The organism is Microtetraspora fusca, assembly GCF_001570365.1.
Lineage (GTDB): Bacteria > Actinomycetota > Actinomycetes > Streptosporangiales > Streptosporangiaceae > Microtetraspora > Microtetraspora fusca.
Map to the genome: position 1 here is coordinate 1 of NZ_BBYK01000044.1, position 55992 is coordinate 55992.

58 protein-coding genes are annotated in these 55992 nt (G+C 70.8%); 25 read left to right on the top strand and 33 right to left on the bottom strand.

Annotated features, from left to right (window positions below; all coding sequences use genetic code 11):
• On the top strand, positions 1–247 hold a 247-nt coding region (locus AWQ68_RS44195; protein WP_218006855.1), incomplete at its 5' end, for a hypothetical protein.
• 20 nt (positions 248–267) lie between these two features.
• Here the strand turns inward: AWQ68_RS44195 and AWQ68_RS42315 are convergent.
• Together AWQ68_RS42315 and AWQ68_RS12525 are read right to left on the bottom strand one after the other, a co-directional pair.
• Positions 268–489 carry a hypothetical protein gene (locus AWQ68_RS42315; protein ID WP_157545219.1) on the bottom strand — a complete coding sequence of 74 codons (222 nt, stop codon included), beginning with the start codon at positions 487–489 and terminating at the stop codon, positions 268–270.
• A 633-nt stretch (positions 490–1122) separates the two neighbouring features.
• Positions 1123–2016: an aldo/keto reductase gene (locus tag AWQ68_RS12525; protein WP_066939538.1), complete on the bottom strand. Its 894-nt coding sequence runs from the start codon at positions 2014–2016 to the stop codon at positions 1123–1125.
• Positions 2017–2101: 85 nt separating this feature from the next.
• On the opposite strand from AWQ68_RS12525, the gene AWQ68_RS12530 reads away from it, so the two are divergent.
• Positions 2102–2767 carry a helix-turn-helix domain-containing protein gene (locus AWQ68_RS12530; RefSeq protein ID WP_157545225.1) on the top strand — a complete coding sequence of 222 codons (666 nt, stop codon included), beginning with the start codon at positions 2102–2104 and terminating at the stop codon, positions 2765–2767.
• Between the two features lie 825 nt (positions 2768–3592).
• Here AWQ68_RS12530 and AWQ68_RS12535 read toward each other — a convergent pair.
• A complete protein-coding gene (locus AWQ68_RS12535; protein ID WP_174554100.1) occupies positions 3593–4210 on the bottom strand; it encodes a TetR/AcrR family transcriptional regulator in 618 nt (205 codons plus the stop codon).
• 35 nt (positions 4211–4245) lie between these two features.
• Between AWQ68_RS12535 and AWQ68_RS12540 the strand changes: the two genes are divergently transcribed.
• Positions 4246–4572 (top strand): rhodanese-like domain-containing protein, encoded by a 327-nt coding sequence (locus AWQ68_RS12540; RefSeq protein WP_066939541.1) that lies wholly within the window; start codon positions 4246–4248, stop codon positions 4570–4572.
• On the opposite strand, the gene AWQ68_RS12545 is transcribed toward AWQ68_RS12540, so the two are convergent.
• Positions 4573–4980 (bottom strand): TetR/AcrR family transcriptional regulator, encoded by a 408-nt coding sequence (locus AWQ68_RS12545; RefSeq protein ID WP_066939544.1) that lies wholly within the window; start codon positions 4978–4980, stop codon positions 4573–4575.
• Positions 4981–5069: 89 nt separating this feature from the next.
• Between AWQ68_RS12545 and AWQ68_RS12550 the strand changes: the two genes are divergently transcribed.
• From AWQ68_RS12550 to AWQ68_RS12560, 3 genes are all read left to right on the top strand, one after another.
• Positions 5070–5432, top strand: coding sequence for a DUF4267 domain-containing protein (locus AWQ68_RS12550; protein ID WP_066939546.1), 363 nt, complete (start codon positions 5070–5072; stop codon positions 5430–5432).
• A gap of 14 nt (positions 5433–5446) precedes the next feature.
• The gene (locus tag AWQ68_RS12555; RefSeq protein ID WP_066939549.1) at positions 5447–5953 is read left to right on the top strand and encodes a cupin domain-containing protein; all 507 of its coding nucleotides are present in this window, start codon (positions 5447–5449) and stop codon (positions 5951–5953) included.
• Positions 5954–6218: 265 nt separating this feature from the next.
• Positions 6219–7562: an LCP family protein gene (locus AWQ68_RS12560; protein WP_218006856.1), complete on the top strand. Its 1344-nt coding sequence runs from the start codon at positions 6219–6221 to the stop codon at positions 7560–7562.
• Positions 7563–7596: 34 nt separating this feature from the next.
• Here AWQ68_RS12560 and AWQ68_RS12565 read toward each other — a convergent pair whose 3' ends face one another.
• The 3 genes from AWQ68_RS12565 to AWQ68_RS12575 all read right to left on the bottom strand — a co-directional run bounded on the left by AWQ68_RS12565 (position 7597) and on the right by AWQ68_RS12575 (position 9088).
• Positions 7597–7944, bottom strand: a complete 348-nt coding sequence (locus tag AWQ68_RS12565; protein WP_066939554.1) for an ArsR/SmtB family transcription factor — start codon at positions 7942–7944, stop codon at positions 7597–7599.
• A 459-nt stretch (positions 7945–8403) separates the two neighbouring features.
• Entirely contained in the window at positions 8404–8673 is a 270-nt protein-coding gene (gene tatA / locus AWQ68_RS12570) for a Sec-independent protein translocase subunit TatA (protein WP_066939556.1), read from the bottom strand.
• Positions 8674–8719: 46 nt separating this feature from the next.
• On the bottom strand, positions 8720–9088 hold the full coding sequence (locus AWQ68_RS12575; RefSeq protein WP_245655890.1) for a sec-independent translocase: 369 nt from the start codon (positions 9086–9088) through the stop codon (positions 8720–8722).
• A 335-nt stretch (positions 9089–9423) separates the two neighbouring features.
• Here AWQ68_RS12575 and AWQ68_RS12580 point away from each other — a divergent pair, with 335 nt between their 5' ends.
• Positions 9424–10821, top strand: coding sequence for an LCP family protein (locus AWQ68_RS12580; protein ID WP_066939562.1), 1398 nt, complete (start codon positions 9424–9426; stop codon positions 10819–10821).
• Between the two features lie 46 nt (positions 10822–10867).
• Here AWQ68_RS12580 and aspS read toward each other — a convergent pair whose 3' ends face one another.
• Positions 10868–12202, bottom strand: a complete 1335-nt coding sequence (gene aspS / locus AWQ68_RS12585) for an aspartate--tRNA(Asn) ligase (protein ID WP_245655891.1) — start codon at positions 12200–12202, stop codon at positions 10868–10870.
• 461 nt (positions 12203–12663) lie between these two features.
• Here aspS and AWQ68_RS12590 point away from each other — a divergent pair, with 461 nt between their 5' ends.
• The 4 genes from AWQ68_RS12590 (at position 12664) to AWQ68_RS43965 (ending at position 16727) form a co-directional block, all read left to right on the top strand.
• A complete protein-coding gene (locus tag AWQ68_RS12590) occupies positions 12664–13947 on the top strand; it encodes a sensor histidine kinase (protein WP_066939567.1) in 1284 nt (427 codons plus the stop codon).
• Positions 13931–15073: a hypothetical protein gene (locus AWQ68_RS44200; RefSeq protein ID WP_066939569.1), complete on the top strand. Its 1143-nt coding sequence runs from the start codon at positions 13931–13933 to the stop codon at positions 15071–15073. The genes AWQ68_RS12590 and AWQ68_RS44200 overlap by 17 nt, the downstream gene beginning before the upstream one ends.
• A complete protein-coding gene (locus tag AWQ68_RS44205) occupies positions 15046–15702 on the top strand; it encodes a DNA-binding response regulator (RefSeq protein WP_218006857.1) in 657 nt (218 codons plus the stop codon). The genes AWQ68_RS44200 and AWQ68_RS44205 overlap by 28 nt, the downstream gene beginning before the upstream one ends.
• 290 nt (positions 15703–15992) lie before the next feature.
• On the top strand, positions 15993–16727 hold the full coding sequence (locus tag AWQ68_RS43965) for a hypothetical protein (RefSeq protein WP_066939572.1): 735 nt from the start codon (positions 15993–15995) through the stop codon (positions 16725–16727).
• Positions 16728–16771: 44 nt separating this feature from the next.
• Here AWQ68_RS43965 and AWQ68_RS12610 read toward each other — a convergent pair whose 3' ends face one another.
• The 11 genes from AWQ68_RS12610 to AWQ68_RS12660 form a co-directional block, all read right to left on the bottom strand.
• Complete coding sequence (locus tag AWQ68_RS12610) at positions 16772–17689, bottom strand: GNAT family N-acetyltransferase (RefSeq protein WP_066939575.1); 918 nt, start codon at positions 17687–17689, stop codon at positions 16772–16774.
• A complete protein-coding gene (locus AWQ68_RS12615; RefSeq protein ID WP_066939578.1) occupies positions 17686–18663 on the bottom strand; it encodes a hydroxyacid dehydrogenase in 978 nt (325 codons plus the stop codon). The genes AWQ68_RS12610 and AWQ68_RS12615 overlap by 4 nt, the downstream gene beginning before the upstream one ends.
• Positions 18647–19636: a dihydrodipicolinate synthase family protein gene (locus AWQ68_RS12620; protein WP_066939582.1), complete on the bottom strand. Its 990-nt coding sequence runs from the start codon at positions 19634–19636 to the stop codon at positions 18647–18649. The genes AWQ68_RS12615 and AWQ68_RS12620 overlap by 17 nt, the downstream gene beginning before the upstream one ends.
• Positions 19636–20655, bottom strand: a complete 1020-nt coding sequence (locus AWQ68_RS12625) for an NAD-dependent epimerase/dehydratase family protein (protein ID WP_066939585.1) — start codon at positions 20653–20655, stop codon at positions 19636–19638. The genes AWQ68_RS12620 and AWQ68_RS12625 overlap by 1 nt, the downstream gene beginning before the upstream one ends.
• Before the next feature lie 3 nt (positions 20656–20658).
• The gene (locus AWQ68_RS12630; protein WP_084463920.1) at positions 20659–21495 is read right to left on the bottom strand and encodes a carbohydrate ABC transporter permease; all 837 of its coding nucleotides are present in this window, start codon (positions 21493–21495) and stop codon (positions 20659–20661) included.
• Complete coding sequence (locus AWQ68_RS12635; RefSeq protein ID WP_066939588.1) at positions 21492–22388, bottom strand: carbohydrate ABC transporter permease; 897 nt, start codon at positions 22386–22388, stop codon at positions 21492–21494. The genes AWQ68_RS12630 and AWQ68_RS12635 overlap by 4 nt, the downstream gene beginning before the upstream one ends.
• 85 nt (positions 22389–22473) lie before the next feature.
• Entirely contained in the window at positions 22474–23694 is a 1221-nt protein-coding gene (locus tag AWQ68_RS12640; RefSeq protein WP_218006858.1) for an ABC transporter substrate-binding protein, read from the bottom strand.
• A gap of 60 nt (positions 23695–23754) precedes the next feature.
• Complete coding sequence (locus tag AWQ68_RS12645; RefSeq protein ID WP_066939594.1) at positions 23755–25008, bottom strand: Gfo/Idh/MocA family protein; 1254 nt, start codon at positions 25006–25008, stop codon at positions 23755–23757.
• Positions 25009–25041: 33 nt separating this feature from the next.
• Entirely contained in the window at positions 25042–27162 is a 2121-nt protein-coding gene (locus AWQ68_RS12650) for a putative phage tail protein (protein WP_218006859.1), read from the bottom strand.
• Positions 27163–27173: 11 nt separating this feature from the next.
• Complete coding sequence (locus AWQ68_RS12655; RefSeq protein ID WP_066939597.1) at positions 27174–29333, bottom strand: putative phage tail protein; 2160 nt, start codon at positions 29331–29333, stop codon at positions 27174–27176.
• 194 nt (positions 29334–29527) lie between these two features.
• Complete coding sequence (locus tag AWQ68_RS12660) at positions 29528–30325, bottom strand: IclR family transcriptional regulator (protein WP_084463921.1); 798 nt, start codon at positions 30323–30325, stop codon at positions 29528–29530.
• Positions 30326–30519: 194 nt separating this feature from the next.
• On the opposite strand from AWQ68_RS12660, the gene AWQ68_RS12665 reads away from it, so the two are divergent.
• The 4 genes from AWQ68_RS12665 to AWQ68_RS12680 are packed head-to-tail and all read left to right on the top strand — an operon-like array spanning position 30520 to position 34725.
• Entirely contained in the window at positions 30520–31881 is a 1362-nt protein-coding gene (locus AWQ68_RS12665; protein ID WP_066939600.1) for an aspartate aminotransferase family protein, read from the top strand.
• Between the two features lie 2 nt (positions 31882–31883).
• Positions 31884–33062 carry a mandelate racemase/muconate lactonizing enzyme family protein gene (locus AWQ68_RS12670; RefSeq protein ID WP_218006860.1) on the top strand — a complete coding sequence of 393 codons (1179 nt, stop codon included), beginning with the start codon at positions 31884–31886 and terminating at the stop codon, positions 33060–33062.
• Complete coding sequence (locus tag AWQ68_RS12675) at positions 33059–33901, top strand: amidohydrolase family protein (protein WP_066939606.1); 843 nt, start codon at positions 33059–33061, stop codon at positions 33899–33901. The genes AWQ68_RS12670 and AWQ68_RS12675 overlap by 4 nt, the downstream gene beginning before the upstream one ends.
• Entirely contained in the window at positions 33898–34725 is an 828-nt protein-coding gene (locus AWQ68_RS12680) for an SDR family NAD(P)-dependent oxidoreductase (protein ID WP_066939608.1), read from the top strand. Before AWQ68_RS12675 ends, AWQ68_RS12680 begins: the two co-directional genes overlap by 4 nt.
• Positions 34726–34762: 37 nt before the next feature.
• Here the strand turns inward: AWQ68_RS12680 and AWQ68_RS12685 are convergent, their stop codons facing one another.
• Complete coding sequence (locus AWQ68_RS12685) at positions 34763–36724, bottom strand: ABC1 kinase family protein (protein WP_066939611.1); 1962 nt, start codon at positions 36722–36724, stop codon at positions 34763–34765.
• Between the two features lie 128 nt (positions 36725–36852).
• On the opposite strand from AWQ68_RS12685, the gene AWQ68_RS12690 reads away from it, so the two are divergent.
• The 6 genes from AWQ68_RS12690 (at position 36853) to AWQ68_RS44210 (ending at position 41840) form a co-directional block, all read left to right on the top strand.
• The gene (locus tag AWQ68_RS12690; RefSeq protein ID WP_066939613.1) at positions 36853–37305 is read left to right on the top strand and encodes a GbsR/MarR family transcriptional regulator; all 453 of its coding nucleotides are present in this window, start codon (positions 36853–36855) and stop codon (positions 37303–37305) included.
• Positions 37302–38522, top strand: coding sequence for a glycosyltransferase (locus AWQ68_RS12695; protein WP_066939616.1), 1221 nt, complete (start codon positions 37302–37304; stop codon positions 38520–38522). The genes AWQ68_RS12690 and AWQ68_RS12695 overlap by 4 nt, the downstream gene beginning before the upstream one ends.
• Before the next feature lie 426 nt (positions 38523–38948).
• A complete protein-coding gene (locus tag AWQ68_RS12700; RefSeq protein WP_066939619.1) occupies positions 38949–39797 on the top strand; it encodes a bestrophin-like domain in 849 nt (282 codons plus the stop codon).
• Positions 39794–40591, top strand: coding sequence for a hypothetical protein (locus AWQ68_RS42325; protein ID WP_066939621.1), 798 nt, complete (start codon positions 39794–39796; stop codon positions 40589–40591). Before AWQ68_RS12700 ends, AWQ68_RS42325 begins: the two co-directional genes overlap by 4 nt.
• 153 nt (positions 40592–40744) lie before the next feature.
• The gene (locus AWQ68_RS43535; protein WP_169808908.1) at positions 40745–41611 is read left to right on the top strand and encodes an IS630 family transposase; all 867 of its coding nucleotides are present in this window, start codon (positions 40745–40747) and stop codon (positions 41609–41611) included.
• Positions 41541–41840 carry a transposase gene (locus AWQ68_RS44210; RefSeq protein WP_218006861.1) on the top strand — a complete coding sequence of 100 codons (300 nt, stop codon included), beginning with the start codon at positions 41541–41543 and terminating at the stop codon, positions 41838–41840. Before AWQ68_RS43535 ends, AWQ68_RS44210 begins: the two co-directional genes overlap by 71 nt.
• 8 nt (positions 41841–41848) lie before the next feature.
• Here the strand turns inward: AWQ68_RS44210 and AWQ68_RS12720 are convergent, their stop codons facing one another.
• Complete coding sequence (locus AWQ68_RS12720; protein ID WP_066939630.1) at positions 41849–42292, bottom strand: GNAT family N-acetyltransferase; 444 nt, start codon at positions 42290–42292, stop codon at positions 41849–41851.
• A gap of 7 nt (positions 42293–42299) precedes the next feature.
• Complete coding sequence (locus tag AWQ68_RS45705; RefSeq protein ID WP_281217629.1) at positions 42300–42425, bottom strand: hypothetical protein; 126 nt, start codon at positions 42423–42425, stop codon at positions 42300–42302.
• On the opposite strand from AWQ68_RS45705, the gene AWQ68_RS46145 reads away from it, so the two are divergent.
• Genes AWQ68_RS46145 through AWQ68_RS12730 form a run of 3 tightly spaced genes read left to right on the top strand, consistent with a single transcriptional unit; the run spans position 42424 to position 44996 of the window.
• On the top strand, positions 42424–42651 hold the full coding sequence (locus AWQ68_RS46145) for a helix-turn-helix domain-containing protein (RefSeq protein ID WP_373281519.1): 228 nt from the start codon (positions 42424–42426) through the stop codon (positions 42649–42651). The two genes, AWQ68_RS45705 and AWQ68_RS46145, sit on opposite strands and share 2 nt — an antisense overlap.
• A gap of 22 nt (positions 42652–42673) precedes the next feature.
• Positions 42674–44263, top strand: a complete 1590-nt coding sequence (murJ, locus tag AWQ68_RS12725) for a murein biosynthesis integral membrane protein MurJ (RefSeq protein ID WP_084463922.1) — start codon at positions 42674–42676, stop codon at positions 44261–44263.
• A 19-nt stretch (positions 44264–44282) separates the two neighbouring features.
• Positions 44283–44996 carry an SMI1/KNR4 family protein gene (locus AWQ68_RS12730; RefSeq protein WP_157545228.1) on the top strand — a complete coding sequence of 238 codons (714 nt, stop codon included), beginning with the start codon at positions 44283–44285 and terminating at the stop codon, positions 44994–44996.
• Positions 44997–45014: 18 nt separating this feature from the next.
• Here AWQ68_RS12730 and AWQ68_RS12735 read toward each other — a convergent pair whose 3' ends face one another.
• From AWQ68_RS12735 to AWQ68_RS12750, 4 genes are all read right to left on the bottom strand, one after another.
• The gene (locus AWQ68_RS12735; RefSeq protein WP_157545230.1) at positions 45015–45608 is read right to left on the bottom strand and encodes a hypothetical protein; all 594 of its coding nucleotides are present in this window, start codon (positions 45606–45608) and stop codon (positions 45015–45017) included.
• Positions 45605–47800 (bottom strand): hypothetical protein, encoded by a 2196-nt coding sequence (locus AWQ68_RS12740; protein WP_066939638.1) that lies wholly within the window; start codon positions 47798–47800, stop codon positions 45605–45607. Before AWQ68_RS12740 ends, AWQ68_RS12735 begins: the two co-directional genes overlap by 4 nt.
• A complete protein-coding gene (locus AWQ68_RS12745) occupies positions 47797–48039 on the bottom strand; it encodes a hypothetical protein (RefSeq protein WP_066939641.1) in 243 nt (80 codons plus the stop codon). The genes AWQ68_RS12740 and AWQ68_RS12745 overlap by 4 nt, the downstream gene beginning before the upstream one ends.
• A gap of 268 nt (positions 48040–48307) precedes the next feature.
• Entirely contained in the window at positions 48308–48529 is a 222-nt protein-coding gene (locus AWQ68_RS12750; protein ID WP_066939644.1) for a hypothetical protein, read from the bottom strand.
• 397 nt (positions 48530–48926) lie between these two features.
• Here AWQ68_RS12750 and AWQ68_RS12755 point away from each other — a divergent pair, with 397 nt between their 5' ends.
• Positions 48927–49256 (top strand): DUF427 domain-containing protein, encoded by a 330-nt coding sequence (locus tag AWQ68_RS12755; protein WP_066939646.1) that lies wholly within the window; start codon positions 48927–48929, stop codon positions 49254–49256.
• A gap of 6 nt (positions 49257–49262) precedes the next feature.
• On the opposite strand, the gene AWQ68_RS12760 is transcribed toward AWQ68_RS12755, so the two are convergent.
• The 7 genes from AWQ68_RS12760 to AWQ68_RS12785 form a co-directional block, all read right to left on the bottom strand.
• Positions 49263–50015 carry an SRPBCC family protein gene (locus AWQ68_RS12760; RefSeq protein WP_066939649.1) on the bottom strand — a complete coding sequence of 251 codons (753 nt, stop codon included), beginning with the start codon at positions 50013–50015 and terminating at the stop codon, positions 49263–49265.
• Between the two features lies 1 nt (position 50016).
• Positions 50017–50631, bottom strand: a complete 615-nt coding sequence (locus tag AWQ68_RS12765; protein ID WP_066939650.1) for an ArsR/SmtB family transcription factor — start codon at positions 50629–50631, stop codon at positions 50017–50019.
• Positions 50632–50694: 63 nt separating this feature from the next.
• Positions 50695–52437, bottom strand: a complete 1743-nt coding sequence (locus AWQ68_RS12770) for a pyruvate dehydrogenase (protein ID WP_066939653.1) — start codon at positions 52435–52437, stop codon at positions 50695–50697.
• Positions 52438–52561: 124 nt separating this feature from the next.
• The gene (locus AWQ68_RS12775; RefSeq protein WP_066939655.1) at positions 52562–53194 is read right to left on the bottom strand and encodes a hypothetical protein; all 633 of its coding nucleotides are present in this window, start codon (positions 53192–53194) and stop codon (positions 52562–52564) included.
• Positions 53195–53268: 74 nt separating this feature from the next.
• Positions 53269–53439, bottom strand: a complete 171-nt coding sequence (locus AWQ68_RS42340) for a hypothetical protein (RefSeq protein ID WP_157545232.1) — start codon at positions 53437–53439, stop codon at positions 53269–53271.
• Positions 53440–53729: 290 nt separating this feature from the next.
• A complete protein-coding gene (locus AWQ68_RS12780; RefSeq protein WP_066939658.1) occupies positions 53730–54410 on the bottom strand; it encodes a response regulator in 681 nt (226 codons plus the stop codon).
• Positions 54407–55744, bottom strand: coding sequence for a sensor histidine kinase (locus tag AWQ68_RS12785; RefSeq protein WP_084463960.1), 1338 nt, complete (start codon positions 55742–55744; stop codon positions 54407–54409). The genes AWQ68_RS12780 and AWQ68_RS12785 overlap by 4 nt, the downstream gene beginning before the upstream one ends.
• Between the last annotated feature and the right edge of the window lie 248 nt (positions 55745–55992).

The window sequence follows — 55992 nt, forward strand, 5'->3', positions numbered from 1 at the left end:
GATGTCCGAGTCGATCTTGGTGAGAAAACGTCATTGGAAAGCTTCACAGTTCGTAGACGCGATTCCTGTTCGATCGGTTCGCTTCCCTTGTCCCTATCCGGGCGTCGGGAGAAAGAGCTTGCAGGGTCTGGACAAGCCCGGTCTGTGCTGCGTTCTCGGTTGCCCGGCCGCCCAGGCGTTCCCGGCAGGCGGCCAGATCCCGCAGGCAGTCGGGGCGGCGGCGGGCAGCGGAAACAAGACCAACTGAGCCTCGCCTTCCTTTGGCATCTATTCCGGTGTGAGCACCAGAACAGCGCGAGAGAAGTCCGCTTTCACCAGACGCAGCCGGATTTTGTTGATGCGGCCTGGCGTGCCCGTGGTCAGTGACATTTCTCCCTCATCACGACAGCGCCCGTTGACGCAGGACCCTTGGACGCTGGTGTTCTCTCCTTCGACGCTCAGCCCGCCCGATGTGCCTTCGATTCGCAGCCTGACCTCATCAGCGCTCACGGATTTGATGATGATCGCGTTTACGCCGAACCGACTGTCGATCTCCAGCCGATCACCCGCCCGGACCTCTACTTCACAGTCCGCCTTCGCACACGCCGCAAGGTCGGTCCTATGGGATGCCACAGGCTGACTTGGGGAGACCCGAGGCGGACTAAGGGAGACCGGGGATGGGCTGGAGGAGACCGTGGACGGGCTGGGGGTCGACGTCAGGCGGCTCGACACGGCGCCGCCACGCTGCGTCGGCGCTCCACCGTGATCGCAGCCGGCGAGGAGCACGGCCACCCCGACAGCGGCGAACCCGAGGCGGCCGAAAAGGTTGGACGGGGCGGATCTGGCCCGCATAGCATCCTCTCAGAATTCGCAAATCGGAATCCACTCACGCGAGGATCAATGACCATTCGGCAGTCAGCACCTTGACGGCACCGTCCTGAGTCGTCGCCTGAGCGAATGTCACACCGGATGCATTATTTCTCATCTCAAAGCCGAATCCGCCCTTCCCCACATCCGGCGGCCACATCGGATACGCATTCAAGCGGTCCGAAGTCGCATTTTTCCCGATAACGCGAACAAAGCACCAATTCAGCGATAATGCTGAAATCGGCCTGCCAGCTCCGGTGAACGCCGGTTGGGCGCTCAATCTCCGAGCGCGGTGAAGTCGTCCGATGTCAGGCGGATACGTCCGGCTTCCATGTTCTCCTCCAGGTGGCCGAGAGAACCCGTGCCGGGAATGGCCAGCATCACGGGCGAGCTCGCCAGCAGCCACGCGAGCGCGACCTGAGCGGCAGTCGCCCCATGTCGGGCCGTGACCGCCGCCATCGCGGTCGCGTCGATCGGACGGTGACCGCCACCAAGCGGGAAAAAGGGTACGAAGGCGATCCCGTCCTTCTCGCACTGCGCCAGCAGCCCGGTGTCACCCCGGTCCTGCACGTGGAAGCTGTTCTGCACGGCCGCCACCGGAGCGATCGCCCGTGCCTCGGCCAGCTGCGCGGCGTCGACGTTGCTGACGCCCAGGTGCCGGATCAGCCCCTCCTCGCGCAGTTCGGCGAGTGCCGCGAACCGGTCGGAGATCGACTCGCCGCCAGGGCCGCCCATGCCGCCGACCCGCAGGTACACGAGGTCGAGCCGGTCGACGCCGAGGCTGCGCAGGTTGTCCTCCACCAGGCCGCGCAGCTGGGCAGGGCCCGCCTCGCCACTCGGAACGCCGCTGGAGTCGAGCAACGGCCCGACCTTCGTCGCCATCACGAGGTCGTCTCCATAGGGGGCGAGTGCCGTGTGGATCAGCTCGTTCGCCACCACCCCCGCCCTTCGGTAGAACCACGCCGTGTCGATGTGGTTCACCCCGAGCTCGACCGCGCGGCGCAGTACGGCGATGCCCGTCTCCGGGTCGCGAGCGGGCCCGTGGAAGGTGCCGGTCGGGAGCCGCATGGCGCCGAACCCGAGCCGGTGGACCGGAAGGTCTCCGCCGAGAAGGAATTCACCGGTGAGCGCGGCCGGGGTTACCAGGTCTGGGTGCGTGTTCGTCGTCATGCCCGTCAGCCTCGCGCAGATGTGAGGGCGGGCCAACGCGATGGCAGCAAGCTGCCATCGCCCGACAGGGAGCCATAATGGGCGGGTGACAGCCGATCAGGTCATCAGCTTTCACGGTGATGCGGAACTCGTCGCCCGGGCCGGTCACCTGTTCGCCGGTACTCGGCACGAGTTCGTGTGCGCGGCCCGCGATCTCAACACGTGGTCCCAGCCTGAGGCACGGCAGGCGATCAGCCGGCGAATGGGCGGGGCAGACACGTCCGGCATCACGGTCGACAAGCTCGTCAGCCCGGCCGCCCTGGCCGACGAGGCCGCACGGTCGCACCTTCGCGAGGTCGCGGCCAGGGGCGCACGGGTGCGGATCAGCTCCGCACCGCTGCCTCACGAGACGATCATCATCGACCGCCGGGTGATGATCCTCGCCGGACGCGGGACGCCGGGCATGCGCGAGTTCACCGTGACCACCTCGCCCGTCCTGGTCGACGGGGTGTACTCCCTGTTCCGTGCGGCCTGGGAGACCGCCACCGATCTGGCCGCCTATCTCCGCGGTGACGTGCCGCACCTCGACACCGGCAGCCGGGCCGTCCTCCGCGCTCTCGGCGCGGGATACACCGACGAGAGCGCGGCGAGACAGCTCGGTCTCTCGTTGCGCACCTACCGGAGACGCGTCGCCGAGCTCATGACCACGTTGGAGGCCGATTCCCGGTTTCAGGCCGGGCTGCGCGCGGGCGAGCTCGGCCTCACGGGGTAACGGCCGGCCGCCCCACGCTCGAGCCGGGCGACCATTGGTCCAAAAACTGGAGCCTAGAGTCGGGCTCCTCCGGTTCGGGTCACGCCTTCCTGGCGCGTGGCCGACGCAGCAGCAGGAAGGTCCCCAGCAGGAAGAGCAGCCCGATCCCGACGCCGGAGCCGCCGATGATCAGGTAGTCGGTGTCGATGGGCGGATGCGCGAGGCCCCCAGGATCCCGCCCACGATCCGCCCTGCACCGCGCCGCGGCCTCTCGTCACCGGCCGACGGCGGCCCCGGAGGGTACGGCTGGTACGTCCCCGGCTGCGGTAGCCCGGGAGATCGGTACATCCCCGGCGGCTGGTACATCCCGGGCGCCTGATTGGGGCCGGATGGCGGATAGGGGGTGTGCGGAGGCTGCCCGGGGTTCGGCGGGTACACGGGCGGGCGGTTCGGGGACGGTGGGTATGCCATGCCTCTCCGGTTATGCGTGCCGTACGGCGAGGCCGCTCATGTCCGCGACGGTCGCGCCGACCGGGATGCGGAGCGGCACCGGACGCACGCCGGATATAACCCTCCTGCCCCGATCATCACCTTCGGCACTATAGTCACCTTCCTCCCACAGCCGGGGCCGCATAGTCGCCCGTCATTTTCGCGATGACGGTGCCCACTTCGTCGCGTCAGACGTGACCTTCATGCCGAACCACGCCGATTGGTGGGCACGGTTCCGCCGAGCGTCCTGTTCCCCGCCCTCGCGGTCTGGCTGACCGGCGTCCTGGAACTGGGCCGGGTCCGGTGGGCCTCGTACTCCCGGCCGCTAGGCAGGCGGCGACCGGCCGGTCGGCTCGGTCAGGCCGTGCACCTCTCGGCGAGGCGGCGTAGCCCGGCCCGGATGCGCGGTTCGCCGAGTTCGGGCAGCAGCGCGCTCACGTGCTCGGCCGCGAGCGCGGCGAGCAGGGCGTGCGCGGCGTGGTCCGGGTCGGGTACGCCGTCCAGCAGGATCGCCACATGCCGGTGCCAGAAGCGGTAGGCCCCGATCCGGTACCGGGCGCCGGGCGCCGCGGTCTCCGACACCCGCACCAGATCCAGGTGTTTCAGCAGGTAGTCGAGGTAGGCGTCGACGAACGCGATGAGCCGCTCGGCGGACGGCGCGCCGGGACCCAGCGGTGGCGGTCCGTGCAGGATCGCCTCCTGCAGCACCTGTTCCCGCGCGTCGAGCAGCGCGACGGCCAGCCCCGACTTGTCGCCGAAGCGGCGGAACAGCGTGCCCTTGCCGACCCCGGCGGCCGCGGCGATCTGGTCCATGGAGACCGCCGCCACGCCGTGCTCGGCGAACAGCCGGGCGGCCGCCTCCAGTACGGCGACCCGGTTGCGCGCGGCGTCGGCGCGCTCCTTGGGCGGCGGGGTACGAAGCAGCTCCAGCGGTATTGCAGAACCGGACTGCGGTCCGGTATCGTCACGAGACATAAGCGGACTATAGTCCATTTCCTGGAAGGGATGCCATGACCGCACTCATCACTCGCGACGAGCTCCGGGCCGCGATCGACGACGGCACGGTGACCGTCATCGACGCGCTGGGCGGCGAGTACCACGCCAAGCAGCACCTGCCCGGCGCCCTCGCCCTGGCCCCCACCGAGGTGGACGCCCGGGCGGCGGCGCTGCTGCCGGACCGCGACGCCGCGATCGTCACGTACTGCTCCAATTCGGCCTGCCCGAACAGCGGCCAGGTCGCCGATCGACTCGCCGCGCTCGGCTACACCAACGTCCGCAAGTACCGGGAGGGCATCGAGGACTGGGTCGACGCCGGCCTGCCCACCGAGTCGGCCTAGTCAGGTCGCGAACCGGCGGAGCAGCAGGGCCAGCCGGCGTTCGTGATGCTCGGGCGGGAGCCGGCCGCCGCGCGTCAGCGTCATGAGCCCGTGGGCCGCGGCGACGTCGGCGAGCGCCTGCTCCGGGCCGCTCGCCGACGTGTGGGCGGCCCGGATCTCGACGGCCAGATCGGCGAACCCCTCGACCGCGACCGCCGCCATGATCGCGTCCTTGCCCGTGAAGTGGCAGTAGAGCACCGGCTGGCTGCACTCGTGGGTGTCCGCGAGGTGATCGGCCGGAGGATCGCCGGCCGGCCGCCGGGTCGTCACCGCCTCCCAGCCTTCGGCCTCAGCCGGCTCCCGGGCCGCCCTGACGATGAGCCGCTCCCGTTCCGCTCGCTCCCGCTCTCGGCGCGCCTGTATCGACATGCCTCGAATCCTAGCGCCGCTAGCGTTATTAGCTATCGCTATGCTAGCGTCAATCTTGCACCTAGCGACGCTAGTTTTCGGAGGAACCCATGCTCACCCCCACCGCGTACGGCCTGGCCATCGTGCTCGACCTGCTGGTCCTGTTCATCGGCGCCCGGTTCCTGTTGCAGCCCGAGGCCTCGGCCACCGGGTACGGCGTGCCGGCCAAGCCGAACGCCTACCTGACCATCAAGGGCCTGCGCGACTTCAGCTACGGCATCCTCGGCCTGGCCCTGCTCGCCTTCGCGGGAACATACGCGGCAGCCTGGTTCATGCTCGTCGTCGCGCTGAATCCGCTGGGCGACACTCTGATCGTTCTGCGCAACGGAGGCACCAAGGCCGTCGCCTTCGGCATCCATTTCGCCACCGCCGTCGTCGTCCTGATCAGCGCCGCCCTGCTGTTCGCCGTCTGAAGAGGAGCACGAGGATGTCTCTGATCGTTCGCGACTTCACCGAGTCCGTCGTCGTACGGCAGGCCGAGGCCGAAGTGATCGGCCAGGCCCCCACCACCATCCGGCTCCTGGCCGACGCCGGATCCACCGGCGGCGCCCTCTCCACCCAGCGCGTCACCCTCAACAACGGCGCCGACGGAGCCAAGCCGCACCACCACGCGAATTCGGCCGAGCTGTTCTACATACTCGACGGCACCGCCCAACTGCTGTCCGGCGACCAGGTGGTGACAGCCGAACGCGGCGACCTGGTCGTCGTACCTCCCGGCCTGTCCCACGCCTTCGCCGCCGCCCCCGGCCATGACGCCGACATCCTCATCGTCATCACCCCCGGCGTGGAGCGCTTCGAGTATTTCCGCCATCTTGAGCGCATCGCCTACGGCAAGGTCCCGCCGGAGAGCCTCCTGGACGTCCAGGAGCTCTACGACACCTACTTCCGAGCCAGCCCCACCTGGAACAGCGCCCGTTCTCTGGTGGGCGAGTGACCAACTGAGCGCTTCGACGGAGAACGCCCCAGCACCCACATCAAAGGGCGACAGGCCCGCGCCGCTCCCCAGTTCGTACGAACCTTCCCTGACGCCCCGACGTCTCAATGATTGCTATATTGCGCAACCATACAACCGTGGCGCGGGAGCGAGCATGCGTACAGCAAGCACACCAGTGAGGCATCGTCCTCGCGACGCAGCCAGGCGTCGACGCCGGTCCGGGCGAGTGCCGGTCGTCGTACCTGTGGCGGTGACCCTCGCTCTGGTGATCGCAGCCGCGGGAGGAGCCCTGTACACGCGACTGAACGCCGACATCAACACCTTCGCCGCCGACGGCATCAACAAGGAGCGGCCCGCGGCGAACGTCGGCGGGCAGAACATCCTCATTCTCGGCTCGGACTCGCGCTCGGGCGACAACAGCAAGCTGGGCGGGGGCACCGGGGACGTCGGCCGCTCCGACACAGCGCTGCTGGTGCACGTCTACCGTGACGGCAAGCACGCCGTCGCTGTGTCGATACCGCGTGACACGCTGGTCGACATCCCACGTTGCCGGCTGCCCAACGGCACATGGACGGCCCCGCAGAGCGGTGTGATGTTCAACGCCGCGTTCACCGTCGGCCTCACCGCCAAAGGGAACCCCGCCTGCAGCCAGAACACGGTGGAGAAGCTGACCGGCCTGCGCGTCGACCACACGATCGTGGTGGACTTCGCCGGTTTCTCGAAGATCACCCAGGCGGTCGGCGGCGTCCAGGTCTGCCTGCCCAAGGACGTCTACCAGGGCGACCTCAACCCCAACCGCGGATCGAAGGGCGCACTGCTGTTCCCCAAGGGCCCGCAGACGGTCTCGGGGAAGAAGGCCCTGGACTACGTCCGCATCCGGCACGGCATCGGCGACGGATCAGACATCGGCCGCATCAAGCGCCAGCAGGCCTTCATCGCCAGCTTGGTGAAGAAGGTCAAGGCTCAAGGTCTCAGCCCCACCACGCTGCTGCCGTTGGCCGAGGCCGCGGCCTCCGCCATCACGGTCGACCCCGAACTGGGCTCCGCCGACAAACTGCTGTCCTTCGCTCTCGGGCTGAAGGACATCGACCTGCACAACACCAAGTTCATCACCCTGCCGTGGCGCTATCAGGGCGCTCGCGTCGCCGTCGTCCAGCCCGACGCCGACCAGTTGTGGGCCGCGCTCAGGGCCGACCGCACCCTGGACGGCGCCGACGCCAGCGGCAAGGCGAGTTCCTCGCCCAAGCCGACCCGCCCGGTGTCCGGTGCGGGCATCCGCCTGGCCCTCTACAACGGCACCACCGTCAACGGCCTGGCCGCCCGAGCCGCCGCCAAGCTCAAGTCGGCCGGCTTCACCGTCACATCGGTCGGCACCGCCGCCTCCCAGAACTACACATCCTCTGTCGTCATGTACGGCCCGGACGCTCAGGATCAGGCCAAGGTCGTCGCGCGGGCTGTCCCCGGCGCCAAACTCCAGTCGGGTTCCACACCGGGCATCACGGTGATCCTGGGTTCCAATTACGCACTGCCCACCCCGACCCCGACCGCGCTCGGTTCCAAGGCCCGCTCAGCGGACGACGACCCCTGTGCGGACCTGTCGTACGGGTGACCGAGCCGCATCGAATCCACCGCGATCCGGTGCTTCAGTCTCCCAGGCCCCGGAGGCGTTCTCCTGGCTCGGTCACACGCGGGGTCAGGCAACCGATCAGATCCCGCACCATCGCGACGATGTCCCGGTCGTCGATCAAGTAGACGACGCGGCGGCCCTCCCTACGTGAGCGGACCAGGCCCGCGAGCTTGAGCTTCGCCAAGTGCTGACTTACGGCAGGCAGAGCGCTGCCCACTCGTTCCGCAAGCGAGGTGACATCGCACTCCCCCTGGGCCAGCACCCAGACGATGTGCAGACGCGGAGGCGAGGACAGCAGCCCGAACGCGGCCGCGGCCTCGGCCAGCACCGCGGCCGGCGGATCGCCGATCTCGGCCGCTGTCATTGAGCTTGCCTCCTTCTGGAGTCGAGGTACGCACACGCCGACGGGGCCGATCGGACAGCGACGACGCCCGTGCAGCCGAAGTCAGGACATGCCGCCCGCATACGGTCGCCTCGGAGATGGGACGGCCAGGCGAGCGGCGCTGTTCTTCGGACTCGGCAGGCGCCTTTCCATCGACGGCGGCATCCCGACCGTGTGATGGCGTGACCGTCGACGGCGACCTCATCTCACCGCTTTGCCTGGCACGCTCGACACGCGACCCGGACCGAGTGGTCCATGTGCACGTCCATGCAGGTGGTCGCCCCTCATCCGGCGTACGGCCAGATGATCGGCGATGAGAGCGTGGCCGACGGGTTCAGCGGCAGGACTCAGCGCGCCGTACAGCGCACGTGAATACGGCGTCGAGCACCGCCAAGGGACGGGCTTCCCGCGCCGGCCACGCCCTGACCTGAGATCCGAGGGTCAAGAAGCGGACGGCTTGTCCTTCGCGTCGGCCGCCGCCTGAGCACGCAGTGCGGCCGCCTGCTGTTCGAGCTGGCGGGCCTGCTCCTCCGCCGACGGCAAGGCGGGCGGAGCCTGCGGCTCCTCCTGGTCGGACCGGGTCACTTCGGCCTTGAAGATCCGCAGCGACTTCCCGACAGAGCGAGCGGTGTCGGGCAGCTTCTTGGCGCCGAACAACAGCACCGCGGCGATGGCCACGATCATCCAGTGCGTGGGGCTCAGTCCGCCCATCACCTTCTCCTTCTGTTCATGCCGTCACCGGGACGGCGATCAGCGATCACGTGGACTCGGGGTCATAGGGAGGGATCTCCCCCCACGCCAGCTCACCGGTCAGCGGCGCGGTCGGCGCCGGCGGCGGCACCGGGCTCTCGCCCGATTCCTCCAACAGGTATTTACGAGCCAGGGTCTTCGGGTGCAGATCCGTGACATCGAGGTGGGCGAACTCGGGGCCGAGCTCCGCACGGGCGTTCTCCACCAGCCGGCGGAGCTGGCGAAGCGCCCGCCCCGCCTCCGCCGCGATCTTGGGGAGCCGCTCCGGACCGAAGACGAGCAGGGCCACGACCGCGAGCGCCACGACCTTCGTTATGTCCAGCCCGAACACCAGATCTCCTGACCGGGAGCCACCGACGACAGGATAGTTACGCAATCACGCAAATGTCACCATCCGTTGATCACTTGCGCAACCAAGCAAGTGGAATCTCAGGCTATCGCGACATGTGCATGCCCACCACGTCACCCCTGGTTCCGCCGATCCCTCACCCGCTCCGGGGGATCCCTGCCGCCGCACCGGTCCGGCGAGTCGAGAGGCCGTCAACACCTGCTCACTTGCAGAATTGCGCAAGTGACGCCAAGATTGCCAACGGCCTGAGCAGGGGGCGTTCCGGGCATAGAGCGCCGACCCGTACGGCAGGCCCTCCCTCATGACAAACGGCAAGTTCCGGTCACGGTCGGTGTCGTGACCCTGATCCTTCGGAGCGACGTGTGAACAGCGCGGACAACCAACCGCCATCGCGCGGCCGATGGCGGCGTCGGCTCCGCTGGCTGATCGCGCTCGGCCTGGCCCTGCCGCTCGCGGCGGCGGGGGTCGTCGCGGCCGCCTATGCCAAGCTCTCCGGAAACGTCCGGCACATCGAGGTGACCCCGCAGGACCTCGGCGAGACTCGCCCGCCCAAGGCCCCCACCAAGGCGGTGAACGTGCTGGTCGTCGGCTCGGATCAGCGTGACGGCAAGAACGCCAAGTACGGCCGCCGCCTGGTCGGCGAGCGTACGGACACGATCATGCTCGCCCACGTGTCACCCAACCGGGACAACGCCCTGATCATCAGCTTCCCCCGCGACTCGCTGGTCCGGCTTCCCGCCTGCCGCGCGGACGCGTCGAAGAACCTCACCGGCCAGGCCCCGCACGTCGGCATGATCAATGAGTCGTTCAACTTCGGCGGAGTAGCCTGCACCTGGAAGACCATCGAGACGCTGACCGGCATTCACATCGACCACTTCGTGAAAGTCGACTTCACCGGGTTCAAGGGCATGGTCAACGCCGTCGGGGGGGTCGAGGTGTGCGTGCCCCAGCCGATCAACGACACCAAGGCCGTCCTCCACCTGCCGGCCGGCCGCCAGACACTGAAGGGCGAGCAGGCGCTCGGTTACGTACGCGCCCGGTACAGCCTCGGCGACGGCTCGGACATCGGCCGGATCCAGCGGCAGCAGATGTTCGTCGCCTCAATGATCAAAAAGGTGATGAGCGGCGAGACGCTGACCAGCCCGACCAAGCTCTACGACTTCCTGGACGCCGCCACCAAGTCCGTCACCACCGACCCCGACCTGACTCCGGGCGTGATGAAGGACCTGGCCGACAGCGCACAGGGACTGAGCGCGGGCGAGATCCGCTTCATCACCGTCCCGTGGCGGTATTCGGTCAAGAACCCGGGGCGGGTGGAATGGGTTCAGCCACAGGCACGCACGCTCTTCCAGCTTGTCGCGCAAGACAAGAGCACGAAGAACTCGAAGCTGCGTAGCGGCCAGATCAAGATGGCCCGCTCCCGGGTGGAGGTCGAGATCCGCCACAGCGCCGATAGGGCCTCGCTCGCCACCCAGGTGGCCGCCGCTCTGGAACAGCGGGGCTACCACATCTCCAAGATCCGCCCAGGTCGCGATCCGTACCCGAAAACGACGATCCTTTACTCGCCCAAGGGCGAGACCCGCGTCCCGACCCTGGCCAGGGATCTGAAGAAGGGCAAACCCCAGCTCGTCTCAGGCGGGACGACGTCCCGGCTGGTGCTGCTCATCGGTGACGACTGGCGGGGGTTGAAGCCCATGCAGGCCTCCGACTCGGAGGAGTTGACCGGTTTCGACGCCACTCAGGACTCCTGCGCGGCGTGAATCGCGACAGGTGCGGCCCGTCCCGAGGGACGGGCCGCACGCGTCGTCACGGGGTCAGCCGGTGAAGGTCACGCGGGAACAGGGTGGCGCGGCGGATGTTGTCGGCCTCGGTCAGCCGGGTGGTCCACCGTTCCAGGCCGATGGCGAAGCCGCCGTGCGGCGGCATGCCGTGCCGGAAGGCGGCCAGGTATCCGGCGTACGGCTCGGGCGACTCTCCACGCGCCGCCAGGGCGGCGAGGTAGTCCTCGTAGCGGTGCAGGCGCTGGCCGCCGGTCACCAGCTCCAGGCCGCGGAAGAGCAGGTCGAAGCTGTTGGAATGCTCCGGCCTGCCGGGCTCGGGGTGCGTGTAGAAGGGGCGCTTGACCATCGGGTAGCCGGTGACGAACAGGAACTCACTGCCGTGCTCGCGCAGCGCCCACTCCGACAGCCAGCGTTCGTGCGCCGGGGCCAGGTCCGGCTCGCCCCGGGGGTCCTCACCGGTGTGCTCGGCGAGGAGCTCCTGGGCCTCGGCGAAGTGGATCTCCGGGATCTGTCGCGGGACCTCGGGCAGCTTGACGTCCAACAGGGCGCACGCCTCACCGGCCCGGTCCGCGACGGCGGCCGTCATCCCGGCGAGAACCTCGCGCAGCACGGCCATCACGTCGCGGTGGTCGGTGATGAAGCCCAGCTCGGCGTCCAGCGAGGTGTACTGGGCCAGGTGCCGCGCGGTGTCGTGCGGCTCGGCCCGGAAGACGGGGCCGATCTCGTAGACGCGCTCGAAGACGCCGACCATGGCCTGCTTGAAGAACTGCGGCGACTGGGCCAGGTAGGCGCGGGTGCCGAACCAGTCGATGGCGAAGACGTTGGCCCCCGACTCGGTCGCCGAGGCGACCACCTTCGGCGTGTGGATCTCGGTGAAGCCGAGCGAGTCCAGCGCCGTACGGAAGCCCGCCAGCGACGCGGCGGAGATGGCGTGGGGCGCCCGCAGCTGTGGGTGCCGCAGGGCGACCGGCGCGTGGTCGAGGACGGTCGGCAGCGTCGCCGGCACCGTGGGGCGATAGAGGTCGAACGGCGGGGCCACGGCGGGGCCCGACAGGGCGACCACCTCGGGCGAGGTCACCTCGGCTCCGCCGGGCGCCTGTGGGTTGGCGGTCACCGTCCCGGTGACCTGCAGGACGGTCTCTTCGGGGTGGTCGCCGACGGCGCTCATGACGTCGGGCTCGGCCACCACGACCTGGGCCAGGCCGGAGCGGTCGCGCAGGATGAGGAAGGCCACGGATTTCAGGACCCGCCTGCGGTGGAGCCATCCCTGGACGGTCACCTGCCGGCCGACGTGATGGGGAAGCTCCGCTGCCAGGACGCGGCAGGAGGCGGGCACTGTTGCGGACGTGGAGATCAACACAAACCTCTGGTCAGTGAGTGGTGATCCCTTGGGAGTGCGGGCGAGAAGGGAACTCGCGGTGCCACCGCACTTTCACCGCCGTGACACGGCGGCCTCGACGGCCCGGTGACGGGGGCCGGCCGGCGGGGCATTGGGCGTGGGCGCCGTTCCTCCCCGCACTCAGGAGGGTCTTCGTCTCCGGGGGCAGGTCCGCCTTCGCAGCTTCCGGCGGCTCTCTCCTACCTGCACGGTCCGGTGACTACTCGTCTCCGTCAACGCGTTGCCGGAAGCGTACGTGCGAGTTCTCCCACCCGCAAGCGCGACCCGTCCCCGAGCGTACGGCTGCGGCCGGCGGCGTCGCTTCGTGAGCGTCGAGGTCGCTGCGCCGCGTCCGTGTGACATGTGTGGATACACCGGACATGACATGTCTGCTGAACATCTGTTGATTCGTCCAGTCTTTCGCCGTGGATAATCTTCACCGAATGCGCGGGAGAGAGCAGGAGCACCCATCGGCGGGGGATCGCCTGGGCCCGGACCCGGCGGCGAGGTCCCCGGACGAGGCCGAGCCCGAAAACGCGACCGGCGGTGGAGAGCCGGCCGGGCCGGAAGAGCAGGCGGAGTACAACGGCGAGGCCGGCCCCGGGGTGGCGGAGCGGGAGCTCAACCGGGCGGGCGAGCGTTACGCGGTCTGGTTCCGTTCGGCGGTGATCGTGCCGTGCGCCGCTTTCGGGATCCTCGCGACCCCGGACGAGCTCAGGACCGCGACGATGTCGATGGCGGCCCTCGTGATCGGCTGGTGCGCGCTCCGCCTGGCCTGGACGCGGAACCGTACGCTCTCGCGGTCGTGGCCGGCGGTCGCGGTCGACGCGACGGTCCTCGTGGCGGTGGGCCTGGGCCAGGCGGCGACCGGCACCGGTGACCCCGGCGGCTGGGTGGTGGCGCTGGTCTCGATCACGGCCGTGACGTATCCGTACGAGTGGCCCACCAGGCCGCTGCTGGGGTGCGGCCTGGGCGTCCTGGGGCTCGGCGCCTTCGTCGCGGGCTCCTTCATCCACCTGGGCGAGTGGTCGATCGCGCTGGCCGGCGCGCGCGTGCTGCTGGAGCTGGCACTGTCCCGGCTGTCCTATGTGCTCGTCCGCGCCCAGGCGCGCTCGGCGGACCGGCTCACCGCGCGGGTGGCGGCCCGGCGTCGGCATGCCGCGGTCGCCGCGGCCAGGCGCTCGGGCGAGCGGGAGTACCTGGCGACCCTGCACGACACGGCGAGCACCACCCTGCTGATGGTCGCGGTGGGAGCCCGTGACGGAACGCGATGGGTGCCCGAGCGCGCTCGCCAGGATCTGGAGCAGCTCGCCAAGGTGCCCGGCTCGGACGACGGCCGCGTCGACCTGGGGCCGCTGCTGGGCACCGCGACCCGTCACCCCGCCGTCCGCGTCGAGGTGGAGATCGACGCCCTGCCTCCGCTGCCCGCGACGCCGGCGCTCGCGATCTTCCACGGCGTACGCGAGGCGCTGACGAACGTGGAGCGGCACGCGGGGGTGCCGGAGGCGTCGCTGCGCGCGGGGCTCGACGAGAGCGGACGGATCGTGGTCGAGTTGCGGGACCGGGGCCGCGGCTTCGACCCGGAGCAGGTCGCCGCGCACCGTCGCGGCCTCTCCGGTTCGATCGTGGAGCGGATGACCGGGGCGGGCGGCCGGGTGCTGGTCGGCTCGCGGCCGGGCGGGGGCACCACGCTGAGATGGACGTGGCCGGATGACGGAGACGGCTGAGCGCCGCCGCGACGGGTCGGCCGTCCGGATCGAGGACCGGCTCCTGCGCGGCACCCACGCGGCGGTTCTGGCGGTCACGGTGGCCGTGCAGTTCGGCCTCTGCCTGCCCACGCTCATCGAGCACAGCCGACGCTACGACCCGCTGTGGCTGGAGATCGCCGGATTCGTCTTGCTGGCCGGTGTCGCGGCCGGCGCCGCCGTGTGCCTGGCGCGCCATGGTCGCATCCCGCCGCCGGCACGGCGCGTCGGCGCCTCGCTGGTGCTGCTCGCGGCGGGCGCGGCGGCGGTCGCCGCGCCGCCGGGCAACTATCTGGACCGGGCTCACTGGTACTTCGGCCTGGTCGGCTGGTACGGCGTGCTGCTGCTGTTCGACCGGCCGCCCACGCGCCTGGCCCTCTTCCTCGGCGCGAACCTCGTCGTCGCCCTCGCCAAGGCCGTCCTGTCGGGCCCGCCCGATCCGCTGGAGTGGGCGGCGATGGCGGTGTCCGTGGTGTCCGTCTACGGGTTCCAGCTCGCGCTGAGCCTGGTGATCCAGGAGGTGCGGCGCGTCGCCGCGCGGGCGAGGGAGACGGCGGAGGAGGAGGAACGGCTCCGCACGGCGGAGGCGGTGGCCGAGCACCTCCACCGCGACCACCGGCAGCGCTACGTCGCCCTGCTCGGCACCACCGTCCCGCTGCTCGCCGGGCTCGGGTACGGCTCGCTCGACCCGTCCGATCCGGACGTCCGGCGTCGATGCGCGCGCGAGGCGGCCCGGATGCGGCGCCTGTTCGCGGAGAGCGACGACGTGTCGGACCGGTTGGTGCACGAGCTGCGGGCGGTCATCGAGGTCGCCGAGCGGAGCGGGATCACCGTCCAGTTCGCGGCGCGCGGCGCGCCCCGGGATCTTCCCAAGGACGTACGGCGCGAGCTGATCGATCCGGTGGCGGCCGTGCTCGCCGCGGCCGCGTCCAGCGCCCGGGTCACGGTGGTCCGCACGCCCGACCGGGTCCGGGTCAGCGTGCTCGGCGACGGGCCGGCGCCGCCGCGCCCGGAGTTCGCGTCGCGGCACGTCGACATCAATCGTGTAGTCGCGGAGAACCGACTGTGGGTGGAGGCGGTGTGGCGGCAGACGACGCCATCACGGTGACGCTGATCGACGATCATCCGGTGGTCCTGGCCGGGGTGAAGCACTGGTACTCGGCGGCGGGCCCGCCGATCGAGGTCGTGGCCTCCGGCGCCACGGTGGAGACGGCGTGGACGCCGCCGGGGGACGCGGCCGCCGTCGTCGTGCTCGACCTGCAACTGAACGGCCGCCCGCCCGTGTACGGCGATCTGCGCCGGCTGGTCGACGCGGACCGGCAGGTCGTCGTCTACACGATGCGCGACGACGAGAAGACCGCGCTGACCTGCATGGACATCGGGGCCTTCACCTTCCTCACCAAGGCCGAGGGTGAGGAGCACCTGGTCGCGGCCACGGTCGCCGCCGCGCACGACCTGCCGTACACGCCGCCGGCGCTGGCCGGGGCGTTCGGTGCGGACACCGCGGACGATCGGCCGAAGCTCTCGCTGCGGGAGGAGGAGGTGCTGATCGAGTGGTTCCAGTGCGAGTCGAAGGAGCTGGTCGCGCAGAAGCTCGGCCTCACGCCGCGGACGGTCAACTCCTATCTCGATCGGGTCCGGATCAAGTACGCGAACGTGGGCCGGGAGGCCCGGACCAAGGCGAACCTGGTCGCGCGGGCGATCCAGGACGGGCTGATCGACGTGGACGACCTGTGATCAGTCGATCGCGGTACGCGTTGCGGGTCGAACGACCGTCACGCCCGCCGGCTCCGGCTTCCTAGGGTGGTGGCCGCGTCACCGAGCCTGGCGCGCCCCTGTCGCGGCGCCCGGTCGGGGGATCGTTCACCGGCGCGTGCAGGGCCCGGTCCATGCCGCCGAATGCCGCGGGGCCGGCGCATCGGGTGGTGACGGAGTTCGGACAGGCAAGCACAAGAAGATTCGGAGTTTGTGTCGTGAGGCGAGATCGGAAGCGATCACTCAGGCGGGCGGCCGTACGCGGGGCAGGGGTGAGCGCGATCCTCGCGGCGGCGCTGGCGCTGCCGTTGTCGGCGACGGCCCACGCGGGCGCGATCGACAGGACGGACGACAAGCTGAGCGCCGGAGAGGTTCTCAAGCCGAACGAGTCGGTGAAGTCCGAGAACGGCCAGTACAGGCTGATCCAGCAGGCACAGGGCAACCTCGTCCTCTACGGCCCGGGTAACACGGCCCTGTGGGGGTCGCCCACGTCGGGCGCCACGGCGTACGCCACCATGCAGCGCGAGGGCAACCTCGTCATCTACAACACGTCCAACCAGCCGCTCTGGGGCACCAACACCGCCGGCCACCCCGGCGCGTACCTCAAGGTGCAGAACGACGGCAACCTCGTCATCTACTCGGCGAGCAACGAGTTCCTCTGGTCGCGGCACGCGTACGTCGGGTCGCTGCCGTCGGGGCACACGCTCAAGACCGGGCAGTGGGTCCAGTCGAAGAACGGCGAGTACAAGCTGCTCATGCAGAAGGAAGGCAACCTCGTCCTCTACAACCGGGCCAACAAGGCCCTGTGGACGACGCCGACCGCGGACCGGCCGGGCGCGTACGCCGCGATGCAGAAGGAGGGCAACCTGGTGATCTACAGCGCGCAGAACGCGGGCGTGTGGACCACCAAGACCGCGGGCAACGCCGGCGCCTACCTCGCGGTGCAGAACCAGGGCAACGTCGTCATCTACTCGAAGGACAACAAGCCCCTCTGGTCGGCGAAGTGACCGTGTGACGCCGCGGGTCGCCCACACCGGGCGACCCGCGAGTGTCAGAAGTAGTCGGCCGTCCAGGCCACGGCGCGCGGGTCCTCGACGACGGTCCTGACCTCGGCCGGGTCGGCGAGGATCGGCCGCGCCATGCCTGTCGGGTCGCCGTCCGCCGCCCACCCGTCGAAGAGGCTCGGCAGCGCGGCGCGTATGGCGGGATCGAGCGGCGCGTACAGCTTCAGCGACGGCAGGCCGCGGGTCCGGGCCCGTCCGGCCACGGCGTGGAACAGCGGGACCGCGGCGTCCTCGGCCCCCAGAGCCACCTCCAGCACCTCGCCCTCGCTCCAGTCCACCACCGCGTACGCCATGGGGGCGTCGTGCCGGCGGAGGAGCAGGATCTCGCACGGCGGGGCGTACCAGAGGGGGACGCGCTCGGTCCAGTCCCGGGGGGAGCGGACGGTGGTGAGCGGCCGCCGCTCGTCATACCGGTCGTGCAGCCGGGCGAGGTCCAGCCACCGGTCGAGACCGACCGGCGCGGCGGCCCAGCCGTCCTCCAGGAGGCCGCCGGCGGCGGGAGGACCGGCGACGAAGGGCCGGTCGAACACCTGCCATCCGGAGCTCGCGTAGACCTGGGGCGTCCCCGTGAACAGCAGCGACCAGGCGCACCCGTCCGCCGTCATGGCGTCGGCGGCGAGGGCGAGCAGCCGCTTGACCAGTCCCCTGCCCCGGGCCTCCGGCCGGGTCGCGACGCTGGAGACGCAGCCGACCCGGCGTACCGCGCCCGAGGCGTCGCGGATGTCGCGAGGGAGCCAGTAGACGACGGCGAGAACCCCGTCGCCGTCCGTGGCCACGTACGTGCGCTCCCTCCGGCCGGGATCCTGCTCGTACAGCGGGACGATGTGGGACGCGGTGAAGGAGCGCGCCCACACCTCGTAGAGGGAGTCGTCGTCGGCCGCGCGGGCCGTCCTGAACTGCGTCACCCCATGCGCTCCAGCATCTCGGGCGTCACCTCGTGGCGCAGCGGGAGGCCGCGGAGGTGGCGGCTGATCTCGTCCAGCACGATCGCCCCTTGGCGGCGCCTGGCCTCCACCGTACCGGCGGCCTGGTGCGGCGTGATCAACGCGTTGGGCAGCGCGCGGAAGCCGTGGTCCGCGGGCAGCGGCTCGGCGTCGAACACGTCGATCGCGGCGTCGATCCGCCCCGAGCGCAGCTCGGCGAGCAGCGCGGTCTCGTCCACCAGCCAGGACCGCGCCGTGTTCACCAGGCCCGCGCCGTCCGGCATGAGCGCCAGCTCCCGCGCGCCGAGCAGGTGCCGCGTCTCGGGCAGCACCGGCGCGTGCAGCGCGACGATCCTGCTGGTGGCCAGCAGTTCGTCGAGGGGAACGGCGGGTACCCCGGGCTCACCGGCGAAGTAGGGGTCGCTCACCATCACCTCCGCGCCGAGGGCGCGCACCAGGTCGATGTACGCGCGACCGGTGCGGGAGGCGCCGACGACCCCGATCCGGCAGCCGAGGATCTCGTGCCGGGCCGGGGCCTGCTCGGCGACGCTCCATTCGGCGCCGTCGCGCAGCGCGTGGTCGAACCGGTGGATCCGGTGCAGCAGCGCGAGGGTGAAGGCGAGGGCGACCTCGGCGACCGGGCGGGCCATGGCCTGCCCGGCCTGGGTCACCCTGACGCCCCGCGCGAACACCTCGCCGGTGACGAAGAACTTGACGCTGGCGCCGATGTGCGCGACCAGACGCAGCTCCGGGGCCAGGTCCAGCAGTGCCCCGTCGAGGACCGGCATCCCCCAGCTCGTCACCAGCACCTCCGTGCCGGGGAGCGCCGCGGCGAGCGCGTCCGGGTCGGCCGGGTCGTCGAGGAGGCGGGCGTCCGCGACCCCGTCCGGGAACAGGCGGGCCCGCAGCTCCGGGGGGACGGCGACCACCGTCCGCCGGTCAGGCGAGCCAGTCATCGAGGTGCTCCGCCACGAAGTCGTCGTCGGTGAGCCAGGGGTAGGCGGCGGCGACGCGGGTCAGCTCCTCGGCCTGGCCGGGCGAGAGCCCCTCATCCGGATCCAGGCACCAGGTGCCGGCGAGGAGTCCCTGCCGCCTGAGCACCTCGTGTACGCCGGCGATGCAGCCGGCGAAGCCGTTCAGCGCGTCGAAGACGGCGGCGTTGGCGTCGGTGAGCTGCTCGGCCTTCGCGGCCAGGTCGCCGGGGTCGCGGCGCAGCCGCTCGAACATGGCGACGGCGGCCCGCGTCCAGACCGCCCACTGGCCGAGCAGCCCGCCGCGGAAGCGCAGCCCTCCGGGCAGGGACGCGAGCAGGTCGCCGATGATGTGGTCGTCGTTGCCGGTGTAGAGCGCGACCTCGTCGCGCCGGTCGGCGGCGGCGACGCCGTGCGCGACCTCCAGCGTCCGGTAGCGGTCGAACGGCGCCACCTTGACGGCCGCGGTGGACGGCTGGTCGGCGAGCGCCCGCCAGAAGTCGCGGGAGAGCTCGGGACCGCCGATCGCGCGTTGCAGGTAGAACCCGATCACGGGCAGCACCTCGCCCACCGCACGCGCGCGGTCGAGCAGCTCCGCCTCGGAGGCGCCGGGCACGACAGGGGACAGCAGCACGGCGTCGTAGCCGAGCTCGGCGGCGAGCCGCGCCTCCGCCACCGCCTGGCCGGTCGGCCCGCAGGCTCCGGCGACCAAGACGATGTCGGCGCGGCGGCTCTCGGCGGCGGTCTCCGCGGCGAGTTCCAGCACCGGACGCAGGAGCCCGGCCTCGCGGATGGCGAACTGGGTCGTGTGGACGCCGACGGCGAGGCCGCCCGCGCCCGCCGCCAGGTAGTAGCGGGTCAGCGCGCGCTGGCGCCGCTCGTCGAGCGTACGGTCCGCGGTGAGGGCGAGCGGGTGGGCGGGGATCACGGTCCCGGCGAGCAGCGGGGCCAGGGACATCAGAACCTCCCGTCGCGTACGGCGAACTTGGTGGGCTTGCCGGAGACCGGCAGCCCCTTGGCCAGCCAGTCGGCCTGCCACTCGACGAGGGTGCCGAGCGGGACCTCGGGGTAGCCGAACAGGGCGTGGCAGCGCGTGGCGTCGTTGAGCAGCGCGGTGCCGGCCTCGGCCCCGATGAACTCGGCGGTCGTGCCGAACCGCTCGGCGAACCGGGTCGCGACGCGGCGCACCGACGCGGTCTCCGGGCCGGTGAGGTTGAGGACGAACGGATCGGTCGAGGCGTGTTCGAGGGAGCGCAGCGCCACCTCGTTCGCGTAGCCCTGCCAGACCACGTTGACGTGCCCGGTCGTGACGTCGACCGGCGCTCCCGACAGCACGGCCTGCCCGACGTCGGCGAGCACGCCGTAGCGCAGATCGACGGCGTAGTTCAGGCGCAGGACACTCACCGGGGTGCCGCGCACCGCGGCGTGCTCGAACACCCGCTCCCGGCCGAGGCAGCTCATGGCGTACTCGCCGACCGGCCCGACCGGGTCGGTCTCGGCGCAGCCGCCGGTCTCCAGGGAGGTGAGCGGGTACACGTTCCCGGTGGAGAAGGCCGCGATCCGCGCCCCGGCGTACCGCTCGGCGACGCGGGCGGGCAGCGCCGCGTTGACCACCCAGGCGAGGTACGGCGCGGCGGCGGTGCCGAACTTCGCGCCGACCATGAAGACCACGTCGCGGGCGTCGGGCAGCGCCGCCAGGTCGGCGTTCCCGAGCAGGTCGAAGGCGACCGTGCGCACGCCGTGCTGTTCGAGCGCCGCGGCCGCCCGCGGGTCCGACCAGCGCGACACCGCCCACACGGTGTCCCCCGTACGGCCGGCCGCGTCGAGGCCGCGCCGGGCGAGGCGGCACAGGGTGGGCCCCATCTTCCCGCCCGCGCCGAGCACGACCAGGTCGCCCGCGCCGGCGGCGAGGGAGGCGACGAGCGCCGGGGACGGCGTGGTCAGCCGGTCTTCCAGGGCGGATTCAGAGTCGAACATGATTTATCCCTTGATTCCAGACATCGTGACGCCCTCGGTGAGGTAGCGCTGGCCGACCAGGTACGCGGCGAAGATCGGGACGAACGCCACGGTGGCCCCCGCGAGGACGACGTTGAGCGGCACGTTCTGCTCCTGGAGCGAGGCGATGCCGACGGTGAGCGTGCGCATGTCGGTGCTCTGCCCGACGATCAGCGGCCAGAGGAAGTCGTTCCAGTGCCACAGGAAGACGAAGAGCCCGAGCGTGGCGAGGATGGGCTTGCACAGGGGCAGCACGATCGTGACGAAGATCCGCAGCTCGGACGCGCCGTCCAGCCGTGCCGCCTCGAACAGCTCGTCCGGCAGCGCGCCGATGAACTGCCGCATCAGGAAGACCGCCTGCGCGTTGGCGAGCGTCGGCACGATCAGCCCCCAGAAGGTGTCCACCCCGCCCGCGTTCGCGACCAGGATGAACAGGGGGATCAGCGTCACGTGGTACGGCACCATGACCATCGCGAGGAACGACCAGAACATGGTCTCCTTGCCGGGGAAGCGCTTCTTCGCGAAGGCGTATCCGGCCAGCGAGGCGAGCAGCAGCACGAGCACCACGCTGACCACCGAGTAGATCAGCGTGTTGAGCGTCCACATCGGCAGGTCTCCCCCGCCGAGCACCCGTTCGTACGCTCCGGTGCCGAGCGGCCAGGGCAGCAGGCTGCCCGGGAACTCGACGGCCGCGACCGGCTTCAGGCTGAGCACGACCATGGCGTAGAAGGGGAAGATCGTGACGATCGAGGCGACGCTCAGCAGCGCGACGCGGACGGCACGGCCGGCGCGGCCCGGCTCCAGCGCTCGGTATGCGGTCACTTGGCCCTCCCGATGAGCAGCCGCTGGATCAGCGCGACGAACAGAGTGAGCACGAACAGGGCGACGCCGAGCGCGCTGGCGTAGCCGAGGTCGAAGTACTTGAACCCCTGGTCGTAGAGGTCCATGACGAGGGTGTAGCTGGCGCGCGCCGGGCCGCCGCTCGTCATGACGTAGACCAGGTCGAAGACCTGGAAGGAGTTCGTGGTCTCGATCACGGCCAGGAAGAAGATCGTGGACCGCAGCTGCGGGAGGACCACGTAGCGGAAGCGCTGCCAGGGGCCGGCCCCGTCGCTGAGCGCCGCCTCCTCCAGCTCGCGCGGCAGGTCCTGGAGCCGGGCCAGGACGATCAGCATGCCGTACCCGAAACGGGACCAGACCGACACGATCACCAGGGCCGGGATGACGAGCACCGGCGAGGCCAGCCAGGAACCGCCGATCAGCTCACCGAGCGGCCCGGACGAGGAGAAGAGCCAGGTGAAGACGGTCGCGGCCAGGACGAGGCTGGTGATCACGGGCAGGAAGAAGACCGAGCGGAAGAGCCGGACCCCGCGGAACGAGCGGCGCACGAGCAGCGCGAGGCCCAGTGACACGCCGATCGAGAGCGGCAGGTAGAGCACCGTGTAGAGCACGGTCACCTTGAGCGCCTGCCAGAAGACCGGGTCGTGCAGCATCCGCTGGAAGTTCTCCAGGCCGACGAACGTCGGGCTGTCACCGATGGTGTATTCGAAGAAGCCGAGTAAGGTGCCCGCGACGGCCGGGCCGAACCGGAAGGCCAGGAACAACAGGAAGCACGGCAACACGAACGCCAGGCCCAGCCGGGCCTCGTACCGGGCGCTCGCCGACCTGCGCCGGGCCGTCGTGCGGCGCGGTCGCGCCTCCGCGGTGACCGTCACGGGTGAACCTCACAGGTGTCTAGAAACTGTCGCGCCGCCCGGCCGTCCCCGTACGTGCCCGCTGGGGAGCGGCCGGGCGGGCGCCTTACTGGCCGATCAGCGCGTTCGCAGCGGCGGCCGCGTCGGCGAGGGCCTTCTCAGGGGTCTTCTGACCGATCAGCGCGGCCTGGATCTCCGGCGCGAGCACGCCCATGACGTCGCGCGCCTTGTCGTGCAGGGGCGCTCCCTGCATCAGGTCGAGCGTCTTCTCCATCTCGGCGTTCGGCCCCTCGGTGTAGAGCGCGCCCGTCGACTTCTGCGGGGAGAAGAAGCCCGAGGCCGTGTCGTACGCCTTGGTGACGGCGGGGCTCGCGGCGAAGGCGAGCCACTTGCCGGCCGCGTCCTTGGCCTTGGACCCCTTGAGCATGGAGAGGGCGCCGATGGAGCCGTAGCCGACCTGCTTGGTGTCGCTCAGCGGCGGGTAGATCTTGATGTTCTCCTTGCCCCAGAACGACTCGACGTCGCCCGGGACCTGCTGCCAGGTGCAGGCCACCTTGTTCTGAGCCAGGTGCGTCTGCTCGAAGGCGGGGATGCCGGTGAGCAGGTCCTTCTCGACGTAGCCCTTGTCGGCGAGCGTCTTGAGGAAGGTCAGCGCCTTGATGCCCTCGGCGCCGTCGAAGGCGACCTTCGCGCCGTCGGGCGTGAACACGCCGCCGCCGGCCTCCCAGAGCAGGGGGTAGAACGACTGGTTGAGCGTGGCTCCGGGGTCGGCGTAGTAGTTGGTGACGTCGAAGCCCTTGTCCTTGAGCTTCGGCGCGATCGCGAGCACGTCGTCCCAGGTCTTGGGCGCCTCGACGCCGGCCGCGTCCAGCACCTTCTGGTTGCACATCAGCGGGTTGGCGCCCATCAGGATCGGGGCGCCCATCAGCTTCCCGTCGACGGTGACCGCCTGCTTGACGTTGTCGCGGTAGTCGGCCTTGGCGGCGTCGTCGAGGTAGGCGTCCACGGGCTGGATGGCCTTGGCGAACTTCGGGATCTGGTCGGGGATCAGATAGACCAGGTCGGGGCCCTTGTTGCCGGCGATCGCCGTGGTCAGCGACTCCTCACGCTTGGCCCAGGGGAAGATCTCGACCTTCACGGTGATGTTCGGGTTGTCCTTGGCGAAGGCGGCGATCTGCCCGTCCCAGAAGGCCTTGTGCTGGGCCTCGTCCGGGATGATCGGATACACCCACATCGTGACGTTCTGCTTCTCGGATCCGGCGTCCGAGCCGGAGCCGCAGGCGGTCACCGTGGCGGCGAGCGCCGCCGCCATGACCGGTGCGATCATGCGAAATCGCATGGGGAGTCGTCCTCTCATGAATGACGTTCGGGGGGTGTTCGGAGGGGATCACTGTCCGGGCACGGTGACGACCGTGCCGGTGTGCCGGGCGCGCTCGGCGGCGAAGACCGCCAGGTGGCTGGCGAGCGACTCGGCCGGGCCGGACCTGATGTGCGACTCGTCGCCGGTGGCCACCGCCCGGACGAACGCGTCCATCAGGCCGTCGTCGCCGCCGCCGTGGCCGTCGCCCGCGTTGCCGTCGCCGATCGGTCCGGTCTCGGCTATCTCGGTCCTCCCGGTACGGAAGTCCAGGACGGACACCCGCTCGCCGTCGCCGATGAGCCGCCCGTGGCTGCCGAAGATCCAGGTCTGCCGGTGGGTCTGCTCGGTGAAGGCGGTCATGGTGAAGGTCCCGGTGGCACCGCCCTCGAACTCCATGGCCAGCACCTGGTGGTCCACCACGTCGTTGTCGCACGCGTACACGCACCTGCCGAAGGGACCGGTGCGCAGGGCCTCGGTGAGCCCGGCCTCGTCCGTCGCGTCGGTGATGGCGGTGACCGGCCAGACGGCCCCGCGCTCGCGCAGCGCGGGGTAGTACAGCTTGGGCGCGGAGTAGGGGCAGTCCGGCTCGATCGCGCAGTCGAGGCAGCGGTCGGCCGCGCCCGCCGGTCGCTTCTCCGGCCGGAAGTGGCCGAGGTCGCCGAAGCTCGACACCCGGGTGATCCCGCGCCCGGTGACGTACGCGAGCCAGTCGAGGTCGTGGCACGACTTGGCCAGCAGCATCGGGCTGGCCAGCCGCTCGCTGCGCCACGGCCCGCGCACGTAGGAGTGGGCCGCGTGCCACCAGCCCACCGGCTCCAGGTGCTGGACGCTCATGATCTCGCCGAGCACCCCGGTGCCGACGACCTTCCGCACGAGGTCGGTGTACGGCGTGTACCGGAGCACGTGGCAGACGGCGAGCCGCACGCCGGCCTCGGAGACGGCCGAGACGATCGCCCGGCACTCCTCCTCGGACGGCGCGAGCGGCTTCTCCAGCAGCAGGTCGTGCCCGGCGCGTGCGAACGCGACCGCCGGGGCGACGTGCTCCTGGTCCTGGGTCGCCACGATCACCGCGTCGGCGCCGGTGCCGGCGTCCAGCAGTTCCTGCCAGCTCGCGTACTCGGCGATGCCGGGGTGCTCGGCCGCGACGAGGGCGCGCCGGTGCGGGTCGGGGTCGGCCACGGCGACGAGCCGGGCACGGTCCGGGTTGCGCGCCACCCACGAGGCGTAGGTCTGCCCCCGGATGCCGGCCCCCGCCAGGGCCAGCGCGACTCGCCGTTCCATTTGCACTCCTTCTGAGTGTTTGGGGGATAAAGGTTAGAGAAGGAGGTTTCCGGTGGTTTGGACCCGGGGGCCGTCCTCCGGAACCGTGCGGGCGACGCCCTCCTCGACGCAGGCCGTGTGCTGCAGCACGGAACCGTCACCGAAGGCGGCCGGGGCGAGCGTGAGCTTTCCACCGGACAGCCCGACGCCGACGGCCGAGTAGACGTTCTTGCCGCTCTCGACCAGGACGTGCGCGGTACCCGCGTCGTCGGTGACGCTCCGGTAGTCACGCAGCTCCCACCGGACCGTCCCGGACCCGTCGCCGCGCGACAGCAGCGCCTTGGCGCCGTTGGTCCCCTCAAGCTGCGCGCCGCCGCCGACGTGGACGCGCTGGTCCGCCTTGGCGGTGACCTTGACGCCGGTCCCGGTCAGCCGTCCGCCCTGGATCCGTACGACGGAGGCCGCGACGGGCAGCGGCGCGCCGCCCTGCTTGCCGCGCAGCGTGCTGTCCACGATGTGCAGCTCGCCCGTGCCGTTGCAGGGGTTGCCGTCCAGGTTCGACAGCGTGGAGCGCACGATGTGGACCGGCGTGGTGACGTTGGCCTGCACGATCTCCGTGCCCGCGGCGATGGTGAAGTCGCAGCCCTCGATGATGTTCGGCCGGGCCGACAGGCTGGACGCCTGCGAGATGATCAGCTGGTTGTTCGCCGAGCAGCCGCGCATCTGGACGCCGTCGGCGTTGACCCAGATCATCCCGGAGCCGTCGAGCGACTTCTTGCCGATCACCCGTACGTCCTCGAGCGTCAGGTCGGTGACCTTGACCCGCGCCACGAACCACGAGCAGACGTGCCGCCGCACGGTGATCCGCTTGGCGGCGGAACCCCAGGCGGCGCCGGAGTTGGCGAACGTCATCAGCCCCGAATTGCCGGTGTAGACGAGGTCGTGCTCGTACTGGCCGTGCGTGACGAAGGAACCCTGGTCGTCGCCGTCGCCGTGGCAGTTCTCCACCAGCCCGTACGCCGAGGCGGTCCAGTCGTTGAGGTGCCGGGCGTTGGAGGTGTGGCAGTCGGCCACGTGGCCGTACAGGCAGTAGATCTGCTGGGTCAGGTAGCCCGCGCCGCCCCAGGTGACGGACGTCGGGTTCTTCAGCGAGCAGCTCCTGGTCTGGAAGTGGGTGCACCAGCGGCGCATGACGACCGGCCAGAAGGTGCCGGTGGCGTCGATGCCGGACACGTCGCACCGGACGGCGTACTCGTACGCGATCGGGTGCGAGCCGGTGTACTGGTCCGCGCCCGCGCCGGTGAACACCATGTTCCGGATGTGGACCCGCTCCACCGGCTCGATCCGCGTCCACGTGATCGAGCGCCCGGCCTTCAGCTCCCACCCGTTGAGGTAGTTGACCCGGATGTGCGAGCCGTCGACGACCTCGGTGACCTCCACCAGCTTCTGCAGCTCGCGTTCCCACTGTCCGGAGGCCTTGTTCACCTCGGCCGCCCACCACTGGCCGACCGCGAACTTCTTGGAGTCGCCGACCTCGAACACATCGGACAGCTCCGGCATGTTCGCGGTGAGCGCGGCGGCCACCACGGTGTCGGTGACCTTTCCCCGGAAGAAGAGCACGGCGGCGAAGGGGTCGTCGTATCCCGCGTTCTCGATGCCGTCGGTGCGAACGGTGTGGCCGCCGAAGTCGAACTCCAGGTTGGAGCGGGTGTACTTGTGGCGGCGGACGAACAGCAGGTCGGAGTGCGCCTCGATCCGATGGATCGAGGGATCGTTCACCATCGCGTCCAACGCGTCGTCGGCCGGCTTCTTGCCGTCGAACACGCCGAACGTCCGGAAGTCGCCCACACCCTGATGGACCTGCAACCAGCGACCCGAACCCGAACCGCCGAGAACCGTGCCACCGTTCGCCGCCGCCGTCGAGGCCGCGTCCCAGCGCACCAGCATCCCGCCGCCGTCACCGGCCGCGTGATAACCCGCCACCTGGACCAGGGTCCCGCCCGGGATCTTCCGCGTGTCCAGCGACAGCAGCTCGGCCACCGTGGCGATGCCGTACACGGCGTTCTTCAGTTCCGCCTGCGGACCGGCGTACGCGGTGCCGGGGACGAGGAGGGCCAGACCGCCGATGCCGCCCGCCGTCAGCAGGGCACGGCGCGAACTCGTGGATGAACTCATGGGGGGACTCCTCAGACAGCCAGGTTGCCGGTGGTGGTGACGCGGGGCCCGTCGGCGGGCGTCGTACGGGTGACGCCCTCCTCCACGCAGCCCGTGTGCAGGAGATGGGAGTCGCCGCCGAAGGCGGCCTCCGCCAGGGTCAGCGCGCCGCCGCGGAAGCGCGCCCCGACCGCCGAGTAGTGGTTGACGCCGCCCGTGATCGCCACGTGCGCGGTGCCGGGGTCCGCCGTCGAGCTGAGGTAGTCGCCGAGCGCCCAGCGGACGGCCGCGCCGTCGTCACGCGACAGCAGCGCCTTGGCGCCGTTCGTCCCCTCGACGACGGCTCCGCCGCCGATCGCGATCCGCTGCTCGCGTACGGCGGAGAGGCGGATGCCGGTGCCGGTCAGCCGCCCGCCGGACACGACGACCTCGGCGGCGCCGATCAGGAGCGGGGCGCCGCCCTCGCGCCCCTTGATCACCGTGTCGGTGAAGTGGACGGGGCCGGGCCCGCGCATGACGGCGCCGTCCACCCCGGTGAAGACGCAGCGTACGAAGTGGACCGGGTTGGTGACCGGCGTCTGCACGACCACCTGTTCCTTCGGCAGGTCGAAGGAACAGTCCTCGATGATGTTCGGCCGGTTCGACCGCGACGACCGCTGGGCCACCGCGAACGTCCGGGCCGAGCACCCGCGCATCTGGACGCCGTCGGCGTTGACGGTGAGGGTGCCGCCGGGGTCGAAGGTCGAGCGCGGGACGACCCGGACGTCCTCCAGCGTCAGATCCGTGATCTTGGTGTTGGCGACGAACCACGAGCAGACGTGCCGCCGCACGGTGATCCGCTTGGCGCTGATCCCCCACTGCGCGCCCGAGTTGGCGATGTCCATCAGCCCGGAGTTCCCGGTGAAGACGAGGTCGTGCTCGTACTGCCCGTGCGTGGTGAACGGGTTGCCCCCGGCGTCGTCGCCGTCGCCGTGGCAGTTCTCCACCGTGCAGTACGCCGAGGCGGTCAGGTCGTTGAGATGCCGGGCGTTGGAGGTGTGGCAGTCCGCGACGTGGCCGTACAGGCAGTAGATCTGCTGGGTCAGGTAGCCGGCGCCGCCGTAGAAGACCGTCGGCGGGTTCTTCAGCGAGCAACTCTCGGTGCGGAAGTACGTGCACCAGCGCCGCATGATCACCGGCCACCAGGTGAGGGACGCCGCGATGCCCGACACGTCGCACCAGGCGGCGTACTCGTAGGCCACCGGGTGCGAGCCGGTGTACTCCCGGTCGTCGGGCAGCTCGCCGTTCTTCGGCCCGTCGTACGGCGGGGCGCCGACGAAGACCATGTTCCGGACGTGGACCCGCTCGACCGGCTTCACCCGGGTCCAGGTGATGGTGCGGCCCGCGTCGAGGTCCCAGCCGATCTGGTAGTTCACCCGGACGCGCGAGCCATCGACGATCTCGGTGACCTGCACCATCTTCTGCAGCTCGCGCTCGTCCCCGCCGGCGAGGTTGTTCACCACGGCGGTCCACCACTGGCCGACCGCGAACTTCGTGGAGTCGCCCACCTCGAACACGTCGGCCAGGTCGGGCATCGGGGCCGTCAGGGCGTGCCTGACGACCGTGTCGGTCACCTCGCCGCGGAAGAACATGACCGCGCCGAACGGATTGTCATGGCTGTTGCGCTCGATGCCGTCCGTGCGGACGGTGTGGCCGCCGAAGTCGAACTCCAGGTTGGAGCGGGTGTACTTGTGGCGGCGGACGAACAGCAGGTCGGAGTGCGCCTCGATCCGATGGATCGAGGGATCGTTCACCATCGCGTCCAACGCGTCGTCGGCCGGCTTCTTGCCGTCGAACACGCCGAACGTCCGGAAGTCGCCCACACCCTGATGGACCTGCAACCAGCGACCCGAACCCGAACCGCCGAGAACCGTGCCACCGTTCGCCGCCGCCGTCGAGGCCGCGTCCCAGCGCACCAGCATCCCGCCGCCGTCACCGGCCGCGTGATAACCCGCCACCTGGACCAGGGTCCCGCCCGGGATCTTCTGCGTGTCCAGCGACAACAGCTCGGCCACCGTGGCGATGCCGTACACGGCGTTCTTCAGTTCCGCCTGCGGACCGGCGTACGCGGTGCCCGGGACGAGCAGCGCCAGACCGCCGATGCCGCCCGCCGTCAGCAGGGCACGGCGGGTCGAAGGGGATTGTTGCTTCACAAAAGGCCTCAACCTTCGTGCCGGGCGGCGAGGAGCCACACGGCAGGGGGGTGGATGAAGGCCGGGCGTTCACGCGATGGCGTGCAGGCGGCGGAGCTGCTGACCGGAACCGTCCGCGGTCGGGGGCTGCGACATCGCGGGGGCCAACGTTCGCCCGATGTGGCGGAAACCTTAAGCGGGTTCCGCCCGGGAAATCAAGTGCGGTAGCCGAGCTCCCAGGAGATCCGGCGCGCCGCGTCGCGTACCTGACGTCCGAGTTCCTGGTAGCGCCACGTGGGCAGCGTCGGCTTCAGACCGGTGATGCTGATCGCGCCGGCGCAGGCTCCGGAGTGGTCGCGAAGGGCGCTGCCGATGCAGAAGACGCCGTCCGCGTCCTCCTCGTCGTCGAGGGCGTAGCCGACCTCGCGGATGTCGCGCAGGTGCGCGAGCAGCCGGTCCAGCTCGGTGATCGTGTGCGCGGTACGGCGCGGCAGCCCGACCCGCTCGATCAGCTCCGCGACCTGCCGGTCGTCCAGCTCGGCGAGCAGCGCCTTGCCGAGCCCGGTGCAGTGCGGCAGCTCCCGCACGCCCATCCGCAGGTCCACCTGGATCCGCTCGCCGTTGCTCACCTGGTCGATCACGACGGCCTGGTCGCTCTCGGGGACGGCGAGCCGGGAGTTCATCCCCGTGGACCGGGTCAGTTCCACCAGAATGGGACGCGCGACGTCGCGCAGGGAGAGCTGGTCGCGCGCCCGGTCGCCGAGCCGGGCGAGGGCCATGCCGAGCCGGTAGCGCCGGTTCATGCCCTCGCCGTCGTCCGCGGCCAGCCCGAAGTGCTGGAGGGTGTAGAGCGTGGCGAAGGCGGAGCTCTTCGACAAGCCGCAGGCCGCAGCGACCTCGGTCACGCTCAGCCCCTCGCCGGCCGGCCCCGCGGCCAGCGCCTCCAGGACCTCGGCGGCCCGGGCCACGCTGCGGATCCAGTAGCGGGAGCTCTCCGCTTCACTGTTCGTCATAGCCGAACACTGTACCGCATTTTGCCTCACATCTCCGGCGAAAGCCATTGACCACCCAAATCGCCATGCCTATGATGCCGATTACTGTTCGGCATCACCGAATGGTGTTCGTAAGACAATCGATCTGCGGCGGAAACATTCGCGTCGCACCGGGACGGGGCTGGTCTCGGTGGGGCGGCCAAGGAGACCATGTGATGCAGCAAGCGGCCCCGTTCACGTCCCTTCCCGAACGTGCCCGCGGGGTCATCCCCGGCGGGGTCAACAGCGGGCAGCGGAACGTCCCGGGACTCACCGACCTGGTGATCACCCGGGCCCAGGGCGCGAGCTTCTGGGACTCGGACGGGCGGCAGTACACCGACTACCACGCGGCCTTCGGCCCTCCCCTGCTCGGCCACAACGACCCCGACGTCGTCCGGGCCGTAGCGGAGGCCGGCGGGAGCCTGGACCTGTGCGGGGTCGGCGTCACCGAGGGCGAGGTCGAGCTGGCCGAGACCCTCGTCGAGCTGGTGCCCAGCATGGAGCGCGTGCTCCTCACCAGCACCGGCTCGGAGGCGACCTTCCACGCCCTCCGCGTCGCGCGCGCGGCCACCGGCCGCCGCCTCGTGGTGAAGTTCCAGGGCTGCTACCACGGCTGGCACGACTCGGTGAGCCTGAACGTGATCTCGGCCCCCGACAGGGTGGGGCACAAGGACCCGATCTCCACCGGCATCCTGCCCGAGGTGCTCGACGCCACCCTCGTCCTGCCGTTCAACGACCGGGACGCGGTGCGCGCGGCGTTCGCCGAGCACGGCGCGGACATCGCGGCGGTGATCCTGGAGCCCGTGCCGCACAACGTCGGCTGCCTGCTCCCCGACCAGGAGTTCCTGGTCACCCTGCGGGAGGAGTGCACCCGGCACGGCAGCGTGCTCGTCTTCGACGAGGTCATCACCGGCGTACGGCACGGCCTCGGCGGCTGGCAGGAGGTCGCCGGCATCGTGCCCGACCTGACCACCATGGGGAAGGCCATCGCCAACGGCTACCCGATCGGTGCGATCGGAGGCCGCGCCGACCTCATGGACATGTTCAGCTCCCGGCCGGGCGCGCCGGTGTTCTTCGCCGGGACCTACAACGGCCACCCCGCCGTGGTCGCGGCGGCGCTCGCCACCCTGCGCAAGCTGCGCGCGGAGCCCGTGCACGAGCACGTGTTCCGGCTCGGCGAGCGGGTGCGGACCGAGCTGCCGCCGGTGCTCGCGTCGCTCGGCGTCCCGGCCGTCGTCACCGGTTACGGCTCGGTGTTCGTCACGTACTTCATGGACCGCCTGCCCCACACGTACGACGACCTCCTGGACAACGACACCCGGATGTTCGTCGGATACCGTCGGCGCATGATCGACCAGGGCGTCTTCGAGCTGCCGCTCAACCTCAAGCGCAGCCACTTCTCGTACGCGCACACGGACGCCGACGTGGACCGGCTGATCGAGGTGACCGAGGCGGCGGTGCGCGCCCAGCTCGCCGACGAGGGCCCGCTCACCGACATGGACGGCACCTCGACCATGGGGGGTGCCACACGGTGCTGACCGTGAACACCACCCGCCCGGCCGGCCCCGCGGGCCGGATCAGCCGGGTGGAGACGCTGATCCTCGGCACCGCCTGGCGCGACTTCGGCTATGTGCGCGTCCACACCGACGAGGGCCTGTCGGGCGTCGGCGAGATCACCCACCCCTACCGGGCCCGGGAGACGTGCCTGCTCGCGGAGGCGATGGGGCAGCGGCACCTGCTGGGCGCCGACCCGTTCGACGTCGAGGAGATCTGGCTCCGGCTCTACCAGGGCGACTTCCTGCGCGGCGGCGACGTCGGCGGCATCGTGGTGTCGGGCATCGACCAGGCCCTGTACGACCTGATGGGCAAGGCGCTCGGCGTGCCCGCGTACCGGCTGACCGGCGGCGCCTGCCGCGACCGGGTCCGCGTCTACGCCAACGGGTGGTACACCGGCGACCGCGAGCCGGAGGCGTTCGCCCGGCGCGCCCAGGAGACGGTGGCCAAGGGATACACAGCGCTGAAGTTCGACCCCTTCGGCGCGGGCCTCGGCGAGCTGTCGCGCTCCGAGCTGCGGCTCTCGCTCGACATCGTCGCGGCCGTACGCGAGGCGGTCGGGCCGGACGTGGACCTGTTCGTCGAGGGGCACGCCCGCTTCGCCTTCCACACCGCCGCCCGGCTGGTCCGCGAGCTGGAGCCGTACGACATCGGGTGGTTCGAGGAGCCCCTGCCGTGGACGCACATCGACCGGTACGCCGAGCTGCGGCAGCGGGCGAGCTTCCCGATCTCCGGCGGGGAGCACTTCCACAACCGGTACGAGTACGCGCGGCTGTTCGAGACGAACGCGGTGGACATCATCCAGCCGGACCTGTCGATGGCGGGCGGGTTCACCGAGGTGCGCAAGCTCGCCGCGATGGCGGACCTGCACGCGATGACGGTCGCGCCGCACAACTCCAACTCGCCGCTCTGCACCACCGCGTCGGTGCACGCCGTGCTGGGCATCCCGAACTTCACGATCCTGGAGACCTTCGACGGCCTGCTTGAGCCGTACGTCTTCGAGGCGGTCCGCGGTGCGCTGCCCGTCGAGTCCGGATATATCGGGATACCGGAGAAGCCGGGACTGGGTATCGAGCTGGCCGACGAGGTCTTCGAGGAGCACCCGCCCAGCCACCGCTTCTGGAACATGTTCGCCGAAGGCTGGGAGAAGCGGAACCGCACATGATCGTCGACGTCCACTCGCACCTGTTCACCTGCCCGGACGACGTCGGCGACCCGTTCGCCGCGGAGTCGGCCCGCGCCCACGGCGGCCACGTCGATCTCACCGTGCGCTGGGACGACTACGCGGCCTCCGCGCCCGACGGTACGCGGACCGTCGTGGTGGGCGGCAAGGCGCGCAGGTCGGGGCTGTGGGTGGACGACGACGCCGTGGCCGCGTACGTGGCCGCGCACCCCGATCGGCTGATCGGCTACCTGTCGCTCGACCCCACCCAGCCCGGCTGGCGGGACGAGCTGGTGCGCGGCCACCAGGACCTCGGACTGCGCGGCATCAAGCTGATGCCGATGTACGCCGGGTTCGACCCGGCCGCCCCCGAGTACGACGACCTGTTCACCTACGCCGAGGAGCACGGGCTGCCCCTGCTCGTCCACACGGGGACGACGTTCGTGTCGAAGGCCCCGCTGAGGTGGGCGCTCCCGGTCCACCTGGACGAGGTCGCCATCCGCCACCCCGAGCTGCGCATGGTCCTCGCCCACCTCGGCCACCCGTTCGAGGGCGAGTGCATCGCGGTGATCCGCAAGCACCGGCACGTCTACGCCGACGTCTCCGCGTTGCACTACCGGCCCTTCCAGCTCTGGCACAGCCTGCGGCTGGCGCAGGACTACGGCGTGTGGCACAAGCTGCTCTTCGGCAGCGACTACCCGTTCACCACCGTCAACGCGTCGATCGACGGCCTGCGCGCGGTCGGCGCCGTGCCCGGCATCCCCGGGCTGCCGCCCCTCGACCGCGACGAGATCGAGAAGCTGATCCACCGGGACGCCCTCCCCCTGCTGGGGCTGGCATGAGCGGGCGCTTCGACCTGACCGGCCGTACCGCGGTCGTCACCGGCGCGGCCCGCGGCCTCGGCCGGGCGTTCGCGGCCGGACTCGCCGAGGCCGGAGCCGACATCGTGGCGGTCGACCGGCCCGGCGGTCCCCCGCTGGACGAGACCCGGGCGCTGGTCGAGTCGTACGGCAGGGCCTGCCGCACGGTCGCGTTCGACCTGGCCGACACCGACGGGCTCGCCGGGCTCGCCGACCGGATCTGGGCCGAACGCCCGGTGGACATCCTGATCAACAACGCCGGGATCGCCCGGCTGGAGCACTTCAACGAGATCACGGTCGCGGCCTGGCGGGAGATCATGGCCGTCAACGTGGACGCGGTCTTCTTCCTCTCCCAGCGGATCGCCGAGCACATGATCGCCTCCGGCACGCCGGGTCGGATCGTCAACGTCTCGTCGAAGAACGGCCTGATGGCCGAGGCCGGGCTGGCCCACTACAACGCGTCCAAGGGCGCGGTCGAGCTGATCACCCGATCCCTCGCCGCCGAGCTGGGCCCGCACGGCGTCACCGTGAACGCGGTCGCGCCCGGCATGATCGCCACTCCGATCGACGAGGAGTTCTCGCTGGAGCGGGAGGCGTTCGACGCCGCGTGGGCCGAGCGCATCCCGCTCAGGGGCGGGTACGGCACGCCGGACGACGTCGTCGGCGCCGTCGTCTACCTCGCCTCCGACGCCGCGCGTTACGTCACCGGTACGACCCTGGTGGTGGACGGCGGCGTGCTCGCCGACCAGATGCCGCGGCGCCGCTTCATGCCGCCGTACCGGTCCTCCCTGGAGCGGCCCGGCTAGACCACGTCCGCGCCGTCGGCTGTGCCCGTCACGACCGTCAGAACCCGTCCCGGCGGAACACGCCGACGAGGACCCGCAGCACCAGGATCGCGCTGATGACGAGCAGGTTGAACCCGATGAGCTCGTACAGGCTGATCACTCGCGGCATCACCTGGGGGCCGCCGTCCGTCCCGAGGAGGACGACGCCCATGATGCCCGCCGTGGCCCCCAGCACCGTGAGCACGACCTGGTGCAGCAACCCGGTGAGGAACCGGCGGTCCCGCTCGTCCGCGAGCAACCGCACGTTCATGCTGAACCGCCCGTGTTCCGCGGCGCTCGCGATCCGCTCGACCCGCCGGGGCAGCCGCCGCAGCATCGGCAGCAAGGTGGCGAGCTCGTGGGTCACCTCGTCCTTCAGCGACCTCGCGTCGAACTGCTCCGCCAGGTGCCGCCCGGCGAAGGCGCGGGCCTCCTCGATGAGGTCGAACCCGGGCGCGAGGGCGACGAGGGTGCCTTCCAGCGTGGCCAGCGCCCGGAAGACGGCCGCGACCTCGGGCGGCACGGCCAGGCCGTACTCCGTGACGATCTTGAACAGGTCGGTGAACATCACCACGCTCGCCGCGCCCGGCGCGAGATGCCTGGCCATGAACTGGCCCATCGCCCGCTCCAGAGCCGCCTCGTCGATCTCCTCCGGCCTGGGGACGACCTCCAGCAGCGCGTCGGTGACGCCGAGCGGGTCCTGGCGGTTCATCGCGACCAGGAACCGCTGCAGCGCGGCGCGCACGGACGCGTCCAGGCGGCCGACGGAGCCGAAGTCGAGCAGGCCGAGCGTGCCGTCGCTGAGCAGCATGATGTTGCCGGGATGCGGGTCGGCGTGGAAGACGCCCTCGACCAGGACCTGCCGCAGCAGGCAGTCGAGCAGCGTGCGGGCCAGCTCGCGGCCCCGCTCATGGCCGCGCTCGACGGCGCCGGACAGCGGCTCGCCCACGAGGCGCTCCATGACGAGAACGCGTTCCGTGCACAGCTCCGCGTACGGGGACGGGTAGGCGACGGCGCCGCCGCCCGAGGCCGCGACGGCGGCCATGTTCCCCGCCTCGACCCTGAAGTCGAGCTCCTCCCGTATGGCGACCGCGAAGCCGTCGGCCAGGGCACGCAGGCCGAGCGCGCGGCCCCAGCGCGTCCTGGCCTCCAGGGTGCGGGCCAGCCGGGCCACGATGTCGAGGTCGCGGGCGACGACCGCGCGGATGGCCGGGCGCTGAACCTTGACCACCACGCTCTCGCCCGTGCGCAGCCGGGCGGCGTACGCCTGCGCGATGGACGCGGACGCCAGCGGACGGCGGTCGAACTCGGCGAAGACCTCGTCGACGGGCCCGCCGAGCTCGGCCACGAGGACCTGCTCGACCTGCTCCCACGGCGCGGGGGCGGCTCGGTCCTGCAGCGTGCCCAGCTCCTCGACGAACTCGGCGGGGAGCAGGTCGCGACGGGTGGAGAGCACCTGGCCGAGCTTCACGAAGGTGACGCCGCCGTCGTCGAGGGCGCCGCGCAGCGCCCGGGCGAGCCGTACCCTGCCACCCCGGTCGTCGAGCCGGTCGCCCCGCCCGCGCAGGTACGGCCCCAGGCCGTGCCGGAACGCGATGCGGGTGATCTGCGAGTAGCGGCGCGCCCTGGAGATCCGGCCGCGCAGCGAGCGGGCGACCTCGATCGGCCCGGGGACGGAGCCCGGCGGCACGAGCGCCTCGGCGACCACCAGGATGACCATGGGGATCAGCACGATGCACATGGCCACGAGCACGAGCACCCACAGCGGGCCGAGACCCGGGTCGCTCCCCGCCTTGGTGCTCTTGAACTGCGCCATGACCGGGGACAGCATCGGGCCGGCCAGGGCGAACGCCAGAACCGCGGCGACGGCCGTGCGGAAGACGCCGAACGCGACGCCCAGGAGCCGTCTGGCCGCGACGGCCAGCAGGACCAACATCACGACGATGGCGAACGAGAGGACCAGAGTGAGGGGAAGGTCCATCGCTGTGTCAGTGTGAGGGGGCACGACTCGCGATCTTCCCACGCTCCCCCACACGATCACGCCGCCCGCCGTCCGGGCTAGAGTTTGTTTGTTCTGATCGATCCGAACAAACGGATATAGTTGGACGCATGAGTGTCGATCAGTTCGTGGAGGACGCCGGACTCTTCTACGAGCGGCTTGGGCTGAGCCGCACGTCCGGGAGGGTCATGGGCTGGCTGCTGACCTCGGAGGCCGGCAGCGCGGACGCGCCGGAGCTGGCCGAGGCGCTGGCCGTCGCCAAGAGCAGCATGAGCGTCGCGTTGCGGCAGCTCGAACAAGCGGGCCTGGTGGAGCGGTTCCGGGTGCGGGGCGAGCGGCGCGACCGCTACCGGCTGGCCGAGGACGTCTTCGCCCGTGCCTTCCGCGCCAAGATGGCCGAGTTCGAGAGCTTCCGCGCGCTGGCCGAACAGGGCCTGCGGGCGGTCGGCGACGACCCGGCGCGCCGGCGGCGGCTGGAGCTCATGCGCGACATGTACGCGTTCATGATGGACCGCTTCCCGCGGCTGCTGGACGAGTGGGACGAGCTGAAGGGCGAGAGATGAGACCGTTGCTGATCACCGTGGGCAGCCGCGGCGACGTGCAGCCCTACCTCGCCCTGGCCCGCGGGCTGCTCGCCGCCGGGCACCGGCCGCTGCTGGCCGCGCCGCGCCGCTTCGAGGCACTCGTTGCAGGGCACGGCGTGGAGTTCGCGCCACTGAACGACGAGATGCTCACGCTGCGGGACTCGGCCAAGGGGCAGGGCGTGCGCGCCGCCATCACGGCGGCCCGCTCGGTCAAGCCGATGCTGCGCCGCCTCCTCGACGACCAGGCAACACTCGCCGCTGGCCGGGCCGACGTGGTCATCCACCATCCGAAGTCCCTCGGCGGGCCGTACATCGCCGAGAAGCTCGGTGTCCCGGCCGTCGCCGGTCTGCTGCTGCCGCTCTACCTGCCGACATCCGCCTTTTCCTCCCCCATCCTCCCGGTTCGGGTGCCGCGCGCGCTCAACCGGGCGAGCTGGCGCATCACCTCGGCGGTGGAGATGCCCTACCGGAGCGCGGTGCGGGCGTGGCGGTCCGCGGCGCTGGGCCTGGAGGGCGGGTTACGGACTGTGACAAGCCTCGTCGCGGAGGGCGGCGTGCTGCACGCGTGGAGCCCTCACGTGCTGCCCGCCCCCGACGACTGGCCTGCCGCCGCACATCCGACGGGGTTCTGGACGCTGCCCCCGGACGACGGGTGGACGCCGCCCGAGCGGCTGGTCCGGTTCCTGGACGAGGGAGAGCCTCCTGTGTACGTCGGCTTCGGCAGTTCGGTCGGCGACGACCCCGAGGCGCTGGCGGCCACGGTCGTGGAGGCCGTCCGGCTGTCCGGGCGGCGGGCCGTGCTGGCCACCGGCTGGGGCGCCCTGCGGCCGGGCGCGGAGACGGACGGCGTCATGGTCATCGAGGAGGCTCCGCACGACTGGCTGCTGCCGCGCGTCGCGGCCGCCGTGCATCACGGCGGCGTCGGAACGGTAGCGGCGGCCGTGCGCGCGGGAGTCCCGCAGATCGTCCGCCCGTTCATGGGAGACCAGCCGTTCTGGGCCGCCCGTCTGCACCGTCTCGGCGTCGCCCCCGCGCCCCTGGCGGGCCGCCTGACCGCCGAGCACCTGGCCGCCGCCATCGAGAGCGCGGCCCGGCTCGCCCCGGCCGCCCGCGTCCTCGCCGGTCGAGTGGCGGCGGAAGACGGCGTCGCCACCGCCGTCGCCCGCATCGCCGAACACGCCGCATCCCACACCTGACAACCCGCCGCCGCGGGGCGCCGTCTGACCGTACGGCGGTCGCGGGGTCGCGGGGTCGCGGGGTCGCGGGGTCGCGGCGGTGCGGCGACGATGCGCGGCGAGGAAGACCGAATTCGCGCCCGCGCCGACTCCGGGCGCGCGGTTGACCGGGAATCCGATCCGGGCGCCGACCGCAGGAAGTGGTCGATCAGGAAGGTCACCTGGCGACGCCCCTTCTCCCTCGCACGACGAGGTGCGCGTGCTCGTCCCGGCCCCGAGGACAAGGCGGGGGCGTCAGGAGCGAGCTCCGATATTTCCTGGGATTCCTTCTCGCGTCCTTGCGCCCGGCAGCGCCCGGAACCTCACCCATTGTGATAGTCATGACACGGCCCGCAATCGGCAATGCGGCGGGGCCTCTCTGTCATCCCTCGGCAATGGGAGATCGTCATGCTGGTCTGCGTACTCGCCGTGGCGGCGGCGGTCGGCGTCGTGGCGCTGGCCGCCTTCCTCTTCCGGAAACTCGACCGGGGCGCCGACGACCGGGATCCCGGCGGCCCCTCCGCCGGCCACGCGGGTGCGATGCTGTCCGCCCTGTTCCTGCTGGTCTTCGCCATCGCGATCATCGTCCCGTGGACGACGGCCGACGCCGCCCGCCAGAACACCTACACCGAGGGCGACGCGGCGGTGCAGACGTACTGGGCCTCGACGGTGCTGCCCGCTCCGGCCGCGGCCGAGGTCCAGGCGCGGCTGCGCGACTACGTCGGGTTCGTGGTGGACGAGGAGTGGCCGCTCATGGCCGAGGGGCGGCTCAGCCCGGAGGGCGGGGCGCTGCTCAACGGGCTGCGCGCCCACGTCACGGGCCTCGAGGTGTCGGGGGACGACGCCCATGACGCCAAGAACGCGGTGCTGGACGGGCTCGCCAACCTGTCGGCCGCCCGCCAGCAGCGAGCTGCGGACGCCACGGCCACGCCGCCCGCGGGGGTCCTGGCCCTGTCGATCCTGACCGGGATCGTCGTCATCATCTTCCCCTTCATGGCGGGGGCGCGGCCGCGCGGCATGGCGATGGTCCCCCTGGTGACGATGGCGGCCCTGCTCGGGCTCGGCACGTACCAGGCATGGGACATCTCGCACGTCTTCAGCGGCGGTCTCGCGGTCAAACCGGACGCGCTGCGCGCGGCGGCCCAGGAGATCCAGCGGATTCCGCAGATCCCGGAGACACCGGTGAAGCCGGTGAAGCGTCCGGCGACCGAGATCTCGCAGACGCCCCGGGCTGCGCTGACCCCTCAGGGCCGATGACGGGGCGGCACGGCCGGGCGGGCCTCCGCACCGCCGCCGCAGCGGCGGCGAACGCCCTGGCGGCGTCGGCGGTGGCGGCCTCCGTGCTCACGGGCTCCGCGTTCGTGGTCCTCGCCGACCCCGCGTCCGCCGACACACGCCTCCCCGTAGACGTGGGTGCGGCCGACGACGCACTCTCAGCCGATACCGGCGCGGGACTCGCCGCCTCCGTACAGGCCAGGGCCGACGCGGGCGCGGCGGACGTCGCGCTCTCCGCCCGCGCCGGAGCACACGTGGGAGCGGCGGGCCCCGGCGCGGACGGACCCGCGGTCGGGGTGCAGCTGGGGATCTGCGTCGAGTTGCACACCGTGGTCGAGCTGGGGCTGGGGGTCGGGATAGGGAGCTATCCCTGTGGCTGCGGCTCCCAGTGCTCCACGCCCGAGCCGCCGCCCCCGACACCGGCCCCGCTGCCGCCCGAGACGGCGCCTCCGCCGCTGCCGCCCGAGACACCGCCGCCACCGCCTCCGCCGACGCCGCCGGTCGTGCCGCCCTCGCCGACGGAGACACCGGCTCCGCCTCCTCCGCCTCCCGTACGGGCCACACCGCGTACGGAGAGGCCGAGGCCGCCCGCGCGACCCGTGGTGGAGCACCGCCCCTCACCCTCACCGGTGGTGACGGTCCATCGGAAGCGGGCCCGCCAATCGGCCGGGCACCCCGTCCGGCACCGGAACCCGCTCGGCACGATCCTCGTCATGGTCGTGCTCGCCACGGTGATCGCCTCCGCGGCGGGGCTCGCGTTCGCCGGAGCCCGGTGACGCGCTCCCCGGTCCGAAGACCGAAGAGCCCGCGAGCCGCGACCGCGGCCCGTCGCGATGAGCAAGTGGCCCGTCACCGAATCTCGGACGGGTAATTGCTCTCCGGCGGTGAACCCGTCAGGCTGGCTGCCTCTTCGACATTGGGAGGTGGTCGTGGCTCGCCGACCGGAAGTGTTCGTCCGGCCGTTGACCATGGAGGAAGGCCGCAAGCTACAACGGATCACACGGAGCGCGAAGGATCCGGTCAAGCTGCGGCGGGCGATCGTGGTGATGATGTCCGGCCAGGGCCAAAGCGTCCCGGACATCACCTCGTTGATGCAGGTCAGCGACGACTACGTGTGGGATGTCATCCACACCTTCAACGAGAAGGGGTTCGACGCACTGGACCCAAAATGGAACGGGGGCCGTCCACGAGCGATCAGTAGCCAGGTGCGTGAGCACATCTGCCTGATCGCCAAGACGGTCCCCGCTGAATGGGGCATCACCGGACACTCCACCTGGAGTCTGCGCACCCTGGCCGAGCACCTCATCACTCGCGGGGTGGTGGCGGCGATCAGCCGTGAGCACCTGCGGCGGATCCTGCGCGCGGGCGGGGTTACCTGGCAGACCACCACCACGTGGAAGTCCTCCACCGACCCGCACTTCATCGCCAAGATGCAGCGCGTCCTGGACCTCTACGATCACCCGCCCGCTGATGGGCGGGTGATCTGCGTTGATGAGTTCGGGCCGTTGAACCTGATGCCTCGAAAGGGCAAGCGGTGGCGGCCGGCGGGTTCGCCGGCCCGGCTGCGGGCCACCTACCACCGCTACAACGGCGTCATGCACATGATCGCCGCGCTCGATCTGGCTACCGGCAAGCTGTATTACCGGATCCGCACGCGCAAGCGCTGGCGCGAGTACCTGTCCTTCCTCAAGACGCTCCGCGTGCGCTGGCCTGGCGAAGCTGTATGTGATCGCCGACAACTACTCGCCCCACAAACATCCCCAGGTCCGCGCCTGGGCTGCCGGCAACGATGTTGAGCTGGTGTTCCTGCCGACCTACGGTTCCTGGTTGAACTGGATCGAGTCGGAGTTCGCCGCGCTGCGCTACTACGCGCTGAACGGCACCGACCACCGCAGTCATGACGAGCAGAACGCGGCGATCGGTGCCTACGTCCGCTGGCGCAACGCCCGAGCCCAGCCCAAGACCAACTTCGCCGCCAGCTCGCCGATCAGAAGCTGGACCAGTTACCCGGCCAAGGTTGCGTGACGGGCCACCTAGCCCTCGAGTTCCTTGCGCATCCGCACGATGGAGCGGCCCTCCAGCTCGTCACGGCCGGTCTCCACGTAACCGAGCGACGCGTACAGGGCGATGTTCGGCGTCATCTTGACATTCGTGATGAGGCGCAGCGCGGGGAGCCCGAGCCACCGCGCCTCCTCCTCGGCGAAGGCCAGCAGGCTCCGGCCGACGCCCCTGCCCTGCCGGTCGGGCCGGACGGCGACGTTGTCGACGAGCAGCACGCCGTCCTCCGGGATCAGCACGATGAGCCCCTCGATCCCGTCGGGCGCGTCCCGCACGTGCACCCGCCCCTCGGCGACGAGGGCCTCGCAGTCCGCCTCCATCGGCATCGGCGGCCTGCCGATGACCTCCGCCCACGGCTGGTAGGCGTCGAGGACCAGTCGTCTGACGGCCGCCACGTCCGTGGCCAGAGCCTTGCGCATCCACCGATCATGCCATCCCGCTCGGAGCGCGGACATCGGGACCGGTCACCACGAGCACGGTGTGCTCGGGCGACAGAGTGGGGGCGTTCACCCGGTCCTCGATCACGTGTTTGTCGAATATCCACGCGAGCATGCACAGATCGGATGGACACTGTGTACTCGTGCGGCTTCGGTACAACTTCCACCTCTGCCCGACACCCGGTCAGCGCGTAGCGCCGGCCAAGGCGTTCGGGTGCGCACGGCGGCTTGACGAAGTCTCGGCCGCGGTGCGGGCCGCCCGACGAGACCGCGATCGAGTCGCTCAGCGCTCTCTGGTGCCGCACGATCTACTTCTCCTCGCCAAACCCCGCTTGACCTGACCCCACGCAGGAGGCAGAGCCGATGGACGAACCACAGGACGGACGCCCGCAGCCGCGTCTCGTCAAGGCAGGACGGGCGATGGCCCTGGCCACGCTGGTCTCCCGGGTGACCGGATTCGGCCGCACGCTCGCCCTGGTCGCGGCGCTCGGGCTCGGATCGCGGCTGCTCGACGCGCACACCACGGCCAACACTCTGCCCAACTCCATCTACGACCTGGTGTTGGGCGGTGCCCTCGCCGGCGTCCTGGTCCCCCTCCTCGTACGGCACGGCGACGATGCGTTCGCCCAGCGACTGCTCTCGCTGATCGTCTACGCCCTGGGCGTCACCGTCGCGCTCACGATGGTGTTCGCCCCGCAGATCGTCGACCTGTGCGCGCCCGGCTACACCCCGGAGCAGCGGCAGCTCACGATCACCTTCACCCGCTTCTTCCTGCCGCAGGTGCTGTTCTACGGCGCGGGCGCGGCCCTGGCCGCCGTTCTCAACACCCGAGGACGCATGGCCGCCCCCATGTGGGCTCCGGTGGCCAACAACGTCGTGGTCATCGTCACCGCCGTCGCGTACCTGGCTCTCGGGGGCGGCCATCGCATCGAGGAGCTGACCCCGGCGCAGACGCTGCTGCTGTCCGTCGGCACGACCGCGGGCGTCGCCGCACAGATGCTGCTGCTCGCCCACGCCGGACGGCGGGCGGGCTTCCGTCCCCGGCTGCGTGTGGACGTCCGCGGTGTCGGGCTCCGGCGCATCGTGGGCATGGCCGGGTGGACGGTCGTCGCCGTCGTCGCGAGCCAGGCGGCCCTGCTGTTCGTCGGCCGGCTCGCCACGACTGTCGGTGCCGGCGCGACCGGCGTCTACGCCAACGCGTACACGCTGTTCCAACTGCCGTACGCGATCATCACGGTGTCGCTCATCACCGGAGTGTTGCCCAGGATGAGCCAGGCGGCCGCGCGGCGCGACCTCGGCCAGGTCACCGCCGAGCTCTCCCAGAGCCTGCGCCTGTCCGGCGTCGCGCTGCTGCCGGTGGCCGCGCTCCTGATCGCCCTCGGCCCGCACATCGCCACCGTGCTGTTCGCGCATGGAAGCGCGACGCCGTCGGCGGTCGCGCTGACCGGCTCCGTCCTGTCCGCGTACGGACTCGCGCTTGTGCCCTTCTGCGGGTACCAGATCCTGATCCGCGGCTTCTACGCCCTGGGGGACACCCGCACACCGGCGCTGATCGGCGTCCTCGTGTCCGCCGTCACGGCCGCCGCCGCCTGGGCCGCCTCGGCCCTCGTCCCCGGATCCGCGATGCTCATCGGCCTCGCCGCCGGGTACGCGCTGGCCAGCACCGTCGGTCTCCTCACCGCGGCGCTCGTCCTGCGGGCGCGGCTCGGACGCGTCGACGGCCACCGGCTGCTCTCCACCCACACGCGTACGTCGATCGCCGCGGTGGGCGCCGGCTTCGCCGCGATCGCGGTCACCCGCGCCCTCGCCCCCGCCATCGGGACGGGGTGGAGCGGATCCCTCGTTGTCCTGCTCGCCGCCGGCACCGCCGCCGCCGTGCTCTATCCCCTCGCCGGGCGGCTGCTCCGGATCGGCGAGCTCCGCGTCCTCCTCTCCGCTCTCCGTCCCGCCTGATCTCCGTATGATCCGTCCCGTGCCGAACGGATTCGATCTCGCGGCAGAGCTCGCCCGCGCCGTCCAGGGCCGGGAGCACGCATGGGCGTTCATCCGGGGGTTCGCCGCCGAGTGGGTGGGCCCCCTGCTCCCCGGCGACGGCCACAACGCCGCCGAGCTGGACGCCGCCGAGGAGCGCCTCGGCCTCCGGCTCCCCGCCGCTCTCCGGGAGGCGTACGCGCTGGTCGGGCTGCGTGACGACCTGACCGGTAACCAGGACCACCTGCTCCCACCGGACTCGCTGTACGTGGACGAGACGGGCGAGGTGCTGGTCTACCGGCTGGAGAACCAGCACGTGGTCGAGTGGGGCATCCCCCTGGCCGAGCTGGACCGGGACGACCCGCCGACGGTCTTCCGGGGCGACATGCTGGACAAGGAGGCCGAGCGCTGGGCGCCCTGGATCGACCGGCTCTCGTCGGCGTTCGTGGAGATCGTCATGTCGGAGTCGCTGTTCGCCGACGAGGACCTCGCGGACAACCGGGAACTCGATCCGGCGACCGTCGCCGCGCTGGAAGCCCGCTACACGTTCGCCCCATTCCCCGGCTATCCGGCGGACGAGCCGGCGATCCGGTGGTTCTTCGGCCCCGACGCGCTGCTGCGCGACGACGGCCGGTCGTGGCTGTGGGTCCGGACCCGCACCCCCGAGGCACTGGACAACGTCCGCCACGCCCTGCCGGGCATGTGGTACGCGTAGCCCGTCGCGGGCGTCCGGCTATGTGCCCGGCACGCACCCGTGCACCTCGCCGTAACGCCGCTGCGCGATCCGCATCAGCGCGATCAAGTCCCCCATCGCGTCCCTGCCCTTGGCGACCTGGGACAGGTAGAGCGTGACCAGTCGCTCCTGCCCGTCACAACGGAACTTGGCCACCACGCGATACGGCTGCTCGCCGAAGGGGCCATCGGGCATGTGCACGGCCATGCCCTCGCCAAGGTCAACGGGCAGCACGACGCCGTCGTGCCTGCGGTACACCGCCAGCCAGTCATCCAGGACGCCCGTCAGATATTGCCGTGAGGCTGCCGGTCGTTCTTGCTTCCAACCGACCACCAGCGAGTACGGGCTGTTGCCTGGTGTCAGACATTCGCCGTCTTCGTCGCTTCCGTCCGTCTTCGCGGTCTGCGGTTTCGTCACACCGCTCACCAGCCGAAACGCCTGCTCCGGCACCAGCTCGCAGAGATAGGGCGCCGAATTGACGACGGGCGGCGTGGCGACGGGATCGGGGTCGCGCACATCCTTTTCGCCGGATGTGCATGACCCGACGAGCAACGCGGCCGCGGTCGTCGAGATCAGCAGGCGACAGAGTCTCACTTACCGCTCCCGGAAGCAGGCGGAATCTGAAGACCGAGGTAATCGTCGACTTCGGTAGTGTCACGGAAAGTTCGACTGAAGCGATCTCGCACGTCGTTGTCCATGCCGCTCCTGCTCGCCCACCTGAGAAAATCGCTGTACTGCTGCGGCGTCATCTCTGCGAACGGCTTGATCACCGGAGGCCGGCCGGTGGTAAACGTCGACACACTCAACGGCACGTCATCGAACATGCCCTTCTTGAGCATGGTGGTGGCGATCATTTGCTCGGTCAGGCGTTCGACGGCGAGGCGGTTGTCGGCGACGTTCTGGTAGGTCGCGTCGAGGCTGCGTCCCTCCGCCGCCATGAGGTGGGCGACCTGCTTGGAGATCTCGTCGTACGCCGCTCCCGTGGCCTTGTCGAACTGGCTGGTGAGCAGCTTCCCGAAGGCGCCGTCGGCGAGTGCGCCCACCTGCTTCGCGCCCGGGACGGGGAACAGCCCGATGGCGTCGCGGACCATGGCACGCAGCGACTCGTCCGCCTTCTGGTCGTACTGCCCTTCGGCGATCAGCGCCTGGCGGCGGATCTCGACCAGATGGGCGAACGGGCGCGCCTCCGCCACGGTGCGGTCCACCAGGAACTGGTGGACGTCCGCCTTGCCGACCCGGCCGTCCTCGTCGAAGTCGAACATCTTGAGCTCGGCCTCGGTGAAGCCGAAGCGCTTGAGGTTGGACCGGTCGAGGCCCACCGGGGGCACGGTGTCGAGCGCCGCCCTCATGTGCTCGGTCTGCGCGCGGATCAGCGCCTCGAAGCCCGCCTCGTCGGTCGTCGCCAGCGCCAGCGCGTACGACATGTCCTGGGCGGCGACCTTTCCGAAGGTGTCGTGATGGAGCAGGAGCCGGGACAACTGGTCGATGTTGGCCGCGATGGCACGGGCGAGTGGGTAGCGCAGCGGCGCGAGCCGGTCGAGCACGTCCTTGTCGGTGACCTCCAGGTTGCCGTCTCCCGCCTTCCCGAACGCTCCGCGTACCTCGTCGGCGAGGATTTTGGTCATCTCGGCGGCCAGCTTCCGGGAGGTCGGGTCCTGGCCGGTGGTCCCGGCCAGCAACACGCGCTCGAAGGCTCCGAACTCGCCGCTGAAGTGGAAGGCGTCCAGTCGGGTCGTCAGCAGATGCTCCAGAACGGACTGCTTCCACCCGGGCGGGGTGTGGTCGAGCAGGGCGTGCGCCGCGTCCTTGTCCGTCCCGGCCACCCGCAGCAGGTCGTCCACGACCGACGCCTTGTCCTTGGCGCCCACCTGTGGATCCGGTTTCAGCAGGCCGCCCAGGCCGAGCGCGGCGGCCAGGTCGTACAGCGGCACCTTGCCGAGCCCGACGCCCGCGCCGAACGACCACCTGTCCTTGTACTGCTCCTGCTCGTAGACGACCGCGTCGCGTCCCACGATTTCCATGAATTTCCGGGAGAATGGCTTTTTCCCGTCGTGGGCGGCCCAGATCAACGCCTGGGCCTGGTAACCCGCATAGCTTTGGACGTCGCCCGAGGTGTGCTCCGCGCGCCCCTGTTCCGCCAGAGCCTTGAGAAATCCCTCGCCCATGTACGCCGGATTCTTCGGGTCCGTCGCCCTGGACAGGATGTCGCTCAACATACGGAGGGTCTTCTTCCCCCGGGCCGACAGTCCGGCCACGGCCTCGGTCTCGCCGTTCAGCCGGCCTGCCCTCAACGCGGCGGCGAGGGAACCGGGCAGCTCGGTGACGCCCTTCGCCCCGAGCTGGTTCAGGAACGCCTTGACGAAGTCCGCGTTCCCGGCCTTCGCCGCGTATTTCTCCAGCTTGGCGAGGGCGGCGGTGTCACCGCTCGCGACGCTCGACGCGGCGCGGCCCGCCACGGCGCCGTCGAGGAATCCCTGCGCGGCGTCGAGGGCGTCCGGCATGCCGAAGAGCGTGCCGCCGCCGGGCGTACAGGTGCCGAACGCGACCCGCTGCCGCTCCATCTCCTGGATCATCGCCTGACGCCGCCGCAGGTCCTCGGCCTGCGTGCCGACGCGGCGGGCCAGGTCGCGCAGGCGCAACGCGGGCCCGGTGTCCAGCCCGGCTCCCTGGAGCTCGCCGTACAGCGCCTGCGCCAGCCGGTCGAGTTGCCCGGCGGCGCGGGTGTGTCCGGCCGTCATCGTGTCGAAGTCGGGCTGCTTGACGCCGGTGAACCCCTGGGTCGTCATGCCGTGTCCGGTAGCGCGGCCAGTTTCTCCCGGGCGCTGCGCGCCGCGGCGGTGAGCAGGTCCTGCAGTTCCCGCTGCGCGGCCCGCACCTCCACACCGAACCTGTCACCCGCGGGTCCCACCCACGCGCCGTCCTCCATCAGGCGGCAGGAGGGGGCGAGCGTCGACCAGTGCTCGTCCGACAGCCGCTGGATCCGGGCCGCGGCCGCCCGCATGGCCTCACGATCGAGGTTGGCCAAGACGATCTCCTCGCATGACTCGGTACACGGAACACGGGTGAAGGGGGCGGCGCCTTCACGCCGATCACGCTAATCAACAATGGTGCATTGAACAACGCGCCGAGTCGACCGATGTCACATATCCGCTTTTCGGTTTTCAAATAACCCTTTATCGAGATAACTCATAAACCGATCGGGTGGTTCCGCCCCATCGATCCGGAATTGAGCGTTACGTGTGCGCGGCAACAGGTCGCACAGCCTCGCCGCGAAAGGAGGCCGCGGAGATCCGTCAGCCGTGTACGGAAGATCGGCTGAGTGCGGGCCGGATCGAAACCGCGACGACGACCACGGCGGCGATCAGCGGCCCGTGGAAATACCAGAGGATCGACCAGCCGTGGAGCCACTGCTCCCACGTGGCCGCGCAGGCCTCGTCGAGGACGCGATCCACGGCGAGCAGCGAGAGCGTGACGACATCGGGCAGCGCCACGGCGATCGTGACGAGGGCGCCCACCGCCCGGCTCCAACCGCGGCGCCCCTCCTGAGCAGTGTCGCCCACACGGCGAATCCCGCCGCGACGACCAGGGGTTGGGCCACCCCGAGCGGCATCAGATAGGCGCTCAGGTCGTTGTTCAGCTCGAACCCCGGGCATCCGCCGTACGTGGTCATGGAGAACTCGTATGTGCCCGCGTCGGTCAGCAGGAGCGCGTAAGGGGCGACGGCGAGAACGAGGGCGGCCACCCAAAGGGCCACCGATGATCGTCGCGACACGAAGGGAACCGTACCGCCCGAGCAGCGACGAATTCCCGCGATCAGCGAAATCCCCCACGAACCCCCTCGACGGGGACTATTTCCGCGCATCGCGGTGCTGACAGCGAAGAGAGCCGCCAAGGAACGAGCGAGGAGGCACCGTGTCCGAGGGACACCGCATCACCATCGAGCAGGGCACCCAGCACGTACGCGTCGAGCAGGACGGCGTGCTCCTCGCCGAGAGCCGCCGCCCGCTCCTGCTCCGCGAGACGGGACTGCCCGTCCGCTACTACCTGCCTCCGGAGGACGTGCGCACCGACCTCCTGACGCCGTCGGAGAACCACACCTACTGCCCGTTCAAGGGCACGGCGTCCTACTGGTCACGCCCGGACGCGGAGGACCTGGTCTGGGCGTATCCGGCCCCGAAGCCGGACGTCGCCCAGATCAAGGACCACTTCTGCTTCTACGACGTCGAGGTGGTGTCCGGCTGACCCCGGTCAGGCGAAGGACCGGGTGAGCCAGGACTGCCAGGCCTCGTCGAGGCGCGCCCCGTCCACGCTTCCGGAGAAGTCGTGGTGCTCGGCGACGACCGCGTCCTGGTAGCCGTGGATCAGCATGTAGAGGGCCTCGTCCGTACGGAAGCCGAGGAAGCCGGGCCGCCGGGCGAACTCGACGACCCCCTCGACCGGGGGGAGGCCCTCGACGGCGAGCCGCCCAGGCACGCCCTCCGCGACCTCCGTGCCGGACAGGCCGAGCACGCCCGCGAACGCCGACCAGACCCGCTCCTTGTCCGCCACCTGGGGTCCGACCGCGAAGACGTTGTGCGCGGAGGTCCGGCCGGTGAAGTGCCGGAGGTAGACGGCGAGCTTGCGGAGGTACATGCCGTCGCCCACCTTGAGGGCGTCGTACTCCGCCTCCCAGTCGTCGCCAAGGAAGCCGCTGTGCACGAACCGGAGCACCGTGCTGCCGCTGTCACGGCCCTCGATCAGGTACTCCATGGCCATGAACGTGCCGTCGGGGTTGTCGTCCGTCCGGATGGCGTACTTCTTCCCTGGCTCCCAGGCGGTGACGGTGGCCTCGGACGGGAAGCCCATGATCTCCTGGCGCGTCCTGCCGCCTTCCCGGGGCTCGATCGTGTTCCGTCCCATGAACCAGGAGTCCACCCCCGGTCCGGTGGCGATCGCCTCCCACACCTGTTCGGGAGTGGCGTCCAGGGCGATCTCCTCGCGCACCTCGAACTCGTGCGGCATGTCAGGACTCCTTCGTCTGTGTCATGGGCTCGGTCACGGCCTTCACGCTCGGATGCACGGCGACGACCACCCGGTGGTCGCGACCGCCCTCGGCCGTCTCATCGTGATATTTCGACACCAGCGCGGTGACGGCGTTCGTCAGCTCCTCCGCGAACGCCGCGCGATCCGCCGCCGAGGCGAACCGCACCTCGCCGTCCAGCGCGAACGTCGCGACCCGCTTGCGGGCCCGGGCCGCGCCCGTGATGAGGGCGCCGACATCGCTCACCAGCCGGGAGGCCAGGGCGACCAGCCAGCGCGCCGACAGCCGGTCGGGCGAGCGGGCGGGGTCCGGCTGCACGCCGGCGAGCGCGACCGGCGAGATCACGTACGACGCCGCCGTGGCGCGCAGCACCCGTTCGGTGACGTTGCCCTTCCGGCGCTCCTCCACGAGCTCGACCAGCCCGTGCTTCTCCAGGGTCTTGAGGTGGTAGTTCACCTTCTGCCGGGGCAGGCCCACCCGGGCGGCCAGCATCGTGGCCGACCCCGGCTCGGCCAGTTCGGCCAGCAGCCGGGCACGCATGGGATCCAGTGAGACCTCGGCCGCCGACGGATCTTCGATCACCGCGACTTCCAACATGCGCCCACGATGTCACCGACAACTTTTTTTGTCAATGCGGTGGAAGTTGTCGGATGCAGACGTTCAGGGACGAGGGATGTTGCGGAGGTTGGCGCGGGCCATCTGGACCATCCGCCCGACGCCGCCGTTCAGCACCATCTTCCCGGCCGAGAGCGCGAAGCCCGCGATCTGCTCCCCCGTGACGCGCGGCGGCAGGGAGAGGGCGTTCGGATCGGTGACGACGTCCACGAGGGCCGGCCCGCCGTGGCGGAACGCCTCGCGCAGCGCGTCCCTGACCCGCTTCGGGTCCTCGACCCGCACGCCGTACGCCCCGGCCGCCCGCGCGATGGCGGCGTAGTCGGTGTGCGGATATGTCGTGCCGTACGGCCGCAGGCCCGCGACCATCATCTCCAGGTCCACCATGCCGAGCGAGGAGTTGTCGAAGAGCACCACCTTCACCGGCAGGCCGTACTGGACCAGCGACAGGAAGTCGCCCATCAGCATGGAGAATCCGCCGTCGCCGGACAGCGAGACGACCTGGCGGTCCCGATCGATGAGCTGGGCGCCGAACGCCTGCGGCAGCGCGTTGGCCATCGAGCCGTGGCTGAAGGAGCCGATCACCCGGCGGCGGCCGTTCGGCGTGAGGTAGCGCGCCGCCCAGACGTTGCACATGCCGGTGTCCACGGTGAAGACGGCGTCGTCATCGGCCTCCTCGTCGAGGACGGACGCCACGTACTCCGGGTGGATCGGCACGTGCCCCTCCACGTTGCGGGTGTAGGCGTCCACGACCGTCGTCAGCGCGTCCGCGTGCTTCTTCAGCATGCGGTCCAGGAACCTGCGGTCGGCCTTCTCGGCCACGCGCGGGAGCAGCGCCCGCAGCGTCTCGCGGGCGTCGCCCCACACCGCCAGGTCCAGCTTGGACCGGCGGCCCAGATGCTCCGGCCGCACGTCCACCTGGACGATGCGCACGTCATCCGGCAAGAAGGCGTTGTACGGAAAATCGGTGCCGAGCAGGATCAGCAGGTCCGCCTCGTGCATCGCGTCGTACGCCGCGCCGTAGCCGAGCAGCCCCGACATGCCCACGTCGTACGGATTGTCGTACTGGATCCACTCCTTGCCGCGGAGGGCGTGGCCGACCGGCGCCTTCACCCGTTCCGCGAAGGCCATCACCTCGTCGTGGGCGCCCGCCGTGCCGCTGCCGCAGAAGAGCGTCACGTGCCGGGCGTCGTCGACCATCGCGGCCAGCGCGTCGATCTCCTCGTCGGCCGGACGGATGGTGGGACGGCGGGTGACCAGCGCCAGCTCGGCCGCCCGCTGGGGCGCCTCGCGGGCCGCGATGTCACCGGGCAGGCTGACCACCGAGACACCGGAGCGGCCCACCGCGTGCTGGATCGCCGTCTGCAGCACCCGGGGCATCTGCGAGGGGTGCGAGATCAGCTCCGAGTAGTGGCTGCACTCGGCGAAGAGCCGGTCGGGGTGCGTCTCCTGGAAGTAGGCCGTGCCGATCTCGCTGCTCGGGATCTGCGCCGCGAGCGCCACCACCGGCGCCATGCTCCGGTGCGCGTCGTACAGACCGTTGATCAGGTGCAGGTTTCCCGGGCCGCAACTGCCCGCGCACGCCGCCAGGTTCCCGGTGAGCTGCGCTTCGGCGCCCGCCGCGAAGGCGGCCGTCTCCTCGTGCCGCACCTGCACCCAGTCCATGCCGGGAGCCCGGCGGATGGCGTCGATGACCGGGTTGAGGCTGTCCCCGACGACGCCGTAGATCCGCCGTACGCCCGCCTGACCGAGGATGTCGACGAACTGCTCGGCGATGGTCTGCCTGGCCATGGACGATTCCCCCTCACCGGTCCGCGGACGGGCTCGCCCGCCCCGCTGTCCCTGACCGCCCCCTGCCCCGCGTCGCACCGTGCAGTCACTCCGCGGCGTCTAAGGATGGGCGGGCGCGGCGCGCTCAGACGCGGCGGGCCCGCCACAGCTCCACGGCCGCCCACAGGGCCCCGACGGCGATCAGCGCGCCGTGCGCCATCCGGAGCGCGGGCGGGCCGAAGAACTGCGGGATGAAGAGGGCGAATCCGACGGCCAGCGGGACGGCGCTCCACCGGGCGAGCACACCCGAACGCCAGACGGCGACGGCCGCCAGGACCACGCCGACGCCGAGCAGCAGGAGCCCGGCCCCGAACATCGTGACCGCCGCGGGGCCGTACCGGAAGTCGTCGGCGAGCGAGAGCAGTGACGCGTCCTGGTTCTGGAGGGCGCGGGCGGCGATGACGTTCAGGCCGAACACCTCGGCTCCGTAGTACGGGAGCGTCAGCCCCACGCCGACCGACGTGACCACCACGGCGGGCAGCGACGGGCGCCGGTCGAGCACGAGGTGCAGCGCCAGCAGGCCCAGCGTGAGCAGGACGAACCCCGCCACCGCGAACAGGTGCGCCGCGACCCAGGCAGACGAGGCCATCGCCCGCGCGCCGGCCAGGGTGGTCTCGTCCGAGTACGGCCGGACCAGCGGATAGAGGAGGAACAGCACCCCGGCGGCGGCGAGAGAACCGGCGCCCAGCCGAGCACGGGACGAGTGGAGGGTGGACATGGACGGCTCCCATCGAGAATCGCTAGCGCGTCGCTCTGTTTCGAGAGCAATGCTCTCCTTAGAGAACGACGATGTCAACCGAGTCTCCCGCTCTCTTTGATCCGTGGGGCGCCGCCGCATGTCAGCGGCTCGGCCGGCTGTTCGACGATCAGGCCCGCCCGTACGGCCGGGGCGAGGCCCCGGGCCAGCAGGCGGCGGGCGCACCGGGGGTTGTCGAGGTGCTGCCAGCGGCTCCAGCCCAGCACCTACGGGCCTTCCTGGAGGAGGATCCGCTGGACCGGACGCTCAGGGCGGCGACGACGCGGTCGAAGATGTCGCCCTCGATCGTCTCCAGAACCGCGCGAAGACCTCTTCCTTGTCGGCAAAGTCGTGGTGAAGCGCTCCCCGCGTGACGTCGGCGCGGGCGACTGTCCAACCGGGGAGTGGCGCGGCTGAGGCAGAGCGACGGCGGTCCAGGAGGTGGCGCGGTGCAATCGGCTCGCCGGTCTTCACGCTCTTCAGGCGCGATGCCGAACACCGCGGACGGCGAGGCCGGTCAGCGGGCGCCCAGTGGGCCGCCGGGGGAGATCAGTCCGGTCTCGTAGGCCAGCACGACGGCCTGAACACGGTCGCGGAGGCCGAGTTTGGACAGGATGCGGGCAACGTGCGTTTTCACCGTCGTCGCGCTGAGTGTCAGCCGATCGGCCAGTTCGGCGTTGCTCAGGCCCGTGGCGAGCAGCCGTAGCACCTCCAGCTCTCGTGGCGTCAGTTCGGACAGGTCGCGGTGCAGGTTGGCCTTCGCCTCGTCACGGGGCGCGAAACGCTCGATGAGGCGGCGCGTGATGGTCGGCGCGAGCAGGGCGTCGCCGGAGCGCACCAGACGTAATGCGGCCACCAGGTGCTCGGGGCTGACGTCTTTGAGCAGGAAGCCGCTGGCGCCGGCGGTGAGAGCGGCGTAGACGTAGTGGTCGAGATCGTAAGTGGTCAGGACGATGACGCGGGTCTCGCTCGCTCCACCGCTCATGATCTGGCGGGTGGCTTCGATGCCGTCCATCCGCGGCATCCGGATGTCCATGAGCACGACGTCCGGCCTGGTGCTCCGAACGGCGGCCACCGCTTCGGCTCCGTCGGCCGCCTCCGCCGCCACCTCGATGCCGTCGGCGGCGAGGATCATCCGGAACCCGGTGCGGACCAGCGCCTGGTCATCGGCGATGACCGCGCGCAGCGGCCCGCTCATGCGGCGGTCCAGGGAATGCGGGCCGTGATCCGATATCCGCCTCCGGCACTGGGGCCGGCGACCAGGGTCCCGCCGTAGACGGCCAGCCGCTCACGTAGCCCGATCAGCCCGCGGCCGTTGCCGGCCCGGGACTGGGGGCCCGGCACGCCGCCGGTGTCGGTGACCTCGATCTCCAGCCAGTCGCCGCTGTGGCCGATCGTGACGGACGCCGCCGCGCCGGCCGCGTGCTTCATCGTGTTGGTCAGGGCCTCCTGCACGACGCGGTAGACGGTGAGGCCGACCCCGTCGGGCAGGGGACTCGGCGGCGAGAGCGCGACGTCCACCGACACCCCCGCGGCGCGTACCCGCTCGATGAGGCCGTCGAGTTGGTCGAGTCCGGGCTGCGGTTCGAGCCCGTCGCCCTCGTCGCCCGCGCGCCCGCTTTCCGGCCCGGCGAGCAGGCCCATGACGTTGCGCAGTTCGGCCATGGCGGCTCGGCCGCTGCTTTCGATCGCGAGCAGTGCCTGCTTGGACAGTTCCGGCTCGGCGTCCATCACTTTGCGCGCCGCGCCCGCCTGGATCACCATCACGCTCACATTGTGAGTCACCACATCGTGGAGTTCGGCGGCGATCCGGGAACGTTCGGTCTCGACCGCCTTCCGCATGGCGTCCTCCTGGGCCTGTTGGAGTTCGGTGAGCCGATCCCGGCTCTGCCGGAAGAACCGGACGATGCTCGCGCAGACCCCGGCGCTCAGCAGGACGAGGTAGGGGGCCAGCCAGCTGGGGAGGCTGGGGAGGCTGGACACGATGTCCCGGTCCACGGCACCGGCGAGCACGGCCGCGAGCAGGAGGCCGGCCACGGCGGGCACTCGGTTGCGGCTGTGGGCGACGGCACTGTAGGCGGCGATCGCGCAGGTCAGTACGGTGATCCACGTCTCGCCGCCGTTCGTGGCCAGCGCCGCGGACATCACCACCCAGAAGGTGGTGAGCGGATACCTGCGCCGGGTCGCCAGCGGCAAGGCGGTCAGCGCCACCAGGAGCACGGGTGGCTCGTACTCGTTGGAGTCGACGCCGGGCACTGGGGGGATCAGCACCGGGACGGGCGACTGGGCGTCGATGCCCGGGTCCGGTAATGCCGGAAGAGACGGTACTGCCGGAGGAGACGGAGGCAGCGGAGAAGGCCGCAGTTGCAGCAACTCGATCAGAGGGCGCAGCTGCGTGTCGACGCGATGGACCTGGCCGGGGAGTCCCCCCGCCGCCATCAGCGCGGCGACGGTCAGGAAGATCGCAAGCAGCGCGTCGGCCGCGAGAGCCCTGTTGGACGGACGGGCGCTTCGCGGTTCCGGCCGCAACATGTTCCGCACGTACTGCCGCCAAAGCCGTCGTCCGTCCGCTGCCACCGGAAGATTGTCGCGTTCGCGCCATCCGCAGCGCATCGGCCTCAGTGACCAGGGCGGTGTCCGTTGGGAGTACATCGCAAGGATGACGCCGCGGGCGGGTCGTTCCCCGGAGGTATGCGATCTAGGTCCGCCGGGCGACGCGCGTGGACATCGGCCGCTTCTAGCCTCGTCCCTGCCATCAGGCCGCCGCGGGACTCCCCGCG

Bases quoted from the DNA above. Each gene is read 5' to 3' on its own strand.
- AWQ68_RS12525 (WP_066939538.1), bottom strand. From the start codon at position 2,016: ATGACGACGAACACGCACCCAGACCTGGTAACCCCGGCCGCGCTCACC.
- AWQ68_RS12535 (WP_174554100.1), bottom strand. From the start codon at position 4,210: ATGTCTCGTGACGATACCGGACCGCAGTCCGGTTCTGCAATACCGCTG.
- AWQ68_RS12540 (WP_066939541.1), top strand. From the start codon at position 4,246: ATGACCGCACTCATCACTCGCGACGAGCTCCGGGCCGCGATCGACGAC.
- AWQ68_RS12545 (WP_066939544.1), bottom strand. From the start codon at position 4,980: ATGTCGATACAGGCGCGCCGAGAGCGGGAGCGAGCGGAACGGGAGCGG.
- AWQ68_RS12550 (WP_066939546.1), top strand. From the start codon at position 5,070: ATGCTCACCCCCACCGCGTACGGCCTGGCCATCGTGCTCGACCTGCTG.
- AWQ68_RS12555 (WP_066939549.1), top strand. From the start codon at position 5,447: ATGTCTCTGATCGTTCGCGACTTCACCGAGTCCGTCGTCGTACGGCAG.
- AWQ68_RS12565 (WP_066939554.1), bottom strand. From the start codon at position 7,944: ATGACAGCGGCCGAGATCGGCGATCCGCCGGCCGCGGTGCTGGCCGAG.
- tatA (WP_066939556.1), bottom strand. From the start codon at position 8,673: ATGGGCGGACTGAGCCCCACGCACTGGATGATCGTGGCCATCGCCGCG.
- AWQ68_RS12590 (WP_066939567.1), top strand. From the start codon at position 12,664: ATGCGCGGGAGAGAGCAGGAGCACCCATCGGCGGGGGATCGCCTGGGC.
- AWQ68_RS44200 (WP_066939569.1), top strand. From the start codon at position 13,931: ATGACGGAGACGGCTGAGCGCCGCCGCGACGGGTCGGCCGTCCGGATC.
- AWQ68_RS12615 (WP_066939578.1), bottom strand. From the start codon at position 18,663: ATGACTGGCTCGCCTGACCGGCGGACGGTGGTCGCCGTCCCCCCGGAG.
- AWQ68_RS12620 (WP_066939582.1), bottom strand. From the start codon at position 19,636: ATGTCCCTGGCCCCGCTGCTCGCCGGGACCGTGATCCCCGCCCACCCG.
- AWQ68_RS12625 (WP_066939585.1), bottom strand. From the start codon at position 20,655: ATGTTCGACTCTGAATCCGCCCTGGAAGACCGGCTGACCACGCCGTCC.
- AWQ68_RS12640 (WP_218006858.1), bottom strand. From the start codon at position 23,694: ATGATCGCACCGGTCATGGCGGCGGCGCTCGCCGCCACGGTGACCGCC.
- AWQ68_RS12645 (WP_066939594.1), bottom strand. From the start codon at position 25,008: ATGGAACGGCGAGTCGCGCTGGCCCTGGCGGGGGCCGGCATCCGGGGG.
- AWQ68_RS12650 (WP_218006859.1), bottom strand. From the start codon at position 27,162: ATGAGTTCATCCACGAGTTCGCGCCGTGCCCTGCTGACGGCGGGCGGC.
- AWQ68_RS12660 (WP_084463921.1), bottom strand. From the start codon at position 30,325: ATGACGAACAGTGAAGCGGAGAGCTCCCGCTACTGGATCCGCAGCGTG.
- AWQ68_RS12665 (WP_066939600.1), top strand. From the start codon at position 30,520: ATGCAGCAAGCGGCCCCGTTCACGTCCCTTCCCGAACGTGCCCGCGGG.
- AWQ68_RS12675 (WP_066939606.1), top strand. From the start codon at position 33,059: ATGATCGTCGACGTCCACTCGCACCTGTTCACCTGCCCGGACGACGTC.
- AWQ68_RS12680 (WP_066939608.1), top strand. From the start codon at position 33,898: ATGAGCGGGCGCTTCGACCTGACCGGCCGTACCGCGGTCGTCACCGGC.
- AWQ68_RS12685 (WP_066939611.1), bottom strand. From the start codon at position 36,724: ATGGACCTTCCCCTCACTCTGGTCCTCTCGTTCGCCATCGTCGTGATG.
- AWQ68_RS12690 (WP_066939613.1), top strand. From the start codon at position 36,853: ATGAGTGTCGATCAGTTCGTGGAGGACGCCGGACTCTTCTACGAGCGG.
- AWQ68_RS12695 (WP_066939616.1), top strand. From the start codon at position 37,302: ATGAGACCGTTGCTGATCACCGTGGGCAGCCGCGGCGACGTGCAGCCC.
- AWQ68_RS12700 (WP_066939619.1), top strand. From the start codon at position 38,949: ATGCTGGTCTGCGTACTCGCCGTGGCGGCGGCGGTCGGCGTCGTGGCG.
- AWQ68_RS42325 (WP_066939621.1), top strand. From the start codon at position 39,794: ATGACGGGGCGGCACGGCCGGGCGGGCCTCCGCACCGCCGCCGCAGCG.
- AWQ68_RS12720 (WP_066939630.1), bottom strand. From the start codon at position 42,292: ATGCGCAAGGCTCTGGCCACGGACGTGGCGGCCGTCAGACGACTGGTC.
- AWQ68_RS46145 (WP_373281519.1), top strand. From the start codon at position 42,424: ATGCACAGATCGGATGGACACTGTGTACTCGTGCGGCTTCGGTACAAC.
- AWQ68_RS45705 (WP_281217629.1), bottom strand. From the start codon at position 42,425: ATGCTCGCGTGGATATTCGACAAACACGTGATCGAGGACCGGGTGAAC.
- murJ (WP_084463922.1), top strand. From the start codon at position 42,674: ATGGACGAACCACAGGACGGACGCCCGCAGCCGCGTCTCGTCAAGGCA.
- AWQ68_RS12740 (WP_066939638.1), bottom strand. From the start codon at position 47,800: ATGACGACCCAGGGGTTCACCGGCGTCAAGCAGCCCGACTTCGACACG.
- AWQ68_RS12760 (WP_066939649.1), bottom strand. From the start codon at position 50,015: ATGCCGCACGAGTTCGAGGTGCGCGAGGAGATCGCCCTGGACGCCACT.
- AWQ68_RS12765 (WP_066939650.1), bottom strand. From the start codon at position 50,631: ATGTTGGAAGTCGCGGTGATCGAAGATCCGTCGGCGGCCGAGGTCTCA.
- AWQ68_RS12770 (WP_066939653.1), bottom strand. From the start codon at position 52,437: ATGGCCAGGCAGACCATCGCCGAGCAGTTCGTCGACATCCTCGGTCAG.
- AWQ68_RS12775 (WP_066939655.1), bottom strand. From the start codon at position 53,194: ATGTCCACCCTCCACTCGTCCCGTGCTCGGCTGGGCGCCGGTTCTCTC.
- AWQ68_RS12780 (WP_066939658.1), bottom strand. From the start codon at position 54,410: ATGAGCGGGCCGCTGCGCGCGGTCATCGCCGATGACCAGGCGCTGGTC.
- AWQ68_RS12785 (WP_084463960.1), bottom strand. From the start codon at position 55,744: ATGTTGCGGCCGGAACCGCGAAGCGCCCGTCCGTCCAACAGGGCTCTC.